This window comes from Streptomyces sp. HUAS MS02 (genome assembly GCF_055702265.1).
Window position 1 is genome coordinate 3,531,107 of the sequence record NZ_CM146747.1, and the last position, 54,980, is coordinate 3,586,086.

Genomic DNA, 54,980 nt, shown 5'->3' on the forward strand with positions numbered 1-54,980 from the left:
CGCGTTCGTCGCGGGTCGCTGGGCCTCGCCGTTCTGGCAGACCTGGGACCTGCTGATGCTGTGGCTCGCGATGCTGCACGGCGCGAACGGCCTGCGTACCGTCATCAACGACTACGCGGAGCGCGCGAACACCCGGCTGTGGCTCAAGGGCCTGCTCTACACCGCCACGGTGTTCACCATCCTGCTGGGCACGCTGGTGATCTTCACCTTCGACCCGAACATCCGCTAGGCACGGGGCTGAGGCAACCGATCATGAAGATCCACAAGTACGACACCGTCATCGTCGGCGCCGGCGGCGCCGGTATGCGCGCGGCCATCGAGTCCACGCAGCGCAGCCGCACCGCCGTGCTGACCAAGCTCTACCCCACCCGCTCCCACACGGGCGCCGCGCAGGGCGGCATGGCCGCCGCGCTCGCCAACGTGGAGGAGGACAACTGGGAGTGGCACACCTTCGACACGGTCAAGGGCGGTGACTACCTGGTCGACCAGGACGCCGCCGAGATCCTGGCGAAGGAGGCCATCGACTCCGTCCTCGACCTGGAGAAGATGGGCCTGCCGTTCAACCGGACGCCCAACGGGACGATCGACCAGCGCCGCTTCGGCGGTCACAGCCGCAACCACGGTGAGGCGCCGGTCCGCCGGTCCTGCTACGCGGCCGACCGCACCGGCCACATGATCCTCCAGACGCTGTACCAGAACTGCGTCAAGCACGGCGTGGAGTTCTTCAACGAGTTCTACGTCCTGGACCAGCTGATCACCGAGGTCGACGGCGTCAAGAAGTCGGCCGGTGTCGTGGCGTACGAGCTGGCGACCGGCGAGATCCACATCTTCCAGGCGAAGGCCGTGATCTACGCGTCCGGCGGCTGCGGCAAGTTCTTCAAGGTGACGTCCAACGCGCACACCCTGACCGGTGACGGCCAGGCCGCCGTCTACCGTCGCGGACTGCCGCTGGAGGACATGGAGTTCTTCCAGTTCCACCCGACCGGCATCTGGCGCATGGGCATCCTGCTGACGGAGGGCGCCCGCGGTGAGGGCGGCATCCTCCGCAACAAGGACGGCGAGCGCTTCATGGAGAAGTACGCGCCGGTCATGAAGGACCTCGCGTCCCGTGACGTCGTGTCCCGCTCCATCTACACGGAGATCCGTGAGGGCCGCGGCTGCGGACCCGAGGGCGACCACGTCTACCTCGACCTCACGCACCTCCCGCCGGAGCAGCTGGACGCCAAGCTCCCGGACATCACCGAGTTCGCGCGCACCTACCTCGGTATCGAGCCCTACACGGACCCGATCCCGATCCAGCCGACCGCGCACTACGCCATGGGCGGCATCCCGACGAACGTCGAGGGTGAGGTCCTCAGCGACAACACCACCGTCGTCCCCGGTCTGTACGCCGCCGGTGAGGTCGCCTGTGTCTCCGTGCACGGCGCCAACCGTCTCGGCACCAACTCGCTGCTCGACATCAACGTGTTCGGGCGCCGGGCGGGCATCGCGGCCGCCGAGTACGCCCAGAAGGCGGACTTCGTCGAGCTGCCGGAGAACCCGGAGTCCCTGGTCGTCGAGCAGATCGAGCGGCTGCGCTCCTCCACGGGCAACGAGCGCGTGGCGGAGCTGCGGCGCGAGCTGCAGGAGACCATGGACGCCAACGTCATGGTGTTCCGCACCGAGCAGACGATCAAGACGGCCGTCGAGAAGATCACCGAGCTGCGCGAGCGCTACAAGAACGTGGCGATCCAGGACAAGGGCCGCCGGTTCAACACCGACCTGCTGGAGGCCGTCGAGCTGGGCAACCTGCTCGACCTGGCCGAGGTCATGGCCGTCTCCGCGCTGGCCCGCAAGGAGTCCCGCGGTGGTCACTACCGCGAGGACTACCCCAACCGGGACGACGTCAACTTCATGCGTCACACCATGGCGTACCGCGAGGTCGGCGACGACGGCTCCGAGACCGTCCGCCTCGACTACAAGCCGGTCGTCCAGACCCGCTACCAGCCGATGGAGCGTAAGTACTGATGGCTACCCCCGTTCTGGACAAGGTCGAGGCCGACTCCGCCGCGTCCCCGTACATCACCGTCACCTTCCGGGTCCGCCGCTTCAACCCCGAGGTCGCGGCCGAGGCGGTCTGGGAAGACTTCCAGCTGGAGATCGACCCCAAGGAGCGCGTCCTCGACGGTCTGCACAAGATCAAGTGGGACCTGGACGGCACGCTGACGTTCCGCCGTTCCTGCGCCCACGGCATCTGCGGGTCGGACGCCATGCGGATCAACGGCAAGAACCGTCTGGCCTGCAAGACGCTGATCAAGGACATCAACCCCGAGAAGCCGATCACGGTCGAGCCCATCAAGGGCCTCACGGTCCTCAAGGACCTGGTCGTGGACATGGAGCCGTTCTTCCAGGCGTACCGGGACGTGATGCCCTTCCTGATCACGAAGGACACCAACGAGCCGACGCGTGAGCGGTTCCAGACCGCCGAGGACCGTGAGCGCTTCGACGACACCACGAAGTGCATCCTCTGCGCCGCGTGCACGTCCTCGTGCCCGGTGTTCTGGAACGACGGCCAGTACTTCGGTCCGGCCGCGATCGTCAACGCCCACCGCTTCATCTTCGACTCGCGCGACGAGGCCGGCGAGCAGCGGCTGGAGATCCTCAACGACCGTGACGGCGTGTGGCGTTGCCGTACGACGTTCAACTGCACGGACGCCTGCCCGCGCGGTATCGAGGTCACCAAGGCGATCCAGGAGGTGAAGCGGGCGCTCATCACGCGCCGCTTCTGATCCGCCGCCGGTCACGGACAGGCGTCCCGTACCGGTCGTGATGTCGGAAGGCCCGCGGACCCAGTGGTCCGCGGGCCTTCCGTCTTTCCGGTGTCCCCCGTGTCCCCCGTGCCCTCCACCTTCGCCCGTCGCGGGCCGCGCGGCCATCCTCGAAAACCGGGATGTACGGGGTCGCCGGCCGCGCCTACCGTTGGCAGTAGCCGAGTTCCCAGGCCCAGCGGGTGGCCGCGGACGTGTTGCGGACGCCTTCGCTGCCGGGGTGGGTGCGGCAGTACTTGTCCCGGATGTTCTCCATGTGCTGGGCCACGGTGTTGGCCTCGATGCCCAGCTCCGCCGCGGCCCGTTTGTACGTGAGGCCCCGGCAGCCGACGGCGATCATCACCTGTTTCTCGCGGGGAGTCAGGTGGAAGGCCGCCCGGTGGCGCACCTCGGCCTCGAAGAGCCGACCGAGCTGTGCCACCGCCTCCGGTAATCGCAGGCGCCGTTCGGCCGCGACGTCCTCCATGCGGTCGCCTCGGGCCAGCGCCTCCAGGAGCCGTTTGTCGTCGAGCCGCAGACGTTCGCCGAGGAGCGGGTTGAGGTCGAGGTCGTCCAGGAAGTACGCGGCGAGATGGGCGTCGGCGTACCAGCCGCCGTCCGCGACGGCGAGGGCGGCCGCCGCGAACCGGTCGGTGGCCCGGCCGCGTTTCTCGATGAAGCCGCGGGCCCCGGCGGCGACGGCCTCCAGCGCCTCCTCCCGCATCGCCGCTCCCGTGGTGGCGACGACGGGCAGGCCGCGCTCCACCAGATGCCCCACGGCGTCGGCCCCGGAGCGGCCCGGCAGATGCAGATCGCAGACGACCACGTCGGCGACCAGGTCCTCCGGCAGATCCTCGACCCGTTGTTCACAGGCGACCACGGGCAGGTGTGCGGCGGCGAGTTGGCCGACGATCTGCGAGGTCGTCATCGTCTCGTCCTCGACGACGGCGACCCGGGCCCGCGCCCCGGGTGACGGCCCGACCTCTTCCCGGGCCTGGACATCGGTCATGCGTTCCCTTCCTCCCGCGCCTGCTTCGTGTCCCGTGCCTGTGCCGTGTGCTGCGCCTGCCGCGCGTCCCGCGCCGGCTTCGTGTCCCGGTCCCGTCGTTCGCGCTGTTCCTCGGGCCACGGCCAGGAGAACGTCGCCCGCGCGCCCCCTCCGGCCGCCGGGGTCAGGGTCCACGCGCCACCGGCCCGGCCGACCGCCGCGTAGGTGCCGGACAGGCCCCCGCCGGGCCGGGGCCCGCCCGGGGAGAGGCCCGCGCCCCGGTCCCGTACGGAGATCTCCACGCCCGCCGCGTCGGCGACGGCGTACAGATGGACGGGCGCGCGGGTGCCGCTGTGCTTGAGCGCGTTGCGCAGGGCCTCACGGGTCGCCGCCAGGAGGGTCTGGGCGATGTCGGGCGGCGGTTCGCGGTGGATCCGGAGCACTTCGTCGACGACGAGCCCCTCCTCGGTGAACTCGGCGCAGATGTCGTCGAGTTGGCGGGCGAGATCGGTGGGGACCGAGCCGCCGGCCCGGGGGTCGATCAGTCGTCTGGCGCTGGTGACCGCGCGCTGGGCGGAGGCGGCGAGGGCGGGCCCGTTCTCGCCCCGGGCGACCCGCTGGACGACGGGGACGAGTCGGCCGTGGATCTCCCGGTGGTGCTGCTCGCGCTCCCGGGCGGTCGCGGCGCGTGCCTCCTCCTCGGCGGCCCGGCGCTGGGTGATCAGCGCGGCCTGCTGGAGGTCCTCGGTGCGGACGGCGAGCACCCGCAACTGCTGGGCGACGCGCAGGGCGAGGAAGTACCAGATGGTGAAGCCAAGCAGGTCGGAGCCGAGTTTCAGGGTGACGTGCGGGAGCACGGAGAGCGTCCAGCACGTCATCAGGGTGAGCAGCGCGCCGACGGCCCTCGGGGTGAGGCCCAGCGCGAACGCCACGGTCGCGGACGAGCCGAGGGCGAACGGCACCAGCTCGGTGGTCATCTCGTTGCGTTCGTACGGCTCGGCCGCGCGCGAGCCGACGACCATCAGGACAAGGGTGAACACCACATCGCCCCACACCAGCACCGGGTCGCGGGTGAGGTCGCGGCCCCGGAAGGCCCGCAGCAGGAACCAGACGGCCTCGGCGGTCGCGGCGATCGCCGCGACCAACGCCAGTACGGGATGGGCGAGTCGGTGCCAGCCGAAGACCGGCAGATAGACGAGGACGACGAAGCCGATCCGGATGTACGCGCTGAAGCGCGCGATCCGCTCCTCGGTCTGGCCGACCACGCCGACCGGTACGGGTCTGGCGGGTCCGAGCAACACCTCGGCGACACCGCGCCGGGCCGGGCGACCGCTGAGCGTCACGGACATGTCCCCCTCCGTGACCCATCATGGGGGCGCCGCCGGGCGCGCGTCAGCGTCCGGGGCGCTCCGGACCACGGAATACGGCGGGCGCGGGGGCGGCGGTGCGGAGATTGCCGTAGCCGTTCTCACGGCAGGGTGTCCGTGTGACCCGGCAGGGAAAACGCGTGGCCCGGCCGGGTACAGGGCTGACGCACGAGGGCCCCATCCCCGCGCGGAGCCTTGCGGGAAGCTCCGGGGTGGACGAGGCCCTTCGGTCGATCACCTGAGCGGCGATCCTCCGCACTCAGCCGCGCAGGACACGACCCTGGGAGTCGGTGCGGTCGTTGCTCGTGAGGAACAGGATGCCGTCGATCAGGGACCAGAAGCCCAGACCACCGCAGGTCAGGAGCTGGGCGACGCCCACGCCGACGGAACCGACGTAGAAACGACCGATGCCGAGCGTGCCGAGGAAGAGCTGCAGAACACCGGCGACGATCTTCGACTTGTCGGAGTACGGGCGACCCTGCGGGTCGTGGCCGAAGGGAGCGTCAGGGGTGGGGACGGTCATGGAAGTAACTCCTGGATTACTGACTGAGATACCGAAGCGGATTGCTCCGGGAGCGATCACAGGAGGAAAGGCGTGGCAGAGAACCTGCTGCGTCCGGGCACGGCGAACACCGGCCAGCGATCGAGCACGACGTAATCCCCCGTCATCCCCCCTGTAGCTGTTGCAGCGTAATGAGACGCAGGAGGCGGATGGGAGTGGATGAGGGCGATCGTTCCGATTCCGTGATCCGATTCCAGCCAACTTGCGACAACTGAGCAAGATAAAGCGGGCGTAAGGGATTTACGGGTGTCGCATGGGCTCGGTGCAGGCTCGGTGCGGGTTCGGCGCGAGCTCGGTGCGGGCTCGGTGCGGGCCGGCTCAGTGCAGATTGCGGACGATCGTCCACGTCACGGCGACGCCCAGGATCAGCGCCTGCGTGCGGGGCTTGAGCCCGGGGCGCCAGCGGCGGCCGCGCAGCCCCTCGACGAACCAGCGGCCGAGCAGGGCGAGCGCGAAGGGCGCGGCGAGCAGCAGCATCCGGTTGTCGTGCCAGGCCGCGGTGAACTGGCCGTGCATCAGGTCGTACACCATGCGGGTGCCGCCGCAGGCGGGGCAGAGCAGCCCGGTGACATAGCGGAACGGGCACTGGGGCAGCAGATGGCCGGGCTCGTGCGGGTTGGTGCCGTACAGGTACGCGGCGCCCGCCAGCCCGGCGGCGGCCACCGCGAGGGGGGCCGCCGCCGGATGCCGGAGGGTGCTGAGGCCGCGCTCAGCCACGCAGGACACGTCCGTTGGAGTCCGTGGTGTTGCTGCTGGTGAGCAGGATGATGCCGTCGACCAGCGACCAGATGCCGAGGCCGCCGCAGGTGAGGAGCTGTGCGACACCGAGGCCGACGTGGCCGATGTAGAAGCGGCCGACGCCGAAGGCGCCGAGGAACAGCGAGAGGACGCCCGCGACGATCTTCGACTTGTCGGAGTACGGGCGGCCGTACGGGTCGTACCCGTACGGGGCGTTGGGGTCACCCGTGTACGCGCCGCCCGGCGTCGGGGGCACCTGGTAGCCGCCCTGGGGGTAGCCGCCCTGCTGCGGGTAGCCGCCCTGCTGCGGGTAGCCGTAGCCGGGCTGGCCCGCGCCCGGCTGCTGGTAGCCGCCCTGCGGAGCCCCGTACGGGCCGGCGCTCGGCTGGCCGGGGGCGGCGTTCGGGTACCCGTATCCGGGCTGCGGCGGCTGCGGGGGCTGAGCGGGCTGCTGAGGCTGCTCGGTCACGGTACTGACTCCTGCGTGTTGTTTGCTTGAGCGGCTGAAAACTCTATGGGCTGTCCGTCATATTGCAGGAGGCAAGGGCCCGGAGAGAAGTTGTTACTTCGGCCGGTCCCGCCCCGACTCCCGCATGTGGGCGGAGTCACAATCCCTGATCGCAGCTGGCTGACGATCGTCGGGTCCGTGATCTCCGTGTCCTTGGCGAGCAGCATCGCCTTGCTGAGGATGACTGCGAGCATACGGTCGCCCTCGTAGGGGAGATAGCCGGTCTGCAGGGTTCCGTTCCCTCCGTGAGGGCCGCTCTGACAGGACCGACAGGACCGACAGTCAGTCCAGATCCTCCGACATGGGCCCGTACTCCTCCCACCCCTCCGGGTCCTTCTCCACGGCGTCGAGCAACCGGCCGAACGCCACCTCCTCGTAGAGGACCCCGGAGTACGCCTCACGGACCCTGTTTCCGTTGATGACGGCGGTGGGCGTGCCGGAGGCCATCCGATCGAAGGCCTTCTCGGACCTGGCCACGAAGTCGCGGTACTTCATGGTCCTGACGGCGGAGTCGAACGCCGGCCCGCGCAACCCCTCCACCTCGGAGGCGAGTTCGAGCAGGTACGCGTCGGTGAAGCCGTCGACGATCTCCTCGGGCTGGTTCTCGTAGAGCACCGCGTGGTACTCGGCGAACTTGCCCTCCTCCAACGCGGCCCGCAGCGCGTTCACCGCCTTCTTCGAACCACTGCCGCCCAGCTTGTCGTCCAGGAAGGAAGCGAGGGTGTACTCGGTCACCACCCTGCGCGCGAGCGTCCGCTCACGCGCGGCCGGACCGCCGGTCCGCTCGTACTCCTCGCAGGCGGGGCAGCGCAGATCCTCGTAGAGACGGAGGGTGACGGGCGCGTGCGGGTCCCCGACGCGGATCGTCGTACCGTCGGCGTCCAGCTCCTCCGGCAGCTCCCGCAGGTCGCCGTACGCGGGCTTCCGCTCCGCCCAGGCCGCCCGCTCACCGCATCCACCGAGCAGCAGCCCCAGTGCGACGGCCACCACGGCCGTCATCCGTCTCCTCCGCGCACCCACCATCGACGCCCACCCCTTCTCCACTCGCCGAAGGACCGGGTCACTGCCTGCGCGGCTCCCCTCCCTCGACACCCGTCGCCCTCGCCCCGGACACCCAGGGGCCTGACATGTCCGCGCACTGTACGACAGAGGGGGCTGACGTGGAACTTTCCCAGAAAACCCCCTCCACTCCGCGCAACGCCCACCGCCCCCAACAGGACTTCCGCGCATACCGGTTCGGCGCCTCAGCGAAATGGCCGACCGGGACGAACAAGCGCGCACCGAGCAAGGGGGCGCAACGAAGAGTGACGCGATCTCAACGACGACAGCGCCAGGGACTCCTCTCGGGGGCGTGAGCCGCGCGACGGTGGATAGCGCGGAGGGCACTCGATCGGGTGATCCCCGTCCGGCCGGCGGCACGATTGACCCTGGCATCTGGAAATGACCGGAGAGGTGCGCGACTGGTTGCACGGATTGCGTGCCGCTGGTCGCGGGCGATAAGGCGGGACGATGGACGGCGTGGTATCGCCGCGCCATCCCCCTGGCCGAGGAACGCTATACCGAGTGGCTGGACCACCTGGACCGGCGACGTCACGAGGAGACGGAGCGATGACCGGCTTTCACTCATGGGACGAAGTCAAGGCAGAGGTCTTCGACACCGAGGACCTGGACGAGATCATGGCGGGTGCCCGGCGCATGGTCGCCGAGGCACGTGCGCACCGGCTGGCCGAGATGCGCAGGCAACTCGGCCTCACCCAGCGCGAGGTGGCCGACCGCATGCACGTGCGCCAGGAGCGGGTATCCGCCATCGAACGCGGCAGGACCGAGTCCGCCGAGGTGGGGACGGTCGCGGCCTATGTGGAGGCACTGGGCGGGGAACTGGAGATCGTCGCGAACTTCAATGGGACCCGGGTGGTCGTGGCATAGGCGGGCACCAACGCCCCTGCCCTCGGGTCGCGGCGGTACATCGCCGCTTGGCTGGATCGCGTCCAACGTCCGTGACTGATGGGGAAGTCGATCACACACTGCCCCCATGACCCCCATGACCAACCTGAGGAAAGCCGCGGCCGTACTGTCGGCCGCGGCCGCGGTCCTGATCGCGATACCCCCCACTGCCTCGGCGACCCCCGCCCCGCACGCCCCCTCCAGCCACACGTACGGCGGCACACTCGCCCGGGAGAACTTCGACCGCCTCCCCCTCGGCCCGGTGACCCAGGGCCGGGGCTGGACCACGGACACCTCCAACGGCACCCTGACCGTCGCTCCCAGCTCCACCGGCCACGGCCGTGAACTCCGCGTCCACACCGAGGGCAACGGCCGCGCCTTCATGGTCCTGTCCGACCTCGCCCCGCGCGGCAACAGCTTCTGGGCCCGTATGCGGCTACGCGTGACCGAGTTCCCGATCGCTCCGGACTGGGCCCACTGGACCCTCGCGGAGGCCTCCGGCCCCGACTCCCCCACCCTGGTCCGCCCCCTCGGCGGCCAGTACGCCCCCACCGACAAGGGCAACTTCTGGGGCGTCGGCTCGGACCTGGGCCCGACGGGCGACTGGACGGCGTGGAAGACCACCTCGCCGGCCGTAGCGGGGAAGTGGCAGTGCGCGGAGTTCCACCTGGACGCCACCGACAACCGCGTCACGGTCTACTTGGACGGCGTACCCCAGCCCGACCTGACCGTCTCCACAAAGAACCACGGCGGCACGTCGGACGACTTCACCTTCCCCACCTTCGACAAACTGAAGCTGGGCTGGCAGCTGTACCAGGCGAACCCGGCCCCGGCGGCGTTCGAAATGAGGATGGACGACATCGCGGTGAGCAACCGGCGGGTGGGCGGCTGCACCTTCTGACCATCGCGTGGTGGCCCGCCGAAAGCGATCCGGTGGGCCACCATGACTGTGTACGAGCGTTCAGAGCACTTCAGCTTCTACCCGCCGCTCCGCCTTGGTTACCGAAACTCTCAGGCGGAAGCAAGTAATCAGTTACGGAACACCGAGAACACTGGAAACAGCTTCGTGAACCTGAGTCGCAATTCGAGTGAGCTGCCTCACCTCATCTTCATTCTTAGCCGCGCGCTCCATCTGCCACTCGATGAACATGGGCGCGAACCAGATGAGTTGCACCAGCCTTGAATCCACAGTGTCGCCTATCGGAGGAATCCGAGAAAGCAGCGATACATACGATTCGCCAGCATCTAGATCGAACTCCCCAGATCTGAGCTTCCCGAGGAACCCAGACTCGTCATCCCATGCTTCATCTAGAAGCTCTAGCAACTCAGCCATAATCACCCTCCGGGCCAGTGCCCAACGATCGCCCCTGCCGGGATATTCCGCCAGATCAAGACCTCCGAGTCCTTCCTGGCATAGGAGCTATGTCTCCTACTCGACGGGAACGGCCCTGAAGATATATCAACGTAACTATACGGAATGCGCCTCAAATCAACTGCAATCACCCCATGACCTTGATTGTACTTACCGAATGCAATGGCCGGATTCTTAGTCATTGATATCCATGGCGACATCTTCTTTCCAGCAACATGCGACAGAGGGCTAACCCCTACGTTACCGGGGTCCCTAGCCGTCAACCCAGCTGAAGGATCGTCGTTCGCAGCCAATGCACGGTAGACGATGTTTCCGTCGGGGTCCGGCCCATCCGGCTTTCTGCTGCAATGGGAGTTCGTCTACAACCGCAAGCCCACCGCTCCCACCTCGCTCGACCTCGGCCCGGACGCCAAGTGCACCACGACCCAGCCGTACGCCCGGATGGGATCGGGAAGTCTGACGTTCACCGCGAAGGCGTCCGACAAGGACAAGAACCTTGATTTCCTCGACTTCGACCTGTGGCCGCACGGCAAGTGGGCGACGACGGGTGACCTTCTCGGCGCAACCGGCAAAGTGTCCGTGGGATCGGACAAGGACACGGCGCTCAGGACAACGAAGGAGTTTCCCACCAGCAAGCTGACCAACGGCACCCTCTACTCCTGGCGGGTGCGCGCCTGGGACGACGCGGAGGCGTCCTCCCGGTTCTCCCCGGCCAAGACACCGTGCCGCTTCGTCCTCGACACGTCCGCGCCCAAATCGCCCAAGGTCGGTTCCACCGACTTCCCCAACGCCGACACCGACGAGAACGGCTTCGGTAGTGGCGCCGACGACTCGAAGTGGAGCACCAAGAAGTTCGGTACGGCGGGCGCGTTCACCGTGCGGGCCCTCAACACGGATGTCGAGCGGTACGAATACGGGTTCAACGCGCCCAGCTACCCCTTCCACCTGGACCGGAAGGCCGGTACCGCGACCACAGTCAGCGCGACACTGACGAATGCCAAGCCGCCCACCGCCGGTCCGAACGTTCTGTACGTGCGGACCGTGGACAGCGCGGGCAACGTGTCGCAGCCCACGAAGTACTTCTTCTACGTCAGCCCCCGCGACCAGGCCGACTCACCCGGCGACTTCACCGGGGACAAGCTCCCTGACCTGATGGTCGTCACCGAAGCGGGCAATCTGGCCCTCTACCCCTCCCAGGCCACCGACGACCTCACCAAGGGCTCCGGCGACCTGGACTACTCGATGGCCGGCGCCTACCGGTCCAACCCGGCAAAGGATCCGAACGGCGACGACCTTCCACCGTATGTCGCCGCGCCCTCCGGTCACTTCAAGGGCGCCCTGATCACCCACAACGGGGACATCTACGGCGGTGACGGTCTTCAGGACCTGGTGGTGCGCGTCGGCGGCAAACTGTGGGTGTATCCCGGCGACGGCTACGGTGCCGTCGACATCGACAAGCGCGTGGAGATCCTGCTGCCCGAGGGGGCTCCCAGCCCGGCCTCGCTGACGCAGATCGTGTCCACAGGTGACGCCACCGGCGACGGCCGTACCGACTTCTTCGCCACCGCGGGCGACGAACTCTGGGCCCTCACCGGCTACCACGGCGCCACCATCGACCAGGCCACGCGCCTGGCGGCGTCCACCTGGACCGAACGCGACATCGTCACCGTCCTGGACATCACCGGCGACGGAGTGACGGACATGGTGTACCGCACGGACGTCCATGCCCAGCTCAAGCTCCGCAAAGGCAAGGCGGCGAGCGGCGGCGGCACCGACCTGGACTCCCTGTCCTCCGGCGCCGACTCCTCCGGCGGCACCGACCTCGAGTACGGTTCCGCCGGCTGGTCCAGCGCCAACATCCCGCTGCTGATCGGGACCCCGGACGCGAACGGGGATGCCATTCCCGACGTCTGGACGGTGCGTTCGGACGGTTCGGTCCGCTTCTACGCCGGCGGCAAGGCCGTCCTGGCGGGCTCGGGTACGGAGATCGTGGCTCCCGCGAGCTACTGGAAGACCCGGATCGCCATCGGCTGACCGCGTCACCGGGTGAGGGGCTCGGCACGGGGCGACCCTGCCGAGCCCCTCACGACATCAGGGCACCGCCAGCCCCACGGCACGAGTGCTGTCGCTCCCACCGATACAGACCCCGGCGATCTAATCTGACGACATGTCAGACAATGAGTCGTACGACCTGCTCGGCTTCGACAACATCCTCTTCCCCGTCGGCGACCTCGGCGAAGCCGTCTCCTTCTACGAGCGGGCCGGCTTCGAGGTCGGCTTTCGGCTGGACGAGGCCGGGATCGCGGGGCTGAAGGTCGGCAAGGAGACTCCCGGACTGCTACTGCGGGTGGAGGAGGAGTTGCGGCAGCGGCCGCCCGTGTGGGCGTCCGCGCGGGTGTGGCTGGAGGTGCCCGACGCGCGGGCCGCCGCGCGGGCCCTCGCGGCCGCGGGCGTGTCGCCGCTCGACGCCCCCTTCTCGGTCGCCACCGGATGGACCGTCGAGTTCGCGGATCCCTGGGGGAACGTCATCGGCCTCACCGACTACAGCAAGCGGCCGGAGCTCGCCCGCACCGGATGATCGGTTCACGGATCGATCGGTTGAACGTGTTCAAAAACAGCGCTACAGTCTCCCCCAGAACGCTTTGAACGCGTTCAAGAATGCTGCTGAGGGGTGGGGACATGGATCTCACGGTCGTCGCGTACGTCGTCTATTCGCTGGTCAGCGTGGGGCTGACGGTTTGGGTGGCGCGGACGTTGAGCAGGAACGGGCGGATCTTCCTCTCGGACGTGCTGCGGGGGAACGAGACGCTCGCGGACGCGGTGAACCATCTCCTGGTGGTCGGGTTCTATCTCGTGAACCTGGGCTTCGTGGCGCTGTACCTGAACGCCGACGGCGCCATCACCAGCCCCCGTGAGGTGTTCGAGGCGGTGTCGGCGAAGCTCGGCGTGGTGCTGCTCGTGCTCGGCGCGCTGCACCTGGGGAACGTGTTCGTGCTGAACAAGTTTCGGCGGCGGGGCGTCATGGAGCGGGAGCAGCTGCCGCCGGTCCCGCCGCAGGGCTGGGCCCCTCCGGTCGCTCCGACCGGACGCGTATGAGCGCCACGGCCGGGCCGGCCACCGTGGACCGGGGCGCCGAGCGCGTCCCGGTCCACGGGCTCACCGTGCTCTACGACGCCGGGTGCGGGCTGTGCACCTTCCTGCGGGAGTGGCTGGGCAGGCAGCGGCAGTTGGTGCCGCTGACGTTCGTCGCGGCAGGCTCGGAGGAGGCGCATCAGCGGTTCCCGTCGCTCGATCACTCGGCGACGCTGGAGGAGATCACGATCGTGGGGGACGGCGGGCAGGTGTACCGGGGGTCCGCCGCCTGGATCGTGTGTCTGTGGGCGCTGCGCAAGCACCGGCCGCTCGCGCACCGGCTGAGCACCCCGGCGGGAGCCCGGCTCGCGCGCACCGCCGTGCTCACCGCCGCGAAGTGGCGGGGCGCCCACCGGCAGCCCGGCTCGGGCTGCGGAAGCGGTGGGGCCGAGCTGACGGGATGGGTGTACGACCGGCGGTACGGGTGGGTGTACCGGACTCCGGGTGACTGCGACACCGGTACCTGCCCGACTCGTTAGGCTCTGCCCGTGCCCGCAGCGAACGACAGCCCCAGCCCAGAGCCCTTCGACGACCAGCTCGACGCGGAGCCCGGCGGCCCCGGGTCGGCAGCGTCTGTGGCCGGTGGCGGCGGCCCCGGGGACGGCACGGAGCAGTCCGGCCCCCGGGGCACCGCCAAGTCCGAGCAGACCCGCGCGCTGATCCTGGAGACCGCGCTGCGGCTCTTCCAGGAGCGCGGGTACGACAAGACGACCATGCGGGCCATCGCGAAGGAGGCCGGGGTCTCCGTCGGCAACGCGTACTACTACTTCGCCGGCAAGGAGCACCTGATCCAGGGGTTCTACGACCGGATCGGCGCGGAGCACCTGGTGGCGGTGCGGCCCGTGCTGGAGCGGGAGAAGGATCTGGAGGCGCGGATCGCCGGGGTGCTCAAGGCGTGGCTGGACGTGGCGGAGCCGTACCACGAGTTCGCGGCGCAGTTCTTCAAGAACGCGGCCGATCCGCAGAGCCCGCTGAGCCCCTTCTCCCCCGAGTCGGCGGGGCCGCGCGAGGAGTCCATCGCCATCCACCGCGAGGTGCTCGCCGGGTCCAAGGCCAAGGTCCCGGACGAACTCCGTGGCATTCTGCCCGAGTTGATGTGGCTGTCTCTCATGGGGCTCGTCCTGTACTGGGTCTTCGACCGGAGCGAGGGGCGCGCCCGCAGCTACCGGCTGGCCGAGCGGGGGGCCCGGCTGACCACCCGGGGTGTCTCGCTGGCCCGCTTCCGGGCACTGCGGCCGCTGGTCCGCGAGGTGCACGAGCTGTTCACGGACTTCCTGCCGGGGATGACGAAGGCAGAGCCGGGGGTCGAGGGGCGGGCGGCGGAGTGATCACTTTCGGGTGAACGGGATCGAACGGGACATCTGGTTCCGCTCCTGCCTACGATGATGACCTCGACACCAGCCCACAGGAGGCACGTGATGTCCACAGCATCCGTCGAGCGGCCCCATGGAGACCGTCCGCTGATCGCGGAGGCGAACCAGGTCATGGACCGCCTTCCGGGGTATCGCGTCGAGATCATCGGAGGCACGATCGTCGTGACGCCGCCCGCCAACTTCGCCCACGCCCGCGCTCTGTCCAGGTTGCGGAGCCCCTTCATCGCAGCAGGACTGGGGGGCGGGGATTCGGAGGTGACCGAGGGGGTCGGGCTCTGGCTTCCGGGCGGTACCGAGGACTACGCGATCCCCGACCTCGTGGTGGTCGACGCCGACATCGAAGATCACCTCGTCGAGAACAACTGCTACGACCCGATCGCCTTCCGTCTCGTTCTCGAGGTCACCTCCAGCAACTACCAGAACGACCTCCGCGCCAAGGTCACCGCGTATGCCCAGGCGAAGATCCCGGTCTACGTCATCGTCAACCGCCAGCACCAGCGCCTCCACGTTCTCACCGAGCCCGCCGGGGACACGTACGCCAGCCACCGCGTACACGCCCCAGGCGAGACCGTCACCCTGCCCGAGTCCATCGGCGCCAAGGTGACCCTGGACGTCGAGGCGATCCTCAAGGCCGGTCAGCCAAAAGCTAATTGACCGCGTCCACCTCCCCATCCGCCAGCTCCACGTCGTACACCAGCGGCCCCTCCCCCACGACCACCTGACGCGCACGGGACGCCGACGTCGGTGAGGTCGTCGCCAGCAGATAGGTGCCCGGGCCGGGGACGGCCACGATGTACGAGCCGTCCGCCAGGGACGTCACCCGGTCCAGCTGACGGCCGCCTCGCGACAGCAGGGTCACCTCGGCGCCCTCGACCGGCTCGCCGTCCGCCGTGCTGACGAAACCGTGGATCACGGAAGCGGGACCGTCCGGGGGCGAGACCGCCGGCTCCTCCTCCCTCGGCTCCTCCTCCCTCGGCTCCACCGCCAGGTGCGGCAACCGCCTCTCCAGCCCGGACGGCAACCACCAGTTCGCCTTGCCGAGCAGATGCATCACGGCCGGCACCAGGGCCGTACGGAGGACGAAGGCGTCCAGGGCGACGGCGGCGGCCAGGCCGATGCCGGCCATCGCGGCCTCCAGCTCGCCGCTGAGGACGAACGCGCTGAAGACGCACATCATGATCAGGGCCGCGCAGTTGATGACCCGGCTGGTCTCGGCGAGGCCGACGCGGACGGCGCGGGCGTTGTCCTTGGTGTGGACCCACTCCTCGTGCATCCGGCTGACCAGGAAGACCTGGTAGTCCATGGAGAGGCCGAACAGGAGCGAGAGCATGATGACCGGCAGGAACGCGGCGATCGGGCCCTCCTTGCCGATGCCGAGGAGTTCCGTTCCCCAGCCCCACTGGAAGATCGCCACCAGTACCCCGAAGGACGCGGCCGCCGCGACGAGATTCATCAGCGCGGCCGTCAGGGGCACCATCAGGGAGCGGAAGGCGACCAGCAGGAGCAGGAAGCCCAGCGCGATGATCGTCGCGACGAAGTAGGGGAGGCGGTCGCTCGTCACCGAGGCGAAGTCCTTCGCGACCGCCGTCACCCCGCCCACATGGGCCTCGGCCCCGGACGCCGGGATGACGTCCTCGCGCAGCCGGTCGATGAGCCGGTCCGTCTCCTCCGCCTGCGGTGACGTCGTGGGGACGACCTGGATCACCGTGACGCCGTTCGTGGGCGGTACGGCGGCGACCTGGGCCACTCCCTCGGTGGACTCGATGCGCGCGAGCAGCCCCTCGGTGTCGGTTCCGTCCACGACGACCTGGAGGGGGCCGTTGAAGCCGGGGCCGAAGCCCTCCGCCAGCAGGTCGTAGGCCTGGCGGGTCGTCGTGGTGTCGCGGTGGTTGCCCTGGTCGGAGGTGCCGAGACGGATCGACAGGACGGGGATCGCGAGGACCAGCATGACGACGAGGGCGAGCACGGCGGTGGAGCGCGGACGCCGCTCGACGTACGCCGACCAGCGGGCCGCGAGGCCGCTCGTCAGCTCGGGTTCGGGGCCGGTGGCGGCGAGGCGCCGGCGCTCGCGGCGGCTGAGGACGCGCGGGCCGAGGACACCGAGGAGCGCCGGCAGCAGGGTGACGGCGGCCAGCACGCTCAGGACCACCGTCAGCGAGGTCGCGATGACGACGCCGTCCAGGAAGCGGAGGTTCATCACCAGCATTCCGGCGAGCGCGATGCAGACCGTGCCGCCCGCGAACAGCACCGCGCGTCCGGAGGTGTTGAGGGCGGTGACCGCGGCCTCCTCCGGTTTCATGCCGCGCAGGATGCCGCGCCGGTGCCGGGTGACGATGAACAGGGCGTAGTCGATGCCGACGCCGAGACCGATGAGCGAGCCGAGCAGCGGGGCCACGTCCGGGATGTTCGTGGTGTGGCTGAGCAGGGCCGTGGCCATCAGTCCGGTGCCGACCGCGGCGACGGCGACGACGATCGGCAGCAGCATCGCGAAGAGCGAGCCGAAGGCGAGGAAGAGGACGACCGCCGCCGCCAGGATGCCGACCGCCTCGGCCGTGCCCTGGGAGGCCTCCTGGTCCCGTGCGATGGCCTGGCCGCCCAACTCGACCTGGAGACCGTCCCGTTCGGCGCCCCGCGCGGTCTCGATGACGTCGTCGAGCAGGTCCTTGGGGACGGAGTTCGCCTGCTCGGTGAAGGTCACCTGCGCGTAGGCGATGGTTCCGTCGCGGCTGACGCCCGCGCCGCCGCCGGCCAGGTCCCGGTCGTCGTAGGGGCTGGTGACGTCCCCGACACCCGCCATCCGGCCGATCTCCGCGAGCGCGGGCTCGATCCGGGACCGTACGGCCTCGTCGTCCACCGCCCCCTCGTCGACCTTCCACACCACCGTGTCGGTGTCGCCCGCGCGCTCGGGGAAGGCCTTGTCCATCAGGTCGTACGCGTGCTTGGAGTCCGTGTCCGGGAGGGAGAAGACGTTCGCGTAGTCCGTGCCCGCGCTGGTGCCGGCGAAGCCGACGCCGAACACGGTCCCCACCCACAGCAACAGGACCACCAGCCGGTGCCGATAGCACCACCGTGCCAAGGTCGCCACGATGAACTCTCCTTGTCGTGCGGTCGATTGGTCGTCGGTCGGTCCCCCAGGTCCTCGCCTCACCCTCGGCCGCGGCGGGGTCGGGGCGACATGGCCGGGCCGGGACTCTCAAGGAACTCCAAGGCGGAGCGGCTGCTTCCGGGAACTCCGGTGCGGATACTGAGGACATGACCGGAACCGAGCGAGCGACCCCGGGACACGAGCGAGCGACCTCCGGCCTGGAGGACGCGGCGGCCTTCGGCCACGAAGGGGCGACCGTGCTCGTCGTCGAGGACGAGCCGAGCATCGCGGACGTCCTCTCCATCGCCCTGCGCTACCACCGCTTCGAGGTGATGACGGCCGGTACGGTCCGCGAGGCGCTCGCGCTCGCCGAACGCACCCGGCCCGACGCGGTCCTGCTGGACGTGATGCTCCCGGACGGCGACGGCCGCGCCCTGGGCCGCGAACTGCGCGCCCGGCGGCCGGAGTCGGCGCTCGTCTTCCTGACCGCCCGGGACGCGCCCGCCGAGATCGTGGGCGCCCTCGGCTTCGGCGACGACTACATCACCAAGCCGTTCGACATCGAGGTGGTCGTCGCCCGGCTCACCGCCGTCCTGCGGCGTACCCGGCGCACCGACGTGCTGCCCCAGCGCCCGCTGCTGCGCTACGGCGACCTGGAGCTGGACGAGACGACGTACTCGGTGCACCGGGCGGGCCGCACGGTGGAGCTGACGCCCACCGAGTACGCCCTGCTGCGGTTCCTGGTGCGCAACGGCGGACGGGTCGTCCCCAAGGAGCAACTCCTGCGCCACGTCTGGCAGTACCAGCACGCGCCGGCCGAGTCGACCGTCGTGGAGACCTACATCAGCTACCTGCGGCGCAAGCTGGACACACTCGGCGCACCGGTGATCACCACCCGGCGGGGCGTCGGATACGGCCTCGCGTGATCCGTCCCGGGAGGCCGCGCAGGTCGTGTCGGCGGCACGGCCTGTACTCCCTGCGCGCCAAGCTCACGCTCGCCAACGTCGTCCTGCTCGCCGTGGGCGTCGTCACCGCCACCGCGGTCAGCGCGATAGGCATGCGGATGTACCTGCTCGACAGCGTCGACCGGGAACTGATGTCGACCCGCGACTCCATCGGGGCCGCCCGGATCGGCATGGAGCAGATCGACGCGCTCAGCGCGCTGGTCGCCCTCAGCGACCGGACGTCCGGTGAACCCGCGGCCGACGGCGCCGACTCCCTGGTCCAGGGTGCCGTCTTCACCGCGCTGGACGCCGGGGGCGAGCCGCTGACCATCGCCGGTTTCCTGCCCACCGGGGAGCAGCGCGCCCTCGCCGCTGCGGTGGGCGACCCTGCCGCTCTCGTCGCGGACGACGAACCGTACGACGTCGACGTGGCGGGCGACCCGTACCGCGTCACGGCGGCCCGGATGGACGACGGCACGACCGTCCTGCTCGCCACCTCCACCGCCTCGCTGCACGGGGTCATCGCCAAGGCCCTCAAGCTGGACTTCGCCGTCGGCGGTCTGCTCCTCGCGACGCTCGCCTGTCTCACCCTGTTCGGCGTGCGCCGCCGGATGCGGCCGCTGGAGGACATGGTCGAGACCTCGTCCGCGATCGCCGACGGCGACCTCACCCGCCGTGTCCCCTCCAGCAACGAGACGACGCTGGAGGTCGAGCAGCTGCGGCTCGCCCTCAACGCCATGCTCCAGCAGGTCGAGACGGCCCATCACACCCGGGAGCGCAGCGCCGCCCAGCTGCGCCGTTTCGTGGGCGACGCCTCCCACGAGCTGCGGACGCCCCTGGCCGCGATCCGCGGCTACCTCCAGCTCCACGACAAGGGCATGCTCACCGATCCGGGCGAGCGCCGGCGTGCCTGGGACCGGATGAACGACGAGGTCGACCGTATGGGCCGCCTCGTCGACGAGTTGCTCACCCTCGCCCGCCTCGACCAGCGGCCCGAACTCCGGCTCAGGAACGTGGACCTCACCCGCCTGGTCCGCGACGCCGCCGCCGATCTCCGCGCCCAGCAGCCCGACCGCCCGGTCACCGTCCGCGCTGACGGCACCCTCCTCCTCCGGGCCGACGAGTCGGGTCTCCGTCAGCTGCTGGGCAACCTGGTGAGCAACGTCCGCACCCACACGCCGGCGGACGTGCCCGTGCGGCTCGGGGTGGAGCGCTCGGCCGGGACCGTGCGTCTCTACGTGGCGGACGAGGGGCCCGGTCTGGCGGAGAAGGACGCGGCCCGGATCTTCGACCGTTTCTTCCGGGCGGGGGGCGGGGCAGGCAGCGGCCTGGGCATGGCCATCGTGCAGGGGGTGGTGGAGGCGCACGAGGGCGAGGTCGCGGTGAGCACGGCCCCGGGCGATGGCCTGAAAGTGACGGTCACCCTCCCATCAGCGCCCAGATGGTCTTCCCGTGCCGGCCCCGGTCCCACACCCCCCAGGCCGCGGCGAGGTGCTCCACGAGCCGCAGTCCCCGCCCCGTCTCCTCCCAGTCCCCCACGTCCCTGATCCGGGGCACGGTCATATCCTCGTCGGACACCTCGACCAGGCAGGACCCGTCGGCCAGGGCGGTCACGGCGACCTCGAACTCCCGCTCCAGCAAAGGCCCGTGACGTACGACGTTGGTCGCGAGCTCGGAGACGACGAGGACGACGTCCTCCAGGTCCCCGGAGCCCTCGTTGTGCCCCCAGGCGACCAGATGTTCCCGTACGCGTCGGCGGGCGAGCCCCACGGACGCCGGATGCCGGGGCAGCCGGAAGGAGTCGCGTCTCGGCACGTTCGCTCCTCACCCCGGACACACCCCCGCCACAGAACGATGCGTGGGGCGGGCACGCCGTGTCACTCCCGCGCGCGTGCGGCCCGCGACTTCGCGTCAGCTGTCACACGGCGTCTGTCATATCCAGTCCAGCCGCCACAGCCGGAAGACGCCGGTGTCGTCGGTCAGGTACTGCGCCCCGCCGACGTTCTCGCTGCTGAGCACGTACTCCTTGCGCTGCCACAGCGGGATCATCGGCACGTCCTCGGCCACGGCCTCCTGGAGTTCCTTGAAGTCGGCGGCGGCCCGGCTGCGGTCCTCGTACCGCCGGCTGTCCTTGATCAGCCGGTCGGCCCGTCCGCTGCTGTAGCCGTTGTTCAGGGAGCCGCCGGTCCCGACGAGGGGTCCGCTGAAGGTGTCGGGGTCGGGGTAGTCGGCAACCCAGCCCACCCCGTACGCGTCCAGCTTGCCCTCGGCGTACCGCTTCTGGAACGCCGTCCACTCGTACGCCTTGGTGGTCACGTAGAACAGCCCGCTCGCCTCCAGCTGCTGCTTGAGCTCGGCGGCCTCGGCGGCGGCCGAGCCGCTGCCCTCGGCGTAGCCGAAGGTGAAGCGGACGGGCATGCCGACACCGGCCCCGTCGAGCAGCTTGCGGGCCCGCTGCGGGTCGGGCCGGGGGTTCGCGTCGAAGAACGAGGCCGTGTGGCCCGTGAGTCCGGCCGGGATGAGCGAGTACAGGGGCTCGGTGGTGCCCTGGTAGACCTCGGCGACCAGCTTCTCGCGGTTGATCAGCGCGGCCAGCGCCTGCCGCACCCGGCGGTCCTGGAACGGCGAGCCCACCCGCACGTTGAGCACCAGGTTGCGGGTCTCGGTGCTGTCGGCCTCGGTGACCCGCTGGTCGAGGTCGCTGGGCGAGACGGCGGCGAGCGTCGCGGGCGGCAGCGTACGGGTGGCGACGTCCACCCGGCGTGCCTCCCACGCCTTCTGCAGCGCCGCCGAGTTCTCGTAGTAGCGCATCAGGACCGGGCTGCGGCCCCCCTGGGCCTCGCCCTGGTAGCCGTCGTTGGGGGTGAGGCGGGCCTGCCCGTCGCCGTACGACGTCAGGGTGTACGGGCCGGTGCCGTCGGCGCCGCCGTCCGTGCGGAGCCGGTTGACGGGGTACCTGGTCCGGTCGACGATCGAGCCGGCGCCGGTGGCCACCTTGAACGGGAACGTGGCGTCCGGCGAGGACAGGCGGAAGGTGACGGTCGGCCCGTCCGCGCTGACCGACCGCAGGGTGTCGAGCAACCCGGCAGGTCCGACGTCGGAGTTGACGCGCTTGACCCGGTCGAAGGAGTACTTGACGTCCTTCCCGGTGACTTCGCGTCCGCTGGGGAATTTCAGGCCCGGCCGCAGGACGCAGCGGTAGACGGTGAGCGCGTCGCCGAGGAACTCACAGCTGCGGGCGGCGTCCGGCACGGGCGCCGCGCCGCCCGGTTCGAAGGTCAGCAGCGACTGGAACACGTTGTTGAACAGGGCCCAGGACCCGGCGTCGTAGGCTCCGGCCGGGTCCAGCGAGGTGACCTTGTCGGTCGTGCCGACGACGATCGTCCTGTTCTCGTCCCGCTGGGCCGGCATCAGCTGCCAGCCACCGATCGCCGCGATCGCCACCACCAGCAGCGACGCGAGAATCCGTATGCGAACCGACCGCATCGGTGCCCCTTCCAAGGACCCCACCCGGCCCACTACGCACAGTGGTTCCGCGATGGCGCGGATCACCTAACCACAGTCGGCTGTGTTGACGGAAGACAGGTTTTGTTGAGTTGAGAAAGAACTCGGTAAGCATGTCGCCATATGTGCCCGAAAGGCCTCCGTACCTGTACCGGAAGCCTTCCTGACGAACCGTCACGCCTGCTTCGACGCCAGCTCCACGACCGTGATGTCCGAGGGCGCCCCGACCCGCACGGGCGGCCCCCAGGCGCCCGCGCCGCGGGTCACGTAGAGCTGGGTGTCGCCGTAGCGCTCCAGTCCCGCGAGGGTCGGGTTGGCGGCCTGCGCGACATAGGTCATGGGCCACATCTGGCCACCGTGGGTGTGACCGGAGAGCTGGAGGTCGACGCCGTGATCGACGGCGTCGTGGATCTGGACGGGCTGGTGGGCCATGAGCACCACGGCCCGTGAGGTGTCCCGGTCGCCGAGCGCCTTGGCGAAGTCGGGGCCCTGGCCCTCGTCCTCGCCCGCGATGTCGTTCACCCCGGCGAGGTCGAGGTACGGCAGTTCACGGCGGGCGTTCTCCAGCGGCGTCAGACCCAGCCGCCGCACCTCGTCGACCCACTGCTCGGCGCCGGAGATGTACTCGTGGTTGCCGGTGACGAAGTAGCTGCCGTGCCGTGCCCTCAGTCCGGCGAGCGGTGCCGCCGCCGGGCCGAGGTCCGCCACATCGCCGTCGACCAGGTCGCCGACCACCGCGATCAGGTCGGGCTGCGTCGAGTTGATCGTGTCGACGACCTTCTGCGCGAAGCCCCGGCCCAGCATCGGCGAGAGGTGGATGTCGCTGACCACCGCGATCCGGAAGCCGTGTGCGGCGCGCGGCAGCTTCGCCAGCGGCACGGTGACCCGCTTGAGCTTGGGTCCGCGTACGACGCCGTAGGTGCCGTAGCCGACCGTGCCCACGGCGGCCGCGGCGACGGCGCCGCCCACCACCCGGGAGACGAAGAGACGGCGGGAGGGGTCGGCCGGGGCCGCGGGGGCGGCCCGGTCCGGGGGTTCCGGCGCGCGGGGCGGCGCCGACTGTCCGGGCTCGGCGGCCTCCGCGGGCTCGACGGGCTGTACGGACTCGGCGGACTGTGCGGGCTGCGCGCCCGCCGGGACCGGCTCCGGCTCCCGCACCGCGGGCTCCGGCCGCGGCTCCGGCTGCCGCGCGGGCTGCGGGGCGCGCCGCGCCACCAGGCGGCGTACGAGAGGGCGTAGCAGCTCCCCCACCAGAAGGGCGAGGAGCAGGTACAGCGCGAGGGCGAGCCACATGAAGCCCGGCCAGGTCAGTGTCTGCTGCAGCCAGAAGGGCGCGCCGGTGCGCTCGGCCGCGAAGCCGCCGATCATCAGCACCGGCCCCGCGACGAACACCGCCGTGCCCACGCGTCTGGCCGGGCCCGGCCCGCGTGTCGTGTCGCGCACCAGGCGGCGCCACGCGTACCAGTGCAGCGCGCCGAAGAGGGCCAGCACCAGCAGGAGCACCAGGACGAAGACGACGGTCATCACGAGGCACTCCCGGGCGCGGCTCGGCGAAGGGCCCGCACCCCGCGCAACCCGATGACCCCGATGACCGTCCCCAGAGCAAAGGAGACGACGGCGAGCGTCAGATGCACCCAGAAGTACGCCGTCGGATCACCCGCGTCGTCGAACGCGAGCCCGCTGCCGTCCTTCCAGAGGTTTTTGACGAAAGTGATCCAGATGACCCAGCTCCACACCCCGAAGGCGAGCAGGAACCAGGAGAGGGGGCGGCTGAGCTTCATGCGTTCAGTATCGCCGTCGACCGTCCAGGTATCGCGCCGGGGTGCGAGCGGGGGCGTGAGCGGGAGTCTGAGCGCCACGGGGCGCTCCAGTGGGATTTACCGGTCGGAGCCATGTACTTTCTCGATCGTGCCCGCCTCCAAGAAGACCGTCAGGCGCCCCCTGTTGGTCACCTCAGCCACCCTGCTGTCCTTCTCCCTGGCCTCGCTGCCGCTGCTGACGGCCGGCCCGGCCTTCGCTGCGAAGCCGTCACCGAGTTCGAGCGCCTCACCGTCCGCGACTCCCCCGGCGACCATGTCGACCGTCGGCGGCGAGGCGCTCGGCCGGCCCGGCACGCAGGCCAGTCTCGGCAGCGACGCGCCCGTGCTCCCCAAGGGCATCAGCGCCCGCTCCTGGATCGTCGCCGACGCCGAGTCGGGCGAGGTGCTGGCCGCGCACAACGCGCACTGGCGGCTGGCCCCCGCGAGCACGCTGAAGATGCTGTTCGCGGACACGCTGCTGCCGAAGTTCAACAAGGACGAGGAGCACAAGGTCGTGCCCGCCGATCTGGCGGGCGTCGGCTCGGGCTCCAGCATGGTCGGCATAAAGGAGGACGAGACGTACACCGTCCACGATCTGTGGCTCGGTGTCTTCCTTCGCTCCGGCAACGACGCGGTGCACGTCCTGTCGGCCATGAACGGCGGGGTGAAGCAGACCGTCGCGGACATGAACGCGCACGCCGAGGAACTCCAGGCCCTGGACACGCACGCGGTCAGCCCGGACGGGTACGACGCGAAGGGGCAGGTGTCGTCCGCCTACGACCTGACGCTGATCGCCAGGTCGGGGCTGCAGAAGAAGGACTTCCGGGAGTACTGCTCCACCGTGCGGGCGAAATTCCCGGGCGAGACGAAGAAGGGCAAGAACGGCAAGAAGAGCCGTTCGTCCTTCGAGATCCAGAACACCAACCGGCTGCTCACCGGGGACAGCGGCCTCGACTCCTACCAGGGCATCGCGGGTGTGAAGAACGGCAACACCACGAACGCGGGCGCCACGTTCACCGGGGTCGCCGAGCGTGGCGGCCGGGTCCTCCTCGTCACCGTCATGCATCCGGAGAAGGAGGAGCACAACCAGGTCTACAAGGAGACCGCGAGCCTCCTCGACTGGGGGTTCAAGGCGGCGGGCAAGGTGACGCCGGTGGGTGAGCTGGTGCCGCCCAAGAGCGCGGACACCTCCGGTGGGGGTGCCGACGAGCCGAGTGCGCAGCCGGGGGCCACGGCTTCCGCGTCTGCCTCCGGCGGGGCCGGCGGGAAGTCGGTCGCGTCGCGTGCGTCCGGTGGGGACGGCGGGGTCGGGGTGGCCCTCGGGATCATGGGGGGCGTGTTGGTGTTGGTGGCCGGTGGGGTGTTTCTGGTGAATCGGAAGTGGCCCCTGCGGGGGAGCAAGTAGGGCGGTCCGGGAGCGTCTGCCTGGTCGGGGCCGGATGCGGGGTGCGGGTGCGTTGGGGTTGTCGCGCAGTTCCCCGCGCCCCTTACGGGGTGCTGGTGTCGGATGCGGGGTGCCGGTCTCGTCGTGGCTCCTCGCGCAGTTCCCCGCGCCCCTTACGGGGCGGTGGTGCCGGCCGGGGGGATCAGGCCCTCTGTGGCTCCGGCGCCCCCTGTGTCTGCGGCCTCCCCGCTCTCCCTGCTGCCCTCCGCCGTCCATGCCGCGCAGTACAGCAGGAGCTTGGTGGTGAAGTTGATCCAGAGGAGGAGGGCGATGGGGACACCGAAGGCGCCGTACATGCTCTTCGAGGCGATGCCCTGGATGTAGCCGCTGAGGAGGAGCTTGAGGAGTTCGAAGCCCACGGCTCCTATGAGGGCGGCCACGACGAGGCGGCGGCGGGGCGGATGGACGCCCGGGAGGAGGGTGAGGACGTAGAGGAGGAGCAGGAAGGCGGCCAGGACGGCGACGGCGAACGCGGCGAGGCGCAGGAGGATGCCGCCCCAGCCGTCGCGGTCGATGCCGAGCTGGTCGGCGAACCGGCCCACGGCCCAGGAGGCGGCGGCGGAAGCGGCCAGCGAGACGAGCACCGCGCCGCCCAGACCGACCAGCACGCCGGCGTCCTTGCCCTTGGCGAGGACGGGGTTCTCGTCGGGGTCCTCCTTCTCCCACACCGCGCGCAGACAGCCGCGCATCTCGCCGACCCAGCCGATGCCGGTGAACAGCAGCAGCGCGCCGGCGATGATCCCGACCGTGCCCGCGTTGTCGACCAGGCCCGCGACGTCGAGCTGGTCGGAGATGCCGGGCACCTGCTCACTGAGCCGGTCCTCCAGCTCCTGCTGCTGGTCCTTGCCGAGGGTCGCCGCGACGATGGCCGCCGCCAGGGTCAGCAGCGGGAACAGCGCCAGGAAGCTGATGAACGTCATCGCCGCGGCCAGCCGGGTCCACTTCACCCGCTCCAGCCGCTCGTACGAACGCCACGCGTGCGTGGTCATCAGACGCTCCACCCAAGGACCCACCCCGGGGAGCTTTTTCAGCCAGTCCATGATCCGAACTCTGCCCCAGTCGTCGACACCCGATACCGGGTACCCCCGGACCGGCCCGCGGATCCTCTCCCGGTGTCAGCGCCTCCGGCACCACGGGGAGCGGATCACCAGTCCGCCACCGCCAGCCCGTACATCGTCAGCCACACGGCGCCGATGAGGGTGAGGGCGCGGTCGCGCAGGATGACGTCCTCGGGTTCACCGGCGGTGCCCCGGTCGGCGAAGACGGCGTAGCGGAGGACGGCGAGGACGAAGGCGATCATGGAGAGTTGCCGCCAGGGCAGCACGCCGGTGGTGGGTACGCCGCCTTCCTCCAGGGCCCAGAGGCAGTAGCCGAGCACGGCGACCCCGGCGGCCAACTGCCAGACGAAGCGGAGGTATCCGGCGGTGTACTCGGTGAGCAGGGCCCGGGTCGCGCCGGACCGGTCGGCCAGCTGCACGGCCTCCGAGTACCGCTTGGCGGCGACCATGAACAGCGCGCCGAACCCGGTGGTGATCAGGAACCAGCGGGAGAGCGGGATGCCCAGCGCCAGTCCGCCGATCATCGCCCGCATCAGGAACCCGGTGGTGACGACCGCCAGATCGACGACCAGGACGTGCTTGAGGCTGACGCAGTAGGCGAGTTGGAGTCCGAGGTACGCCGTCAGCAGCGCGGCGGTGTACGGCGAGCAGAGCCAGGCGGCGCCCAGGGGCGCGAGCACGGCGAGGGCGCCCCCGACTCCGTAGGCGACGGGGACGGGCACCTGCCCGGCGGCGACCGGCCGGTGGCGCTTGACGGGGTGCGCGCGGTCCGCGTCGGCGTCCCGGGCGTCGTTGACGAGGTACACGGCGGCGGCACAGGCCGTGAAGAGGACGAAGACGAGCGGGAGTTGGACGAGCGCGCGAGGAGTGAAGAGCTCCCCGGCGGCCGCGGGAGCGGCGACGACCAGGGTGTTCTTGATCCATTGCCGGGGCCGGGTCGTCCGGAGGAGTCCGCGGACGAGGCCGGCCTTCGAGGGCGCCTGTCCGGATAGCGTCCGGCGCTCCAGGACCACGGCGCTCCCCGGCGTGCGCCCTGCAACCGTGCGCTCAGCCATCACCGCTCACCACCCAGCGCGCACCCAACTGCGCCGTGAGCGCCCCGAGCGCCACGCCCGCCGCCACGTCCGACGGATAGTGCACGCCGACGACGAGCCGGGAGAGGCACATCGCGGCGGCGAGCGGCGCGGCGGCGGACAGCAGCAGCGGGGTGCCGCCCGGGGCGCCGTGGGCCACGACGGCGACCGCCGCGGCCGCCGAACTCGCGTGCGAGCTGGGGAAGGAGTGCCGTCCGATCGTGCCGACCAGCGGCTCGACGTGTGCGGGGCGCGGTCGCCGTACGACGCGTTTGACGCCCATGCTGGCCAGATGCGCCCCGGCGGTCAGCGCCGTGCCGCGCAGCCACACACGACGCCGCTCCCGGTCGACGGCGGCCCCCGCCAGCCCGGCCGCGAGCCACAGCAGGCCGTGTTCCCCGACCCGGGACAGCCCGCGGGCGGCGCTCGCGACACGCGGGTCGGCACCACGGGCGTGCAGCGCGGTGAGGAGCCGCCGGTCCAGCCCCCGCACGCCCTCGACGACGTCAACTTCATCCATGCGACGCCACTCTCGCGGGCGACCGGGCCGGAGCTACGGCAATCTTGAACGACATCCCACTAATCACCCATTTCGGTGAGGCGACCGAGCGGCCGCGCCGACGTGCCCGACTCCTCCGTATACGCGGCGATACGGTCGCGAGCATGCCAGCCGACGCCGCCCCGACCTCCCCGGCTCCCCCGCCCGCCGGCCCCCGCCGTGCCGCACCCGCCCCCGGCTCCGTCTCCACCCCCACACCCCGCTCCGCCTCCGCTCCCGCTCCCGCTCCCGTCACGGTCACCGGCTGGGGCCGCACCGCGCCGAGCGCCGCGCGGCTGGTCCGTCCGCGGACCTACGAGGAGGCCGCGGCCGCCGTACTGGAGTGCGGGGCGCAGGGGGCGCGGGGCGGGATCGCCCGGGGGCTCGGGCGGGCGTACGGCGACGCGGCGCAGAACGCGGGCGGCGCCGTCCTCGACATGACCGGCCTCGACCGGGTCCACGCCATCGACGCGGACGGCGGCACCGTGCTGTGCGACGCGGGCGTCTCGCTGCACCGGCTGATGGAGGTCCTGCTCCCCCTGGGCTGGTTCGTGCCGGTGACCCCGGGGACCCGTCAGGTGACCGTCGGCGGCGCCATCGCGGCCGACATCCACGGCAAGAACCACCATGTCTCCGGGTCCTTCGCCCGCCATGTGCTCTCCCTGGACCTGCTCACGGCCGACGGCGAGATCCGCACGGTCGTCCCCGGCACCCCGCTCTTCGACGCCACGGCCGGCGGCATGGGTCTCACCGGCGTCATCCTCACCGCGACCGTCCGCCTCCTGCCCGTCGAGACGTCCTGGATGTGCGTCGACACCGAACGCGCGCGCGACCTCGACGACCTCCTCGCCCGTCTCACGGCCACGGACCGCTACTACCGTTACTCGGTCGCCTGGATCGATCTGCTCGCCAAGGGCTCCGCGACGGGCCGAGCGGTGCTCACCCGCGGCGACCACGCGCCCCTGGAAGCCCTGGAGACGCGGTGGCGGCGGAACGCGGGGTGGGGGTCGGCGTGGACACCGCCGGCTGGAACGCCAGGGACACCGGCCTCGGGGTCACCGTGGGCACCGCCGTCTGGAACGCCGGGGACACCGCCGTGGGGAGGGCCCTGGGCGCCGCCGTCGGCAGGGCCCTGGGTCTCGTCCACGCGCGCGCGTGCAGGGCGCCGTTCGGTCAGTGACGCGTTGCGGTTCCGCAGGGGCGCGCCCGCCACCCCACTGGAGTTCCGCACCCCCCGCCTCCCCGCCGCCCCCTCCTTCGTCCCCGACGGACTTCTCGGCCGTACGGCCATGGGGCTCTTCAACGAACTCTGGTACCGCCGGGCGCCCCGGTCCCGCACCGACGAACTCCAGCGCATCTCCACCTTCTTCCACCCCCTCGACGGGGTCCCGCACTGGAACCGGATCTACGGCCGGTCCGGCTTCGTGCAGTACCAGTTCGTCGTCGGGCACGGCCAGGAGGAGACCCTGCGCCGGATCGTCCACCGGATCTCGGCGCGCCGCTGCCCCTCCTTCCTCGCCGTGCTGAAGCGGTTCGGCGAGGGCGACCCCGGCTGGCTGTCCTTCCCGATGCCCGGCTGGACCCTCGCCCTGGACATCCCGGCGAGCCTGCCCGGTCTCGGCGCCTTCCTGGACTCGCTCGACGAGGAGGTCGCGGCCGCCGCCGGCCGCGTCTACCTGGCGAAGGACGCCCGGCTACGGCCCGAGCTGCTGGCCGCGATGTATCCGAGGCTCCCCGAATTCCGCGCACTGCGCGAGGAGTTGGACCCGGGCGGGGTCTTCGTCTCGGACCTGGCCCGCCGCCTCGGCCTGTGAACGCCGTGTCGTGAGTGCCGTGCCGTGAGCGCTGTGTCGTCAGCGCCGTGCCGTGAGCGCCCTGCTGCGAACGCGGCGCTGTGAACGCGGCGCGCACCCCTGCCCCCGCTGTCCTCCCCCACTGCCCCCACTGCCCCACGCTGTCCCCCACACCCAGGAGCTGTCATGAAGGACGCCTTCGGCACCCCCCAGTCCCTGCTGATCCTCGGCGGTACGTCGGACATCGCGCTCGCCACGGCCCGTCGGCTGATCGCGCGCCGCACCCGTACGGTGTGGCTCGCGGGGCGCCCGTCGCAGGCTCTGGAGAACGCGGCCGTCCATCTGCGCGGCCTCGGCGCGGAGACCCACACCGTCACCTTCGACGCGCTCGACCCCGGCTCCCACGAGGCGGTCCTCGGCAAGGTCTTCGCCGAGGGCGACATCGACATGGTGCTCCTCGCCTTCGGTGTCCTCGGCGACCAGGCGAACGACGAACGCGACCCGGTGTCCGCCGCGCGTGTCGCGCAGACCAACTACACCGGTGCCGTCTCGTCCGCCCTGGTCTGCGCGCGGGCCCTCCAGGCGCAGGGCCACGGCTCCCTGGTCGTCCTGTCCTCCGTCGCCGCCGAGCGGGCCCGCCGCTCCAACTTCATCTACGGCTCCAGCAAGGCCGGCCTCGACACCTTCACCCAGGGCCTGGGCGACGCCCTCCACGGCACCGGCGCCCACGTCATGCTCGTCCGCCCCGGCTTCGTCCGCACGAGCATGACGGCGGGCCGCCAGGAGAGCCCCTTCGCCACGACCCCGGAGGCGGTGGCCACCGCCATCGAGCTGGGGCTGCGCCGCCGCTCGGAGACGGTCTGGGTCCCGGGTGCGCTACGCCTGGTGATGACGGCCCTGAGGCACCTGCCGAGGCCGATCTTCCGCCGCCTGCCGCTGTAGCGCCCCTTCAGGGGGCGCGGGGAACCGCGCGAGCAGCCCCCACGTACCCGCAGCCGCGCGCGAAGCCCGCTGAACCACCCCTCCCGGAACGGTCCGACTCACCCGGCGCCCGACGTCACCGTGCGGGCAGCGTCGTGTCTCCGACCGGCGCACCCGCCTGCGGCGGCACCACGGACCCGCCGAACGCGAACTCCCGCAGCTTGCGCCAGACCCCGTCGGAACCCTGCTCGTAGAGCGCGAAACCGGTGCAGGGCCACTGCGCCTCGTACCCGGCGAGCTCCTCGAACGCCCGGTCCATCGCCTCCTCGGCGATGCCGTGCGCCACGGTGACGTGCGGGTGGTACGGGAAGTTCAACTCGCGCGCCACGGGTCCCGACGCGTCCCGGACCTGCTTCTGCAACCAGGTGCAGGCCTCGCCCCCCTCGACGACCCTCACGTACACGACGGGCGACAGCGGGCGGAAGGTGCCCGTGCCGGACAGCCGCATCGGGAAGGGCCGCCCGGCCGCCGCGACCTCGCGGAGGTGCGCCTCGATCGCCGGGAGGTCGGTGGCCTCGACCTCGGTCGGCGGCAGCAGCGTGACGTGCGTGGGGATGCCGTGAGCCGCGGCGTCGCCGAAGCCCGTGCGCCGCTCCTGGAGCTGGCTGCCGTGGGGCTCCGGGACCGCGATCGACACACCGATCGTTACGGTCCCCACGTCGTCTCCTGTCGTCGTGTCATGCGAGTTGTCGTAGTCCTTGTCAGCCGCGGTCCGTCGTACGGCGGTCGGCCGAACCGACCACCGGTCGTACCGACTCCCGGTCGTACCACTGCCCGTCGTACCGACTGTCCGTAGTACCGCTGTCGGTCGTACCGGCTATCGACTGTACGGCCACGACGGTCCTCCGGGCAGGCGCAGCGGGAGTGATGTGCGGCGCTGTCGGTGGTGCGATCGGTGGTGCGACAGGCGCTCGGGGGCAGAGGTGGTGCGGCTCAGTGCTTGGCGGGCAGGAAACCCACCGCGTCGTACGCCTGGGCGAGCGTCTCCGCCGCGACCGCGCGCGCCTTCTCGGCCCCCTTGGCCAGGATCGAGTCGAGCGTCTCCGGGTCGTCCAGATACTGCTGGGTACGCTCCCGGAACGGCGTCACGAACTCGACCATGACCTCGGCGAGGTCCGTCTTGAGCGCACCGTAGCCCTTGCCTACGTACTTCTGCTCCAGTTCCGCGATACCCGTCCCCGTCAGGGTCGAGTAGATGCTCAGCAGGTTGCTGACGCCCGGCTTCTCCGCGGTGTCGAAGCGGATCACCGTGTCGGTGTCGGTGACGGCGCTCTTGACCTTCTTCGCGGTGACCTTCGGATCGTCGAGCAGGTTGATCAACCCCTTCGGGGTCGACGCCGACTTGCTCATCTTGATCGCGGGGTCCTGGAGGTCGTAGATCTTCGCCGTCTCCTTCAGGATGTACGGCTTCGGGATCGTGAAGGTCTCGCCGAAGCGGCCGTTGAAGCGCTCGGCGAGGTCCCGGGTGAGCTCGATGTGCTGGCGCTGGTCCTCGCCGACCGGCACCTCGTTCGCCTGGTAGAGCAGGATGTCCGCGACCTGGAGGATCGGGTACGTGAAGAGGCCGACGCTCGCGCGGTCGGCGCCCTGCTTGGCGGACTTGTCCTTGAACTGGGTCATGCGGGAGGCCTCGCCGAAGCCGGTGAGGCAGTTCATGACCCAGCCGAGCTGCGCGTGCTCGGGGACGTGGCTCTGGACGAAGAGCGTGCAGCGCTCCGGGTCGAGACCGGCGGCGAGCAGCTGCGCGGCGGCGAGCCGGGTGTTGGCGCGCAGGTCCGCGGGGTCCTGCGGCACGGTGATCGCGTGCAGGTCGACGACCATGTAGAACGCGTCGTGGGACTCCTGCAGGGCCACCCACTGGCGGACGGCGCCGAGGTAGTTGCCGAGGTGGAACGAGCCGGCGGTGGGCTGGATGCCGGAGAGCACGCGAGGTCGGTCAGAGGCCATGCTCACCATTCTCTCAGGTGTCCGGGGCCGTTCCGGAACCGACCGGAAACAGATGTGACATGGGTGGGAACCGATCCGGTCCGGGCGGTGTACCCATGTTGTGAGAACGCGGGAGGGGGGCCGCATCGTCGATGAGGCCGCGGTGATCGCACGCGTACGCGCCGGGGAGCCGGAGGCCTATGCGGAGCTGGTGCGTGCCCACACGGGCATCGCGCTGCGAGCGGCGCGGGCGCTCGGTGCCGGTTCGGACGCGGAGGACGTGGTGCAGCAGGCCTTCTTCAAGGCGTACTGCACCCTGGGCCGCTTCCGGGACGGTGCCGCGTTCCGGCCGTGGCTTCTGTCGATCGTGGCCAATGAGACGAGGAACACAGTGCGGACGGCGGGGCGCCAGCGTTCGCTGGCCGACCGGGAGGCCGCCTTCGTGGAGGCCGAGCCGCTGATACCGCCCTCGGCCGACCCGGCGGTCGCCGCGCTGGAGATAGAGCGGCGTGTCGCGCTCCTGGGCGCCCTGGAGAAGCTGAGCGAGGAACACCGGCTGGTCGTCACGTACCGCTATCTGCTGGAGATGGACGAGCCCGAGACGGCGGCCGCCCTGGGCTGGCCCCGGGGCACGGTGAAGTCCCGTCTGAGCCGGGCCCTGCGCAAGCTGGGCCGCCTCCTGCCGGAGTTCGAGCCGGGGGAACCGCTGGGCCGGAAGGGGGAAGGGGGTGAGGGGCGTGCGTGAGCCGGGCGAGGGCGGGGAGCGCGGTCCTGGCGAGGACCGGGAGCGGTCGCGGAAGGGCGGGAACACGGGGGGTGACATGCGTGACGTCCGGTTGCCCCAGGAGCTGCGGGCGCTCGGGCGGGCCCTGGACCGGCCCGGGAGCGACGGCGACGAGACCATGGTCGAGCGGGTTCTCCAGCAGATACTGGCCGAGCGGGTGCCGACGCCGGTGGCCGAGCCGCCGGGGGCCGGGGAGCGGCTGCGGGCGGTGCGCCGGTGGGCGCGGACGCGGTGGCGCGCGCTGATCGCCGCGCTGTGCGGGCTGCTCACGGCCCTCGTCCTCACCCCTCCGGTGCGGGCGGCGGTGGCCGACTGGTTCTCCTTCGGCGGGGTCGAGGTGCGGTACGACCCGTCGGCGACGCCTTCGCCGGGCGCGCGGGTGCCCGGCTGCCCGGAGCCGGTCCCGCTGGCCGAGGCCGGGCGGCGGGCGGGGTTCGCTCCGCTCGTGCCGGAGGCGCTGGGTCCTCCGGACGCGGTGTCCGTGACGCGTGCGCCGAAGGACCGCTTCGTGATCACCCTCTGCTGGGACGAGCGGGGAGGGACCGTCCGGCTCGACGAGTACGCGGCCCGGCTGGCCCCCGAGTACGGCAAGACCGTGGCGGGCGAGCAGGCCGTGGAGTGGGTCGGGCTGAAGGACGGCGCGCACGACGCGCTGTGGTTCCCCGAACCGCACCTGCTGCGCTTCTGGATGACCTCCGAGGACGGCTCCCGCCTCACCCGCTCCGAGCGCACGGCCGGGCCCACCCTTCTGTGGGTCCACGACGACGCGTTCACGCTGCGGCTGGAGGGCGTGGCGTCGAAGACTCGGGCGCGGGAGATCGCGGACTCGTTGGACTGATCGGTCCGGTCCGGGTGGGAACCCCGGCGGTCCGAGCGGTGTACCAGGAATGACACCGCGAGTGCGGGAGGACCGCACCGGGATCGATCGGGGGGTGTCGGATGCGTGGACTGCGACAACTGACGGCGACGGTGGGCGGGTTGCTGACCGCGTTCGCTCTGGTGCTGCTGGGGGCTCAGCCCTCGGCGGCGGGCGGACCGACCAGTGTGCTGCTGGTCGCCCCGACCGGCCAGCGGACGGCTTCGCTGTACGGCACACAGGACGAGTACGGCGACCTGGAGAAGCTCCTCGCCCGCGCGGGCGGCGAGCTCGACCAGGATCGCGAGGAGGCCCCGCGGTGGGGGCGGGAGGACATATGGGGAGAAGGGATCAGTGACATGGTCAGCGTGACGTGGATGATCCACGACGTGACGCCGTGGCGGCTGGACCGGGTCTACACGGCCGCGCCGGACACCAAGGACATCTGGATCCACACGACGCTCGTCGCCGGCGAGGAGGATCCGGGCGCCGCGGGCGCCGGCGTCTGGCACCGGGCGAAGCAGCCGGACCAGCTGCGGAAGCTGCTCAACGGCCTGGGAATCCTGGGCGTGGCCCCGGGTGATCCGGCCCCCGGGGACCCGGTGCGGGACGAGCCGCGTTCCGGCGAGGCGGCGGGAGGGACCGTGGCCGACTCCGCCGGGACGACCGCCGACGCCAGGGCCGCGGCCACCGCACCCGGTCTGGCCGACCACGCCCACTGGGCGATACCCGCTCTGGCGCTGGGCCTGCTCGTCGGCTCCGGCGGTGCCACCCTCCTGCTGCGCCGCGCGGCGGCCCGGAACGGGTCCGGGCCACCGCGGGAGCCCCGTCAGGAGCTGCTGGACGCCTGAGGGCGGCGGTCGGCAGACGGTCGGTGGGCGGCCGGAGGGTCGGCCGGTTCAGCCGAGGTCGATCTCCGGGTACAGCGGGAAGCCGGCGACGAGGTCGGTGGCACGACGGGAGATCTCGTCGGCGACCTTCGCGTCGAGGACGTGCTGGGCCTTGGAGGGGGCGCCGGACTTGGTGGTGCCGGGCTCGGTGGTGGTGAGGACGCGGTCGATGAGGCCGGCGACCTCGTCCATCTCGGCCGTGCCCAGCCCTCGCGTGGTCAGCGCGGGCGTGCCGATGCGGATGCCGGAGGTGTACCAGGCGCCGTTCGGGTCGGCCGGGATGGCGTTGCGGTTGGTGACGATGCCGGAGTCGAGCAGCGCGGCCTCGGCCTGACGGCCGGTGAGACCGTAGGAGGTGGCGACGTCGATCAGGTTGAGGTGGTTGTCGGTGCCGCCGGTGACCAGGGTGGCGCCCCGGCGCATCAGCCCTTCCGCCAGCGCACGGGAGTTGTCGACGATGCGCTGCGCGTAGTCCTGGAAGGCGGGCTGACGGGCCTCGGCGAGGGCGACTGCCTTGGCGGCCATGACGTGCGGGAGCGGGCCGCCGAGGACCATCGGGCAGCCCCGGTCGACCTGGTCCTTGAGGGAGTCGTCGCACAGGACCATGCCGCCGCGCGGGCCGCGCAGCGACTTGTGGGTGGTCGTGGTGACGATCTGGGCGTGCGGTACGGGGTCGAAGTCGCCGGTGAGGACCTTGCCGGCGACGAGGCCCGCGAAGTGCGCCATGTCGACCATGAGCGTGGCGCCGACCTCGTCGGCGATCTCGCGCATGATCCGGAAGTTCACGAGACGGGGGTAGGCGGAGTAACCGGCGACGATGATCAGCGGCTTGAACTCACGGGCGGAGGTGCGCAGGGCGTCGTAGTCGATGAGGCCGGTGGCGGGGTCGGTGCCGTAGGAGCGCTGGTCGAACATCTTGCCGGAGATGTTCGGGCGGAAGCCGTGGGTGAGGTGGCCGCCGGCGTCCAGGGACATGCCGAGCATGCGCTGGTTGCCGAAGGCCTGACGGAGTTCGGCCCAGTCGGCGTCGGAGAGGTCGTTGACCTGGCGGGCGCCGGCCTTCTCCAGGAAGGGGACCTCGACCCGGTCGGCGAGGACGGACCAGAAGGCGACCAGGTTGGCGTCGATGCCGGAGTGCGGCTGGACGTAGGCGTGGCGGGCGCCGAAGAGTTCCTTGGCGTGCTCGGCGGCGAGGGACTCGACAGTGTCGACGTTGCGACAGCCGGCGTAGAAGCGGCGGCCGACGGTGCCCTCGGCGTACTTGTCGCTGAACCAGTTGCCCATGGCCAGGAGGGTGGCCGGGGAGGCGTAGTTCTCGGAGGCGATCAGCTTGAGCATCTCGCGCTGGTCGGTGACCTCCTGGCCGATGGCGTCGGCCACCCGCGGCTCGACGGCGCGGATCACATCGAGGGCGGCACGGAAGGCGGTGGACTCGTGGGAGAGGGGCTCGGCTGACATGGGGACCTCCGGACGTTGCGTTCAGCGTTCACGGTACGGCCCAGGCGCACGGCACTCATCTTCCCCGGGCCGCTCCCCGATGGTCCGTCCCATCCCAGCGCGCCAGTCACGACCCACCGGTCACCCTATCGGGCGGACCGGAGCGGCGGGCCGGGACGTCCACCATTCGAACGACGGGAGAAGTCGGGAGAAGTCGGGAGGAGGGACCGTCGGTCAGAGGATGACGTGCGGGAGGAAGCGGGCGTACTCGTCCGTGACCAGGCCCGAGGACTCGCGGATGCCGAGGCCCGCGGACTCGTTCTCGACGACCCAGGCGCCGAGGACGACGTGGTTGTCGTCGAAGGCGGGCAGGGGTGCCAACTCCTGGTAGCAGCAGGGTTCTTCGCGGAGCGCGGGGGCGGTGCCCGGGGCGTGCAGGGTGACCCCGGCGCCCTCGCGGCCGAGGAGGGGTTTGGCGACGTAGCCGGTGGTGGCGGCCAGTTCGCGGGGGCCGTCGAGATAGGCGGGGAGGAGGTTGGGGTGGCCGGGGTACAGCTCCCAGAGGACGGCCAGGAGGGCCTTGTTGCTGAGGAGCATCTTCCAGGCGGGCTCGATCCACATCGTGGTGCCGGTGCCGCCGCCGTTGTCGAGGGTGGCGAGGACATGGGAGGCGAAACGGTCGGTGGTGAGCCACTCCCACGGGTAGAGCTTGAAGATGCCGCGGATGAAGCGGAGCTTCTTGTCGACGAAGCGCTCGGAGAGGCGGTCCCAGCCGATGTCCTCCATGGAGATCCAGTCGGTGGCGAGCCCGGCCTGTTCGGCGGTCTCCTTCAGATAGGCGACCGTCATCAGGTCCTCGCCGAGTTCGTCGCCGGCGGAATGCGCGAAGTAGAGGGGGCTGCCCGGCGGCAGGAGGGGGGACTGCTTCTTCCAGGCGTCGACGAGACGTTCGTGGAGGGAGTTCCACTGGTCGGCGCCCGGGAAGCGTTCCTCCATCCAGAACCACTGGGGGCTGGCCGCCTCGACGAGCGAGGTCGGGGTGTCGGCGTTGTACTCCAGCATCTTGGCCGGGCCGGTGCCGTCGTAGCGGAGGTCGAAGCGGCCGTAGACGGACGGCAGTTCGGCGCGTCGGCGCCACGCCTCGGCGATGAGACCGGCGAGGCGCGGGTCGGTGATGCCGAGGTCGGCGAAGCGGTCCTCGGCCACGATGTGTTCAGCGGCCGCGAGGCACATGCCGTGCAGTTCCTCGACGACCTCCTCCAGTGCCTCGACCTCGGGCAGCGAGAAGACGTAGTACGCGCTCTCGTCCCAGTACGGGCGCAGGGAACCGTCGGGGTGGCGGGTCAGCGGGTAGATCAGCCCCTGTTCCTCGACGGTCTCCTGCCAGCCCGGCCGGGGTTCGATGGTGCGGCGTTCCATGGTGGTGCCTCGCCCGCCGGGTCAGCCGCCGCCGGAGCCGGAGCCCGAGCAGCCGAAGCCGTCCCGGTCGACGGCCTCGCTGCGGCTGAAGGTGCCGTAGTCGGCGCGGCCGCCGCTGACGTCGGCGTCGTAGTACCAGGCGGCGTCGACCGAGCCGGTCTGGCTGCGGTTGCCGCTGCTGTTGCTCTTGCGGTTCTTGCCGTACGACGACGAGGAGCTGGAGCTCGAGTCGCAGCGCTTGTCGGCGATGATCTTGTAGCCGTTGGCGTAGTCGTAGCTGTCGCGGTCCACGCAGCGGCGGTCCGGATCCGAACCGCAGGAGGTCAGGGCCGCCGCGACGAGGCCCATCCCACCGAGTACGACCGTGCTGGACCGCAGCCGCCTGCGCTGTTCTCCCATGTGTGCTCCCCCGTAGGGCTCGTGAGCCCTGCCGTACCGGGACCGGTCCGCGATGCATGCACGAAAACCGGCCGCCGTCTTATTGTGCGCTTTATCGGCGCTCAGACTAGTGATCGACTCCTGGAGGAGGCCAACTGGGTGCGAAGGGCTCCCTACGGGCGGCGGATCGCCCGCAGCGAGCGGGTGGCCTGGGCGCGCAGGGCCTCGGCGAGTTCGGGTGGGGCGGACGCGTCCAGGGTGAAGTCGGCGTCCACCGAGGTGATCATCCAGGCGAGGTCGCGCGGGGTCTCGGCGCCCAGGTGCAGCAGACAGCGATCGTCGTCGACCGGTTCGAGCGCCCCCATACCGGGCCAGAGCCGGTCCCCGACCGATGCGGCCGACTCGTGCAGGGTGACGGTGGCCCGGAAGGGCCAGGCCCGGGACGAGAGGCGGTGAGCCAGATAGGTCGCCGCGTCGCCGTCGGGGAGTGCGCGCGGGACGAAGCGTGGTCCGGTCGGGGTGCGTGGCACGAGGCGGTCGACTCGGAAGGTCCGCCAGTCCGCGCGGTCCATGTCCCAGGCGACGAGATACCAGTGCCGGTCGAAGCTGACGAGCCTGTGCGGCTCGACGGTGCGGACGCGCGGCGCCGTTCGGGGCGCGGATCGGGACGTGGCCCGTGGCTCCGGCGTACGGGTATCCGGGGCCGAGGTGTGCGGGCTGGTGTAGTCGAAGCGGAGGCGTTCGTGGCGGCGGCAGGCTTCGGCGATGGCCATGAGGGTGTCCGGCGCGACCTTGGGGACCGGGGCCGCTCCCGCCCGGACGGTGGCGTGGTGCAGGGTCGTCACCCGGTGCCGCAGCCGGGACGGCAGCACCTGCTCCAGCTTGGTGAGGGCGCGCAGCGAGGCCTCCTCGATGCCGGTGACCGTGCCCTCGGCGGCGGTGCGCAGTCCGACCACGACCGCGACGGCCTCCTCGTCGTCGAGCAGCAGGGGCGGCAGGCTCGCGCCGGCGCCGAGCCGGTAGCCGGCGGCGCCCCGGGCGGCGTGCACGGGGTAGCCGAGGTCGCGCAGTCGCTCGATGTCCCGGCGCAGGGTGCGTCGACTGACGCCGAGCTGCTCGGCGAGTTCGGCGCCGGAACGGTCGCGGTCGCGGTGGCTCTGCAGCAGGGCGAGCAGTTTCAGCAGTCGTCCGGAGGTCTCCAGCATGGTCTTGAGGGTGCCGCAGAGTTAGGACCGAGGGTGACCCAACCGGTTCGTAGCGTCGGAGCCATGACGAACCCGACAGCCGCGTCCACGCGTACGCCCACGCCCGCGCCCACTCCGTTCGCACCCACTCCGTTCCGGCTCGCGATCCCGCAGGACCGCCTCGACGACCTGTGCCGACGCCTGGCCGACACCCGCTGGCCCGACGAACTCCCCGGTGTGGGGTGGACTCGGGGCGTGCCGACGGGCTATCTGAAGGAGCTCGCCGAGTACTGGCGCACCGGCTTCGACTGGCGGGCGCAGGAGGCGGTGGTCAACGCGTACGACCAGTACACGGCGGAGGTCGACGGACAGAACGTGCACTTCCTGCATGTGCGGTCGCCGGAGGCGGGGGCCACGCCGTTGCTGCTGCTGCACGGCTGGCCGGGCTCGGTGGTGGATTTCCTGGACGTCATCGGCCCGCTGTCCGATCCCCGGGCGCACGGCGGGGATCCGGGCGACGCGTTTCACCTGGTCATCCCGTCGCTGCCGGGGTTCGGACTCTCCACGCCGCTGGCCGGGCCCGGGATGAACGCGGCCCGGACGGCCTCGGTGTTCACGGAGCTGATGTCCCGTCTGGGCTACGAGCGGTACGGCGTCCAGGGATACGACACCGGATCGTGGATCGCGCCCGAGATGGGGAAGCAGGCGCCGGAGCGGGTCGTCGGGGTCCACGTCAACGGCATGATCTCCTTCCCCGTCGGGGCGGAGGGCGAGACGGACGGCCTCAGCGAGGTCGAGCAGCGGCGCTGGCAGACCATGCAGGACTTCAACGACGGCTACCTCCAGTGCAACTCCAAACGGCCGCAGACGGTGGCGTACGGGCTGACGGACTCCCCCGTGGGGCAACTGGCCTGGATCGTGGAGAAGTTCAAGGAACTCACGGACCCCGAGGACGGGCTGCCGGAGGACAGCGTCGACCGGGACCGCATGCTGACGAACGTCTCGCTCTACTGGTTCACCGGCACGGCCGCGTCGGCCGCGCAGATCTACTACGAGGAGATCTCCGCGAGTTCGTGGGGAGACGTGGAGGGTTCCTGGGGCGGCGCGGAGGATTCCTGGGGCGAGACCGAGGCTCGGGGCGGGGCGGAGGACCGGGGTGAGACCGGTGGCGGAGGCGCGAAGGTGCCCACGGCCGTGCTGGTCTCCGCGCGCGACGTGACGGTCCGGCGCTGGGCCGAGCGGGACCACGACATCGTGCGGTGGACCGAACTCGAACGCGGGGGCCACTTCCTCGCCCTGGAGGCTCCGGGGGCGCTCGTCGAGGACCTGAGGGAGTTCTTCCGCGAGCTGCGGTGAAGGGACCGGAGCACCCCCGAGCACGCGGCTTGGCAGCTCAGAGCTACAGGGCGGGGCGACAGGGCGACGGGGCGCGCCTCTTCCTGAAGAGGCCGCCGTAGGCCGCCCCCGCGCTCACCCCCGTACGCAGGTCGCTCCCGTCGGGCACAGGGAGGTGACCGCCATCGTGACCGGCTCGCGCAGGGTGTCGAGCGGGGTCGACTCGGGCCCGCTGAGGCGAATGCCGTAGATCTGGTCGTCGGCCGTGCGGAAGCGGTGGTCGATGACCCGGCGGGGGCCCAGGTCGCCGTCGCCGTCGAAGCGGTAGACGACCTCGGAGAAGCTGTCGTTGTCGGCGGCGGCGCGGTCGATGACGCGGTAGCCGGGGAGGCGGGCGAAGCCGTAGTTCTCGTTCTCGGCCATCTCCATGGATTCGGCGGGGGTGCCCTCGCTGACCTGGAAGATCTGGAGGATTTGGCTGCCGTCCGGGGACTCGTACGTCACGACCGGTGGTTTGCCCGACGGTGTCTTCGCGGTCCGGTCCCAGCCGGAGGGGGCGTGGACGGTGAAGCCCGCCGGGTCGTCGGAGCGTACGTAGCCGGGGGCGACGTCCGCGCCGTCGCTCGCGCCCGCGCTCCCGCTCCCGTCCCCGTCCTCACCGTTGTCCGCGTCCGTGCCGTCGGCCCCTTCGTCATCCGGGGCCGACTGTTTCGGGGTGGCCGAGGAGGTGGCCTCGTCGTCCTCCGGGCCCGCCACCGAGAGAGAAGGCGGGGGCGTGGTGGAGGAGGTGTCCGTGGCCGTCGTACGGGTCGAGTCGTCGTCCCTGGACAGGGTCCACACCCCTAATCCGGCGCCGCCGCCCAACAATGCGGCGAGTACGACGATGGCTGCGGTGCGCGGCCAGGGGCTGCCCCCTCCTGAGGGCTCGTCCACCCAGCGTCCTTGGTGCGGGTCCCAGCGCGTCATCCTGTCCCCCTTGCCGACGTCGGCGTTCTCATGACGTGCGTAGGCAGACGATAGCGGCGAACACGCCGCACAGGCCCCGTCCTGGTCGAAACCGGGACAGGGCCTGTGTGGACGAGCTAGGGGGCGCCGCCCCCAAGAGGGCTGCTCAGAGGAGGCCGAGCGCGCGGACGGCCTCGCGCTCCTCCGCCAACTCCTGGACCGAGGCGTCGATACGGGCGCGGGAGAACTCGTTGATCTCCAGGCCCTGGACGATCTCGTACTTGCCGTCCTTCACCGTGACCGGGAAGGAGGAGATGAGGCCCTCGGCCACACCGTAGGAGCCGTCGGACGGGATGCCCATGGAGGCCCAGTCGCCCTCGGCGGTGCCGTTGACCCAGGTGTAGATGTGGTCGATGGCGGCGTTGGCGGCGGAGGCGGCCGACGAGGCGCCACGGGCCTCGATGATCGCGGCGCCACGCTTGGCGACGGTCGGGATGAAGTCCTCGGCGAGCCACTTCTCGTCGTTGACGACCTCGGCGGCGTTCTTGCCGGCGACCGTGGCGTGGAAGATGTCCGGGTACTGGGTCGCGGAGTGGTTGCCCCAGATCGTGAGCTTCTTGATCTCGGAGACCGGGACGCCCGTCTTCTTCGACAGCTGGGTCAGCGCGCGGTTGTGGTCCAGACGGGTCATCGCGGTGAAGCGCTCGGCCGGTACGTCCGGCGCGGCGGCCTGGGCGATGAGGGCGTTGGTGTTGGCCGGGTTGCCGACGACGAGGACCTTGATGTCGTCCGCCGCGTGGTCGTTGATGGCCTTGCCCTGCGGCTTGAAGATGCCGCCGTTGGCCTCGAGCAGGTCGCCGCGCTCCATGCCCTTGGTACGGGGGCGGGCGCCGACGAGCAGACCGACGTTGGCGCCGTCGAAGGCGACGTTCGGGTCGTCGGTGATGTCGATGCCCGCCAGGAGCGGGAAGGCGCAGTCGTCGAGCTCCATGGCGGTGCCCTCGGCGGCCTTGAGCGCCGGCGTGATCTCCAGGAGGCGGAGCTTGACCGGCACGTCCGCGCCGAGCAGCTGGCCGGAGGCGATGCGGAAGAGCAGGGCGTAACCGATCTGGCCGGCCGCGCCGGTGACGGTGACGTTCACGGGAGTGCGGGTCATGGCGTTCTCCGTATGACAGCTGGCGGTGGGGCGTCCCTGCCCCTGCGGGACGTACAAATGATCGATCTCTCGGCGTCAAGAGATCGGTGGTCAGGCTATCGCGCATCCGGGATCCCGGACGGCCGGGGTTCGTGTGGCCCAGCCCACAAGTCGCGCTGCGGGGAGGGCCACACGAAAGAGGCGGCCGCCGGTCCGGGGGGGGTGGGACCGAGGCGGCCGCCTGTGGGGGTGCCGGGCCGGGAGGGTGGTGCGTCTCCCGGGCGGACCGGACTCCCGTGGGGGTACTCTCCGCCTGCCCCGGAGTTCGGCGGGCATTCCACTTACACCGTGATTACTTTTTCGGCAGGCTTGATTACGGAAGGTGACCGGAGCTGCCGACGGTGAGTCGGCAGATCGCGAGTCCGTCGGCGGGAGCGAGTCCGCCGACGGCGAGTCGGCGGAGGGCGAGTCCGCCGACAGTGAGTCCACCGGGGCGAGGAAAAGAAGAGCGAGGGCGAGTGGGCCGATCGCTACCCCGTGCAGCCCTTCTGCCCGGACGCCAGGGTCGCGCAGGCCGTGGCCTCGCCCGCGTCCTTCACGGCGACCATCTGGGTGTAGGCGATGTTGTCGCCGGCGGCTTCGATGGCGGCCGTCTGCTTGGTCTTCCCGACCGAGACCTGGACCTCGTCACCCTGGGCGGCGCCGGTGATGCGCGCCCAGGCGGCCTGACAGGCCTTGCTGTAGCGGACCTCGACGCGGGTGGTGCCGATCGTGGCCTCGTCGGTGGTCCGGACGAGGTTGCCGATGCATCCCATGGTCTCGGGGTCCTTGCCGTCGCAGTCCTTGCCGCTGCACTTCACGCCGGCCGGGAGGTCGGGGTTCGTGCCGATCGAGGTCGACGGGGAGGTCGGCGGCCCGTCCCCCGCCCGGTCCTTGCCGTCTCCGTCGGTGAGCAGGAACGCCGCCGCGATGACGACGAGCGCCCCCACGGCCCCGGCGAGGAACATCGTCACGCGCCGCTTCGGCTGGGAGTCGCCGTCGCCGGACCGGCCGCCACCGCCCGGCGGGGGCCCGAAGACACCGGAGGGGGCCGCGGCGTCACCGCCGCCCTGGACACCTCCGGAGTCCGAGGCCCCGGCCGGGACCCGGGACGAGGAGGCCGACGACACCGAGGCGGAACCCGGGGCAGCCCCGGAGGAGGCCGACGACGACCGCCCTCCCACCAGGCCCGACGGCGAGGCAGAGGCCGCCGAGGGCGAGGAGCCCGACGAGGAGGCCGGCGGGGTCGCTCCCCAGCTGACGCGCGACGCCCCTCCGGCGACCGACCCGGCCCCGCCGACCCCGCCGTAGGGCGGCGCGGGGGAGGACGAGGAGGACGAGGAGGACACGGAGGGAGCGGACGGCGACGAGGGCGACGGCTCGCTCGAACCCCCGTACGGCGAGCGCGAGATGCGATCGCTCGGGGAGCGCGGCTGCGGCGGGACGGTCGGCGAGACTCCCGCCGGGCCCGCCACGCCCGGCGTCGCGGTGGCGCTGCGGCCCGCTCTTCCGTTCCTGCCGCCGCCCTTGACGGTGGACTGGCCGCCCGTCTCGCCGAGGGCGGCGCGCGCCTGGGAGATACGGATCGCTTCCATGGTCATGTCGTGGCGCATCTCCGAACGGCTCCAGGCCCGCTCGGCCAGCTCCCACATCGTGGTCAGATGGACGGGATCGGTACCCGTCACCTCGGCCAACGCGACGATCGCGCCTTTCGGCGCGAGCAGTCTGCCGTTGAGATACCGCTCCCAGGACGTCTTGCTGTAGCCCGTGCGGTCGGCCACCGCGGCGATGCTCAGCCCACCGCGGTCGACGAGCCGGCGGAGCTGGCCCGCGAACTCCCTGACCTGTGGATCGAGTTCATCCGGCAAGGCCCTCCAACGAGGCATTACTTCCCCCTCTTCCCCCCGTACGTCTCTCCGTACGACCCGTACGACCCGGGGCCCTCTCCGAAGCCCCGTTCTGGCCTACCCACTGGGATGCGCCCTGCGGGGATGCCAGTTCCGTGGAAAGGGGCGTGCGGGAGCATTTCGGACGTGCTCACGCGCTGTCGCGCGCCCCACAACGGTCTGTGTTCCAGTGTCCCACCGACATCCCGATTTTCCGGGCGGAATCGCAGGTCCAGGCACGGGACGTCCCGGACCATCCCAAATGCCCACGTTAGCCCTGGTGTTGAGTGGGTCGGCCGCACATCCTCGAACTTGTCAACACATCGACACAGCGACCACACAGGCACGGTCACACAAGTCGAACAGGGGCTCGTGCACCTCGTACACACCAGCGAGGAACGTGTGCGTCACTGAAGACCGACAGTCAACGGGGACCAGGGGGATCACATGCAACTCAAGTCCAGGCTGCTGCTCGCGGCCGTCGCCGTGACGGCCTCGGCCGGGCTCGCGCTCGGCACCGCCGCTCCGCTCGCCACGGCCGCGGAGCCGCACGTCGTCGACGGCTCCGGTGCCGCGTACAACGACTGGGGCGACGAGGGCACGCTGTCCGTCAACTCGCACGCCAAGAGCAACGCGACGCGGCTGTGGCAGAGCGTCCTGTACGCCGACGGCGCCAAGTGGAAGGACTCCAGCGGGAAGCTGCACACCTTCACCCAGTGGGACATCGACGGGATCTTCGGCTGGAAGACCCGCTCGGCGACCAAGTACTGGCAGGCGCAGGAAGACCTGGAGGACGTCGACGGGATCGTCGGCAAGGAGACCTTCGGCCAGGCCGACGGCTTCCTCGACGGGCCGTACGGCGACGGCAAGGTGACGTACGCGGGCCTGTCGCACGAGGTGAACTTCAAGCGCCTCGACGGGGACTACTACGTCAGGATCGGCTCGAAGTGGAAGGTCGCCGCGTACGACTGGCGCGGCTGAGGGGGTCCGGCCGGCACCGATCACTGACGGTGAGCGCCGATCGGTGACGGTGGGCGCCGATGGGTGACGGTGGGCGCCCACCGGAAGGTCGACGGACGCAGCAAGGAGTTGACGGGGGTCGTCACGACAGGGTGACGGCCCCTATCAGCGCGGCGGCGACGAGGGCCAGGGCGAGCAGGACGGCGAGGGCGGCGTAGAGGGCGACGCGGCCGGGTGGGCGGGGGGACGGTTCATCGGCGGGGGTGTCCCACCAGGGGAGCGTGGGGTCGTCCTCGTACGCCTCGGTGTACGCCTCGGTCGCGTTCTCCGTCCGCTCCCCCGCCGCTCCGGGCTGGGGCGGCTGGGACGGCGGCACCGTCTGGGGGGCCGGGCGCGGCCAGGCCCGCAGGGCCAGTTCGCGCAGCGCCCCGAAGCGTGCGGCGTCCTCCCCGGCGACCCGGCACAGGGCCACGACCGCCTGGCGGGGCGGGGGCTGGGTGCCGTTGAGGTACCGCTGCCAGGAGGACTTGCTGTAGGCGGTGCGCGCGCCGAGCGCGACGAGACTCAGTCCCGTGCGGTCCTTCAGCAGGCGCAGCTGCTCGACGAAATGCTGTACCTCCGGGGGGAGTTCGTCCGGCAGCGGCTGCCAGGCGCTCATCGGGCTGCCTCCTCGGCTCAAGGGTGGGGCTCAAGGGTGGGTCTGAGCAGGTGACGAAGGTCGTGGGTGGACCGGTTCCCACCGGTACGGCCGTCGGAGCCGTGGCGTTCGGACAGTGCGCCGGACCGGGTGGGAGTGGTGCGGAGTGATGTGGGTGACCTGGTGAGGCGAAGCGAAGGGCACGAACGGGGGCGCGTGAAATCGTTCCCGCGCCGGTGATGATCCACGGCTGTCGGCCTGCCGCCGGTGGCCTGGCGCTGCCGGCCTGCCAGCGATGGCCTGACCGCCGCCGGCCTGCGCTGCTGCCATGCCGGGATGACGTCTGGGTGCCGTCGCCGTGGCCCGATCCGGACACCTTGGCGGAATGGTCACTTCCGTGCCACAGCGGCCTGACAGCTGTTGAACAGGTCGTTCGCCGTGCAGGAACGTGGAACGCGACGGCGGCCCGTCCTTACTCGGGGGAGGGGACGGACCGCCGTCGCACTGCGTCAGGGACCGGGCCGGGGCGAAGCGGCCGGTCTCAGCCGGTCTCCTCGTCGCCCACCGTGAAGTGCAGCGTGTCCTTGAGGAACGGGATCTCCAGCCACGGCTTGGGCTGGGCCATCAGCGCGAGCAGCACGATCGCGGTGCCCAGGAAGATGTACGTGGCCATGTCGGTGAAGCGGGAGCGGACGGCGAGCATGCCGACGTCCCGGACGGCCCAGCGCATCGCCGCGCCGGCGAGCAGCGCGACGCCGATCAGGATCGTGCCGACCCGGAACGCGTCCAGCGCGGTGAGCAGCAGGCCGACGCCCACGGTGCTCAGCACGGCGAGGATCGGCCACTGCCGGACGGGCGCCGGCGCCTCACGCGGTGCCGCCCGGCCGCCGCCCTCGGGTCGCGCGGTGTCCTTGGTGAACATCGGGAACCGCCGGGTACCGCGCACGGGCTTCCCGTCGGCATCGGGCACGCTGATGTGATCCCGCACCTCGATCTCATCACCGCCCTCGGCGGACCTGGCCGCGTCGGCCGCCCCGGCCGCTTCAGCGGTAGCGCCGACGACCTCGGCCGCTTCGCCCGACCCTGCGGCCGCGCCGGTAGACCGCGCGCGCCCCGCACCCTCGTCCGCGCCAGCCGTCTCCGCAGTCTCCGCCGCTTCCGCAGTCTCCGGCGTCTCAACCGCCCCGGCCCCCTCAGCGGCCCCCGCGGTTCCTGTCGTCCTGGCCGTTTCCGTGGTCCTCGACATCTGTGCCCTCTCCGACGCCGCCGCGCCCGGCCGTCCCGATGTCCCCTCCGTCCTGCCGTCAGCCGACACTGCGCTCCGCCGCCTCGACCACGTTGACGAGCAGCTGGGCGCGGGTCATGGGCCCGACACCCCCGGGGTTGGGGGAGATCCAGCCGGCGACTTCGGCGACTCCGGGGTGCACGTCCCCGACGATCTTGCCCTCGGCGGAGCGGGAGACACCGACGTCGAGCACGGCGGCGCCCGGCTTGACGTCCTCGGGCCGGACGAGGTGGGCCGAACCGGCCGCCGCGACGATGATGTCGGCGCGCTTGAGGTGCGCGGCCAGGTCACGCGTACCCGTGTGGCACTGGGTCACCGTGGCGTTCTCGCTGCGCCGGGTCAGCAGCAGCGGCATCGGGCGGCCGATGGTCACACCCCGACCGACGACCACGACCTCGGCACCCTTGATCTCCACGCCGTACTGGCGGAGCAGGGTGAGGACACCGTTCGGCGTGCAGGGCAGCGGCGCGGGCTCGTTCAGGACGAGGCGCCCGAGGTTCATCGGGTGCAGGCCGTCCGCGTCCTTGTCGGGGTCCATCAGTTCGAGGATGCGGTTCTCGTCGATGCCCTTGGGAAGCGGCAGCTGCACGATGTATCCGGTGCACGCGGGGTCCTCGTTGAGCTCCCGCACCACCGCCTCGATCTCCTCCTGCGTGGCGGTCGCGGGCAGCTCGCGCTGGATGGAGGCGATGCCCACCTGCGCGCAGTCGCGGTGCTTGCCCGCCACGTACTTCTGGCTGCCGGGGTCCTCCCCGACCAGGATCGTGCCGAGTCCGGGCGTGACGCCCTTCTCCTTCAGCACCGCCACGCGGGCGGTCAGATCGGACTTGATCGCGGCTGCGGTGGCCTTGCCATCGAGAATCTGGGCGCTCATGGCCCCAATCTTCGCGGATGACCGGTGCCGGGTTCCAATCCGGTCACCAGGCGGACGCCTTCCGGCCCGCATCGGACCGTACGCGCGGGCCGCGCCGAACAAGATCGGGTGTGTTGCACTTGCACAACACACGGCGTATCTCCCTGGACATCCGGGCGGGCATATAAAACGATTGGGACACAGTGCCGCGGGCACTGCCGGGGGGCGTGACCAGTTCAAAAGGCAGGGCATTCCTCCGAACCGTGCCGCGCGTCCCCGCACCAGGCAACGGAGGAAACCCCGCATGAGCTTCGGCGACCCGAACAACCCGTACGGCCAGCCCCAGCAGCAGCCGCCCGCCCCGGGCTACGGCTACCCGCAGCAGAACCAGCCCCAGCAGCCGGGCTACGGCTACCCGACCGCCCCGCCGGTCTCCCAGGGCTACGGCGGCTACCCGGGTGCGCCCGAGACCATGCCCAGCACGGTGAACGCGGCCCGCATCATGCTCTGGGTCATCGTCGGCCTCCAGGTCGTCGGCGTGCTCCTGTACGGCATCGGCGCGATCGGTGTGGCCGCTGCCAGCGACAGCACCGAGGACCCGGCCCTCGCGGAGGCGCTGGGCAACATCCCCACCGGCCAGATGGTGGCGATCGCCGTCTTCGCGGTGGCCTGGCTCGTCTACGCGATCATGCTGGCCGTGAAGTTCAAGACCGGGGGCAACGGCGTACGCGTCGCCGCGCTGGTCTTCGGCATCATCACGGCCGTCCTGGGCGTCTTCCCGTTCTTCCTGATCGGCCTGGTCCACCTGGTGCTGGGCATCCTGATCGCCGTCTTCGTCGGCAACGCCAACGGCAAGGCGTGGTTCAACCGCCCGCGCTACTGAGCGCCGCCGAGCACAGCGAAGGGCCGTACCCCGCGGCAGGGGTACGGCCCTTCGGCGTGTTCACACCGGGCAGGTCCCGCTGGTCGGACGGGGCGTCACGGAGCGGACGACACTGTCCCGGGTCTGGGTCTCGCCAGGGCGGAGGAGGTAGCTGAAGGTGCCGATCACGCAGTAGTCGATGCTCGTGCTGTTGGTGGCCTCACCGACCCGCGCCGAACCCAGCTGCGCCGCCGCCCCTTGCGCTATGCGGTACACGCGGCCCGCGCCGTTCGGGTTCTCCGCGAGACACACGAACCCCTGCGGACACGGCACCGCCGCCGCCTCCTTCTGGGCGGCGACGGCGGTGCCGCCCATTCCCGTACCGAGCGCGGCCGTGACCACCGCGCCGACGGCCACGGTCCGGCGTAACCGATTCAGCCTGCTGCGCATGACGGAACCTCCTGAGTCCAGAGCGCTGTCCCGTCGACCCTCGCAGCGGAACGCCCGCCTCTGCACCGGGGTATCGGCCATTCCGCCCGCAACCGCAACAGCCGCCACAGCCGCCACAGCCGCCACGGAGAGGGCGTTACGTCATGAAATGAGCCGCTCTCTCTGGCGATCACGTGCCGTCTATCACCTGCTATGGCCCTCTATGACAGTTCCTTCTTAGGAAACGCCCGATGTGCCGGACCTGCGGTGTCCGCCTCCTCGCGCCGTACCCTGACGCGTCCATGTCTGCCTCGGGGGAGGAACCAGTCATGCACAGCATCATCGTCGTGCCCGTCGACGGAGCGGGTCCGGGCGAACAGATCCGACTCGCGCCCGGCGAGTCCCTGCCCTTCGGCCGTACGGCGCAGGACGGCCGTCTCGATCGCCGCGACCGCCGTGGCGCTCCTTCGGCCTGGCGGCCGGGGGTTCGGCCGCGGCCGCGCCGACGTCCGCGTCCACGGCGGGTGACGTGGCCGCGGCGGCCAAGCCGAAGTTCCAGATGCCGTTCAAGTGCAACACCCACTGGCGGATCGACACCTGGGGCCACAACCCGGCCATCGACATAGTGGTGAAGGACAACCCGGGCTCCTCCGGGAGGCCCGTCTACCCCGGCTACAAGGGCAAGGTCGTCAAGGCCTACAAGGACTCCGGCGCCGGCAACATGATCATCATCAACCACGGCGGCGGCTGGTACACGGCGTACTACCACCTGAAGGACAGCGCCACCAAGTACGTCAAGGTGGGCCAGAACGTCTCCGCGAAGAAGCAGATCGGCCGGATCGGCGCCACCGGCAACAACAGCGGCAACCACGCCCACCTGCACTACGAGCAGCGGTACCGGACCAACGGGATCCCGACCGAGCACCGCAAGCCGGTGCACTTCAGCGGCAAGTCGTACACGGGCTCGGGCAAGACGTGGAAGGACGTCGTGAGCAAGAACTGCTGATACGGCCCGCCCGCGACGGCCCGCCGGACCAGCTCCGGCGGGCCGTTCCCGGCAGCGCCCGCACGGTGCTCTCTCGTCAACTCGTGTTGCCCATGGGACCGACCCCACTGCGGGCCTCGGGCCCCGCGCGCCTCGGGCCGTACGTACCGCTCGGGCTGCTCGGCAGCGGCGGAATGGACCACAGCGCACACGTACGACGTGGGGCCCGTCGGACGAACCGACGGGCCCCTCGCCTCACGCCTGACACCTCACGCCCTCAGCGCATCCGCTCAGTGGGATCAGTGGGATCAGTGGAAGAAGTGCCGCGTCCCCGTGAAGTACATCGTGATCCCGGCCTTCTGCGCGGCCTCGACGACCAGCTCGTCACGGACCGAACCGCCCGGCTGGACGATGGCCTTGACGCCGGCCGCACCCAGCACGTCGATGTTGTCCGGGAACGGGAAGAACGCGTCCGAGGCGACGTACGAGCCCCGCGCGCGCTCGGCGCCGGCCCGCTCGACCGCCAGCTTGCAGGAGTCGACGCGGTTGACCTGCCCCATCCCCACACCGACCGACGCGCCGTCCTTGGCGAGCAGGATGGCGTTGGACTTCACCGCGCGGCAGGCCTTCCAGGCGAACGCCAGCTCGGCCAGCTCTTCGGCGGAGAGGGCGTCGCCGGTCGCGAGGGTCCAGTTCGCCGGGTCGTCGCCGTCGGCCTGGAGGCGGTCGGTCACCTGGAGCAGCGCACCGCCGTCGACGGGCTTCAGCTCCACCTGCGCGGCGGGCGCGCCCGGCGCCTTCAGCACCCGGATGTTCTTCTTCTTGGCGAGGGCCTCCAGAGCCCCCTCCTCGTAGTCGGGCGCGACGATGACCTCGGTGAAGATCTCCGCGACCTGCTCGGCCATCTCCTTGCTGACCGGCCGGTTGACGGCGATCACACCGCCGAACGCGGACAGCGGGTCACAGGCGTGCGCCTTGCGGTGCGCCTCGGCGACATCCGCGCCGACCGCGATACCGCAGGGGTTCGCGTGCTTGATGATCGCGACGGCCGGCTCGTCGTGGTCGTACGCGGCACGGCGCGCGGCGTCCGTGTCCGTGTAGTTGTTGTACGACATCTCCTTGCCGTGCAGCTGCTCGGCCTCGGCGAGACCGCCGGTCCCGGAGACGTACAACGCGGCCGGCTGGTGCGGGTTCTCGCCGTAGCGCAGGGTGTGCGCGCGCTCCCAGGTGGCCCCGAGGAAGTCGGGGAACTGCGAGTCGTCGGCGGGCGCGTAGGACGAGGCGAACCAGGAGGCCACGGCCACGTCGTACGCGGCCGTGTGCTGGAAGGCCTCGGCGGCGAGCCGCTTACGGGTGGTGAGGTCGAACCCGCCGTCCTGCACGGCGGCGAGGACGTCCGCGTACCGGGCGGGGCTGGTGACGACCGCCACGGAGGGGTGGTTCTTGGCAGCGGCGCGGACCATCGAGGGCCCGCCGATGTCGATCTGCTCGACACACTCGTCGGGGGTGGCACCGGAGGCGACGGTCTCCCGGAACGGGTAGAGGTTCACGACGACGAGGTCGAACGGCTCGACACCCAGCTCGGCGAGCTGGCGCTGGTGGTCCTCCAGCCGGAGGTCGGCGAGGATGCCCGCGTGGACCTTGGGGTGCAGGGTCTTCACCCGGCCGTCCAGGCACTCGGGGAAGCCGGTGAGCTCCTCGACCTTGGTGACGGGGACGCCCGCGGCGGCGATCTTCGCGGCCGTGGAGCCGGTGGAGACGAGCTCGACACCGGCCTCGTGCAGCCCGCGCGCCAGCTCCTCCAGCCCGGTCTTGTCGTAGACGCTGACGAGCGCCCGGCGAAGGGGCCGCTTGTTGATGTCGGCGGTCACTGGATAACTACCTTTCGTCCCTCAATGCGATAGCCGTTGCGGGCGAGCCGCCCCACGACATCGACGAGCAGCCTTCGCTCGACTTCCTTGATGCGCTCGTGCAGAGCGCTCTCGTCGTCCTCGTCCCGGATCTCCACCACGCCCTGGGCGATGATCGGCCCGGTGTCGACGCCGTCGTCGACGAAGTGGACGGTGCAGCCGGTGACCCGGGCGCCGTACGCGAGCGCGTCCCGCACCCCGTGGGTCCCCGGGAAACTGGGGAGGAGAGCCGGGTGGGTGTTGACGAACCGGCCGCCGAACCGCGCGAGGAACTCCTTCCCCACGATCTTCATGAATCCGGCGGAGACGACGAGGTCCGGCTCATGGGCGGCGACGGCCTCGGCGAGCGCCGCGTCCCACTCCTCACGCGTGGCGTGGTCCTTGACCCGGCAGACGAAGGTCGGCAGCCCGGCGCGCTCGGCGCGGGCGAGTCCCTCGATCCCGCCGCGGTCGGCTCCGACGGCCACGATCTCGGCGCCGTATGCCTCGACGCCGGTCGTCGCGATGGCGTCCAGCAGCGCCTGGAGGTTGGTGCCGGATCCGGAGACCAGCACGACGAGGCGCTTGGCCACGGGCTTGGCGGCCACGGTGGGGCCCTTTCTACGGGTTCTACGGGTTCTACGGGTTCTACGGGACGTTCGGGTCCGCCGATCGCGCCGGTGCATGCGGTGCACCTGCACGCTTGTACATTCCTACGAATGCTTCGCGTCCCCCGATACGGGGAAGTCTACGAAGCGGCCGACCGTCAGCAACGATACCGGCACTTCGGACGGCCCCCGTGGGACGGGGGCGTGGCCGGGAGGTAGCGTCTGCCAGGAGTGGGCTCGGGAACGCGGTCGGTGTGCGGGGCGTTCACGGAGTACCGGCTCATGCCCTACCAGTGGATCTCAGCGCCGAGATCGTGACTGGGTCCACCACCGACTCACCGCCGAGCACACCACCAGACCGTATTCACCAAGGGGAAGACGCACTCCTGATGCCGGATCGCAGCCTCCGCCTTCCTTCGCTCCTGTTGCGCGAGCGGAGTTCCTCGCCCACGCCTCCGCGCGAGAGCGAGGACACCCCCGAGCAGCCCGGGCAGCCCGGGCGGGGCCAGGGCTCAGGCTCTTCGGACGACAATCCGTTCGCGCCGCCGCCCGAGGGCGCGCCCGACCGGCCGTGGCAGCCGCGCCGGCCCGACGGCCGGGGTTCCGACGACGGATCGGGGCGCGGTGGTGGTCACTCGCCGTGGGGCAGTCAGTGGAGCGACCGGCAGCCCGGCCGCTCGTCCGGCGGACACTTCGGTGACCGTCCCGGTGGCCAGAGCGGGCCGGGTGGACCCGGCGGTTCCGGGCAGGGCCCCGAGGGCGGGCCGGGCAGTGGGCTGCGCTGGGACCCGACGGACCCGGCCCAGCGGCGCGCGCGGTACTCGTTGCTCAGCGGTATGTGGGCCTTCTTCTTCGCGCTCTTCGCCTGGCCTTACGTGGCGCTGCTGCTCGGTTCGCTGGCCGTGTACTGGGCCGTCAGCGCGCTGCGGGCGAAGCCGGCCACGCCGGACCCGTCCCGGCCGGCGGCGCCCGAGCCGAGCGGTCGCCCCCAGCGGACGGCGGCCATCAGCGGCCTGGTGACCTCCACGATCGCGCTCGCGATCGTCGCCATCACCTTCACGGCGCAGTTCGTCTACCGCGACTACTACACCTGCGTCGACGACTCCCTCACCACGGTCTCCGCCAAGTCCTGCAAGGACCTCCTCCCGGAGGGCCCGCTGCGGGAGATGCTGGGCGCGCAGTAGCCACCCGGCACGGCGGCCAACGCCACGGAGGCGCCGCCGAGGACGACCACGGGCGGCGCCTTCGCACTGGTCAGGGCGCCTCTCC

Annotated in this window: 53 protein-coding genes, 3 pseudogenes and 1 riboswitch (2 of these 57 running past the window's edge); of the genes and pseudogenes, 24 read left to right on the plus strand and 32 right to left on the minus strand. The window is 71.0% G+C overall.

Translation table 11 applies throughout. From position 1 onward, the window contains the following. The 3 genes in view from ACZ9QC_RS14990 to ACZ9QC_RS15000 are tightly spaced (at most 23 nt apart) and all read left to right on the plus strand, a layout consistent with a single transcriptional unit that may run on beyond the window. Positions 1–229: the 3' portion of a succinate dehydrogenase hydrophobic membrane anchor subunit gene (locus ACZ9QC_RS14990; RefSeq protein WP_472920596.1), read on the plus strand. It extends 263 nt beyond the left edge of the window; 229 of the gene's 492 nt are visible here — the last part of the coding sequence; its start codon lies beyond the left edge, outside the window; it ends in the stop codon at positions 227–229. A gap of 23 nt (positions 230–252) precedes the next feature. Further along, the gene (gene sdhA, locus ACZ9QC_RS14995) at positions 253–2,007 is read left to right on the plus strand and encodes a succinate dehydrogenase flavoprotein subunit (protein WP_472920597.1); all 1,755 of its coding nucleotides are present in this window, start codon (positions 253–255) and stop codon (positions 2,005–2,007) included. After that, positions 2,007–2,768: a succinate dehydrogenase iron-sulfur subunit gene (locus ACZ9QC_RS15000; protein WP_472920598.1), complete on the plus strand. Its 762-nt coding sequence runs from the start codon at positions 2,007–2,009 to the stop codon at positions 2,766–2,768. The genes sdhA and ACZ9QC_RS15000 overlap by 1 nt, the downstream gene beginning before the upstream one ends. A 184-nt stretch (positions 2,769–2,952) precedes the next feature. Here the strand turns inward: ACZ9QC_RS15000 and ACZ9QC_RS15005 are convergent, their stop codons facing one another. From ACZ9QC_RS15005 to ACZ9QC_RS15035, 7 genes and pseudogenes are all read right to left on the minus strand, one after another. Then, positions 2,953–3,795: a response regulator gene (locus ACZ9QC_RS15005; RefSeq protein WP_472920599.1), complete on the minus strand. Its 843-nt coding sequence runs from the start codon at positions 3,793–3,795 to the stop codon at positions 2,953–2,955. After that, the gene (locus ACZ9QC_RS15010; RefSeq protein ID WP_472920600.1) at positions 3,792–5,123 is read right to left on the minus strand and encodes a sensor histidine kinase; all 1,332 of its coding nucleotides are present in this window, start codon (positions 5,121–5,123) and stop codon (positions 3,792–3,794) included. The genes ACZ9QC_RS15005 and ACZ9QC_RS15010 overlap by 4 nt, the downstream gene beginning before the upstream one ends. Positions 5,124–5,400: 277 nt before the next feature. Then, a complete protein-coding gene (locus tag ACZ9QC_RS15015; RefSeq protein ID WP_326578332.1) occupies positions 5,401–5,664 on the minus strand; it encodes a TM2 domain-containing protein in 264 nt (87 codons plus the stop codon). 357 nt (positions 5,665–6,021) lie between these two features. Continuing rightward, entirely contained in the window at positions 6,022–6,420 is a 399-nt protein-coding gene (locus ACZ9QC_RS15020; protein WP_472920601.1) for a DUF2752 domain-containing protein, read from the minus strand. Further along, on the minus strand, positions 6,413–6,910 hold the full coding sequence (locus ACZ9QC_RS15025; protein WP_472920602.1) for a TM2 domain-containing protein: 498 nt from the start codon (positions 6,908–6,910) through the stop codon (positions 6,413–6,415). Before ACZ9QC_RS15025 ends, ACZ9QC_RS15020 begins: the two co-directional genes overlap by 8 nt. A 152-nt stretch (positions 6,911–7,062) precedes the next feature. After that, positions 7,063–7,176: pseudogene (locus tag ACZ9QC_RS15030) on the minus strand (DUF7737 domain-containing protein); the annotation flags it as partial. Positions 7,177–7,231: 55 nt separating this feature from the next. Then, on the minus strand, positions 7,232–7,948 hold the full coding sequence (locus tag ACZ9QC_RS15035; RefSeq protein ID WP_472920603.1) for a DsbA family protein: 717 nt from the start codon (positions 7,946–7,948) through the stop codon (positions 7,232–7,234). A 609-nt stretch (positions 7,949–8,557) separates the two neighbouring features. On the opposite strand from ACZ9QC_RS15035, the gene ACZ9QC_RS15040 reads away from it, so the two are divergent. The 8 genes and pseudogenes from ACZ9QC_RS15040 (at position 8,558) to ACZ9QC_RS15075 (ending at position 15,424) form a co-directional block, all read left to right on the plus strand. After that, positions 8,558–8,875 carry a helix-turn-helix domain-containing protein gene (locus ACZ9QC_RS15040; RefSeq protein WP_467340582.1) on the plus strand — a complete coding sequence of 106 codons (318 nt, stop codon included), beginning with the start codon at positions 8,558–8,560 and terminating at the stop codon, positions 8,873–8,875. A gap of 115 nt (positions 8,876–8,990) precedes the next feature. Further along, entirely contained in the window at positions 8,991–9,794 is an 804-nt protein-coding gene (locus ACZ9QC_RS15045) for a hypothetical protein (protein ID WP_472921694.1), read from the plus strand. A gap of 822 nt (positions 9,795–10,616) precedes the next feature. Next, a pseudogene (locus ACZ9QC_RS15050) lies at positions 10,617–12,299 on the plus strand (DNRLRE domain-containing protein); the annotation flags it as partial. 133 nt (positions 12,300–12,432) lie between these two features. Further along, positions 12,433–12,843 carry a VOC family protein gene (locus ACZ9QC_RS15055; protein WP_472920604.1) on the plus strand — a complete coding sequence of 137 codons (411 nt, stop codon included), beginning with the start codon at positions 12,433–12,435 and terminating at the stop codon, positions 12,841–12,843. A 101-nt stretch (positions 12,844–12,944) separates the two neighbouring features. Then, positions 12,945–13,361 carry a hypothetical protein gene (locus ACZ9QC_RS15060; protein WP_467340588.1) on the plus strand — a complete coding sequence of 139 codons (417 nt, stop codon included), beginning with the start codon at positions 12,945–12,947 and terminating at the stop codon, positions 13,359–13,361. Continuing rightward, complete coding sequence (locus tag ACZ9QC_RS15065) at positions 13,358–13,876, plus strand: thiol-disulfide oxidoreductase DCC family protein (protein ID WP_472920605.1); 519 nt, start codon at positions 13,358–13,360, stop codon at positions 13,874–13,876. The genes ACZ9QC_RS15060 and ACZ9QC_RS15065 overlap by 4 nt, the downstream gene beginning before the upstream one ends. Before the next feature lie 9 nt (positions 13,877–13,885). Then, a complete protein-coding gene (locus ACZ9QC_RS15070; protein WP_472920606.1) occupies positions 13,886–14,725 on the plus strand; it encodes a TetR family transcriptional regulator in 840 nt (279 codons plus the stop codon). A gap of 90 nt (positions 14,726–14,815) precedes the next feature. Continuing rightward, the gene (locus ACZ9QC_RS15075; protein ID WP_472920607.1) at positions 14,816–15,424 is read left to right on the plus strand and encodes a Uma2 family endonuclease; all 609 of its coding nucleotides are present in this window, start codon (positions 14,816–14,818) and stop codon (positions 15,422–15,424) included. Here the strand turns inward: ACZ9QC_RS15075 and ACZ9QC_RS15080 are convergent. Further along, complete coding sequence (locus ACZ9QC_RS15080; RefSeq protein ID WP_472921695.1) at positions 15,417–17,846, minus strand: MMPL family transporter; 2,430 nt, start codon at positions 17,844–17,846, stop codon at positions 15,417–15,419. The genes ACZ9QC_RS15075 and ACZ9QC_RS15080 overlap by 8 nt on opposite strands. 266 nt (positions 17,847–18,112) lie before the next feature. Between ACZ9QC_RS15080 and ACZ9QC_RS15085 the strand changes: the two genes are divergently transcribed. Together ACZ9QC_RS15085 and ACZ9QC_RS15090 are read left to right on the plus strand one after the other, a co-directional pair. Then, positions 18,113–18,781 carry a response regulator transcription factor gene (locus tag ACZ9QC_RS15085; protein WP_472921696.1) on the plus strand — a complete coding sequence of 223 codons (669 nt, stop codon included), beginning with the start codon at positions 18,113–18,115 and terminating at the stop codon, positions 18,779–18,781. Beyond that, a pseudogene (locus ACZ9QC_RS15090) lies at positions 18,778–20,232 on the plus strand (sensor histidine kinase); the annotation flags it as partial. The gene ACZ9QC_RS15085 and the pseudogene ACZ9QC_RS15090, both read left to right, overlap by 4 nt. On the opposite strand, the gene ACZ9QC_RS15095 reads toward ACZ9QC_RS15090, so the two are convergent. The 4 genes from ACZ9QC_RS15095 to ACZ9QC_RS15110 form a co-directional block, all read right to left on the minus strand. Beyond that, positions 20,219–20,614 carry an ATP-binding protein gene (locus ACZ9QC_RS15095; RefSeq protein ID WP_472920608.1) on the minus strand — a complete coding sequence of 132 codons (396 nt, stop codon included), beginning with the start codon at positions 20,612–20,614 and terminating at the stop codon, positions 20,219–20,221. The pseudogene ACZ9QC_RS15090 and the gene ACZ9QC_RS15095 sit on opposite strands and share 14 nt — an antisense overlap. Before the next feature lie 117 nt (positions 20,615–20,731). Beyond that, a complete protein-coding gene (locus tag ACZ9QC_RS15100; RefSeq protein ID WP_472920609.1) occupies positions 20,732–22,285 on the minus strand; it encodes an ABC transporter substrate-binding protein in 1,554 nt (517 codons plus the stop codon). Between the two features lie 192 nt (positions 22,286–22,477). Then, positions 22,478–23,827, minus strand: a complete 1,350-nt coding sequence (locus tag ACZ9QC_RS15105) for a metallophosphoesterase (RefSeq protein ID WP_472920610.1) — start codon at positions 23,825–23,827, stop codon at positions 22,478–22,480. After that, the gene (locus ACZ9QC_RS15110) at positions 23,827–24,084 is read right to left on the minus strand and encodes an SCO4848 family membrane protein (protein WP_472920611.1); all 258 of its coding nucleotides are present in this window, start codon (positions 24,082–24,084) and stop codon (positions 23,827–23,829) included. The genes ACZ9QC_RS15105 and ACZ9QC_RS15110 overlap by 1 nt, the downstream gene beginning before the upstream one ends. A 127-nt stretch (positions 24,085–24,211) precedes the next feature. Between ACZ9QC_RS15110 and ACZ9QC_RS15115 the strand changes: the two genes are divergently transcribed. After that, positions 24,212–25,507: a D-alanyl-D-alanine carboxypeptidase family protein gene (locus tag ACZ9QC_RS15115; RefSeq protein ID WP_472920612.1), complete on the plus strand. Its 1,296-nt coding sequence runs from the start codon at positions 24,212–24,214 to the stop codon at positions 25,505–25,507. A gap of 152 nt (positions 25,508–25,659) precedes the next feature. On the opposite strand, the gene ACZ9QC_RS15120 is transcribed toward ACZ9QC_RS15115, so the two are convergent. From ACZ9QC_RS15120 to ACZ9QC_RS15130, 3 genes are all read right to left on the minus strand, one after another. After that, the gene (locus tag ACZ9QC_RS15120) at positions 25,660–26,586 is read right to left on the minus strand and encodes a YihY/virulence factor BrkB family protein (RefSeq protein ID WP_472920613.1); all 927 of its coding nucleotides are present in this window, start codon (positions 26,584–26,586) and stop codon (positions 25,660–25,662) included. Between the two features lie 104 nt (positions 26,587–26,690). Beyond that, positions 26,691–27,659 carry a decaprenyl-phosphate phosphoribosyltransferase gene (locus ACZ9QC_RS15125; protein ID WP_472920614.1) on the minus strand — a complete coding sequence of 323 codons (969 nt, stop codon included), beginning with the start codon at positions 27,657–27,659 and terminating at the stop codon, positions 26,691–26,693. Beyond that, positions 27,652–28,197, minus strand: a complete 546-nt coding sequence (locus tag ACZ9QC_RS15130; RefSeq protein ID WP_472920615.1) for a phosphatase PAP2 family protein — start codon at positions 28,195–28,197, stop codon at positions 27,652–27,654. The genes ACZ9QC_RS15125 and ACZ9QC_RS15130 overlap by 8 nt, the downstream gene beginning before the upstream one ends. Positions 28,198–28,340: 143 nt before the next feature. On the opposite strand from ACZ9QC_RS15130, the gene ACZ9QC_RS15135 reads away from it, so the two are divergent. Then, the gene (locus ACZ9QC_RS15135; RefSeq protein WP_472920616.1) at positions 28,341–30,029 is read left to right on the plus strand and encodes an FAD-binding protein; all 1,689 of its coding nucleotides are present in this window, start codon (positions 28,341–28,343) and stop codon (positions 30,027–30,029) included. A 165-nt stretch (positions 30,030–30,194) separates the two neighbouring features. Next, positions 30,195–30,950, plus strand: a complete 756-nt coding sequence (locus ACZ9QC_RS15140) for a decaprenylphospho-beta-D-erythro-pentofuranosid-2-ulose 2-reductase (protein WP_472920617.1) — start codon at positions 30,195–30,197, stop codon at positions 30,948–30,950. 115 nt (positions 30,951–31,065) lie between these two features. Here the strand turns inward: ACZ9QC_RS15140 and ACZ9QC_RS15145 are convergent, their stop codons facing one another. From ACZ9QC_RS15145 to trpS, 3 genes are all read right to left on the minus strand, one after another. Further along, positions 31,066–31,647 (minus strand): 2'-5' RNA ligase family protein, encoded by a 582-nt coding sequence (locus ACZ9QC_RS15145; RefSeq protein ID WP_184904432.1) that lies wholly within the window; start codon positions 31,645–31,647, stop codon positions 31,066–31,068. 43 nt (positions 31,648–31,690) lie between these two features. Beyond that, the gene (locus tag ACZ9QC_RS15150; RefSeq protein ID WP_472920618.1) at positions 31,691–31,825 is read right to left on the minus strand and encodes a hypothetical protein; all 135 of its coding nucleotides are present in this window, start codon (positions 31,823–31,825) and stop codon (positions 31,691–31,693) included. A 97-nt stretch (positions 31,826–31,922) separates the two neighbouring features. Beyond that, a complete protein-coding gene (trpS, locus tag ACZ9QC_RS15155) occupies positions 31,923–32,936 on the minus strand; it encodes a tryptophan--tRNA ligase (RefSeq protein WP_472920619.1) in 1,014 nt (337 codons plus the stop codon). Between the two features lie 100 nt (positions 32,937–33,036). Between trpS and ACZ9QC_RS15160 the strand changes: the two genes are divergently transcribed. From ACZ9QC_RS15160 to ACZ9QC_RS15170, 3 genes are all read left to right on the plus strand, one after another. Further along, on the plus strand, positions 33,037–33,660 hold the full coding sequence (locus tag ACZ9QC_RS15160; RefSeq protein WP_472920620.1) for an RNA polymerase sigma factor: 624 nt from the start codon (positions 33,037–33,039) through the stop codon (positions 33,658–33,660). 76 nt (positions 33,661–33,736) lie between these two features. Next, positions 33,737–34,537: a hypothetical protein gene (locus tag ACZ9QC_RS15165; protein WP_472921697.1), complete on the plus strand. Its 801-nt coding sequence runs from the start codon at positions 33,737–33,739 to the stop codon at positions 34,535–34,537. Positions 34,538–34,638: 101 nt separating this feature from the next. After that, complete coding sequence (locus ACZ9QC_RS15170) at positions 34,639–35,406, plus strand: hypothetical protein (protein ID WP_472920621.1); 768 nt, start codon at positions 34,639–34,641, stop codon at positions 35,404–35,406. A 48-nt stretch (positions 35,407–35,454) separates the two neighbouring features. On the opposite strand, the gene ACZ9QC_RS15175 is transcribed toward ACZ9QC_RS15170, so the two are convergent. The 4 genes from ACZ9QC_RS15175 to ACZ9QC_RS15190 all read right to left on the minus strand — a co-directional run bounded on the left by ACZ9QC_RS15175 (position 35,455) and on the right by ACZ9QC_RS15190 (position 39,884). Next, positions 35,455–36,903: a glycine hydroxymethyltransferase gene (locus ACZ9QC_RS15175; protein ID WP_472920622.1), complete on the minus strand. Its 1,449-nt coding sequence runs from the start codon at positions 36,901–36,903 to the stop codon at positions 35,455–35,457. 31 nt (positions 36,904–36,934) lie between these two features. After that, positions 36,935–37,023: riboswitch (ZMP/ZTP riboswitch) on the minus strand. Between the two features lie 93 nt (positions 37,024–37,116). Beyond that, positions 37,117–38,301 carry a glutathionylspermidine synthase family protein gene (locus ACZ9QC_RS15180; RefSeq protein WP_472920623.1) on the minus strand — a complete coding sequence of 395 codons (1,185 nt, stop codon included), beginning with the start codon at positions 38,299–38,301 and terminating at the stop codon, positions 37,117–37,119. Between the two features lie 21 nt (positions 38,302–38,322). After that, positions 38,323–38,700: a hypothetical protein gene (locus ACZ9QC_RS15185; RefSeq protein WP_472920624.1), complete on the minus strand. Its 378-nt coding sequence runs from the start codon at positions 38,698–38,700 to the stop codon at positions 38,323–38,325. A 152-nt stretch (positions 38,701–38,852) separates the two neighbouring features. Then, on the minus strand, positions 38,853–39,884 hold the full coding sequence (locus ACZ9QC_RS15190) for a helix-turn-helix transcriptional regulator (RefSeq protein ID WP_472920625.1): 1,032 nt from the start codon (positions 39,882–39,884) through the stop codon (positions 38,853–38,855). A 63-nt stretch (positions 39,885–39,947) separates the two neighbouring features. Between ACZ9QC_RS15190 and ACZ9QC_RS15195 the strand changes: the two genes are divergently transcribed. After that, positions 39,948–41,219, plus strand: coding sequence for an epoxide hydrolase family protein (locus ACZ9QC_RS15195; RefSeq protein WP_472920626.1), 1,272 nt, complete (start codon positions 39,948–39,950; stop codon positions 41,217–41,219). Positions 41,220–41,333: 114 nt separating this feature from the next. Here the strand turns inward: ACZ9QC_RS15195 and ACZ9QC_RS15200 are convergent, their stop codons facing one another. The 3 genes from ACZ9QC_RS15200 to ACZ9QC_RS15210 form a co-directional block, all read right to left on the minus strand. Then, positions 41,334–42,164, minus strand: coding sequence for a hypothetical protein (locus ACZ9QC_RS15200; RefSeq protein ID WP_472920627.1), 831 nt, complete (start codon positions 42,162–42,164; stop codon positions 41,334–41,336). A 145-nt stretch (positions 42,165–42,309) separates the two neighbouring features. Further along, entirely contained in the window at positions 42,310–43,299 is a 990-nt protein-coding gene (locus tag ACZ9QC_RS15205; RefSeq protein ID WP_472920628.1) for a malate dehydrogenase, read from the minus strand. Positions 43,300–43,808: 509 nt separating this feature from the next. Beyond that, on the minus strand, positions 43,809–45,203 hold the full coding sequence (locus tag ACZ9QC_RS15210; RefSeq protein WP_472920629.1) for a helix-turn-helix domain-containing protein: 1,395 nt from the start codon (positions 45,201–45,203) through the stop codon (positions 43,809–43,811). A 447-nt stretch (positions 45,204–45,650) separates the two neighbouring features. On the opposite strand from ACZ9QC_RS15210, the gene ACZ9QC_RS15215 reads away from it, so the two are divergent. Further along, complete coding sequence (locus tag ACZ9QC_RS15215) at positions 45,651–46,184, plus strand: peptidoglycan-binding domain-containing protein (RefSeq protein ID WP_472920630.1); 534 nt, start codon at positions 45,651–45,653, stop codon at positions 46,182–46,184. A gap of 121 nt (positions 46,185–46,305) precedes the next feature. On the opposite strand, the gene ACZ9QC_RS15220 is transcribed toward ACZ9QC_RS15215, so the two are convergent. The 3 genes from ACZ9QC_RS15220 to ACZ9QC_RS15230 form a co-directional block, all read right to left on the minus strand. Continuing rightward, positions 46,306–46,821, minus strand: coding sequence for a helix-turn-helix domain-containing protein (locus ACZ9QC_RS15220; protein WP_472920631.1), 516 nt, complete (start codon positions 46,819–46,821; stop codon positions 46,306–46,308). A 520-nt stretch (positions 46,822–47,341) separates the two neighbouring features. Continuing rightward, on the minus strand, positions 47,342–47,794 hold the full coding sequence (locus tag ACZ9QC_RS15225; protein ID WP_472921698.1) for a DUF3017 domain-containing protein: 453 nt from the start codon (positions 47,792–47,794) through the stop codon (positions 47,342–47,344). A gap of 310 nt (positions 47,795–48,104) precedes the next feature. Continuing rightward, a complete protein-coding gene (locus ACZ9QC_RS15230) occupies positions 48,105–48,959 on the minus strand; it encodes a bifunctional methylenetetrahydrofolate dehydrogenase/methenyltetrahydrofolate cyclohydrolase (protein ID WP_184904459.1) in 855 nt (284 codons plus the stop codon). A 283-nt stretch (positions 48,960–49,242) separates the two neighbouring features. Between ACZ9QC_RS15230 and ACZ9QC_RS15235 the strand changes: the two genes are divergently transcribed. Next, positions 49,243–49,821, plus strand: a complete 579-nt coding sequence (locus ACZ9QC_RS15235; RefSeq protein ID WP_472920632.1) for a hypothetical protein — start codon at positions 49,243–49,245, stop codon at positions 49,819–49,821. 60 nt (positions 49,822–49,881) lie between these two features. On the opposite strand, the gene ACZ9QC_RS15240 is transcribed toward ACZ9QC_RS15235, so the two are convergent. Continuing rightward, the gene (locus ACZ9QC_RS15240) at positions 49,882–50,250 is read right to left on the minus strand and encodes a peptidase inhibitor family I36 protein (RefSeq protein WP_472920633.1); all 369 of its coding nucleotides are present in this window, start codon (positions 50,248–50,250) and stop codon (positions 49,882–49,884) included. 508 nt (positions 50,251–50,758) lie between these two features. On the opposite strand from ACZ9QC_RS15240, the gene ACZ9QC_RS15245 reads away from it, so the two are divergent. Beyond that, positions 50,759–51,235: a M23 family metallopeptidase gene (locus ACZ9QC_RS15245; RefSeq protein WP_472920634.1), complete on the plus strand. Its 477-nt coding sequence runs from the start codon at positions 50,759–50,761 to the stop codon at positions 51,233–51,235. 287 nt (positions 51,236–51,522) lie between these two features. Here ACZ9QC_RS15245 and purH read toward each other — a convergent pair whose 3' ends face one another. Beyond that, a complete protein-coding gene (gene purH / locus ACZ9QC_RS15250) occupies positions 51,523–53,085 on the minus strand; it encodes a bifunctional phosphoribosylaminoimidazolecarboxamide formyltransferase/IMP cyclohydrolase (protein ID WP_472920635.1) in 1,563 nt (520 codons plus the stop codon). Beyond that, complete coding sequence (gene purN / locus ACZ9QC_RS15255; RefSeq protein WP_467292251.1) at positions 53,082–53,711, minus strand: phosphoribosylglycinamide formyltransferase; 630 nt, start codon at positions 53,709–53,711, stop codon at positions 53,082–53,084. Before purN ends, purH begins: the two co-directional genes overlap by 4 nt. A gap of 389 nt (positions 53,712–54,100) precedes the next feature. Here purN and ACZ9QC_RS15260 point away from each other — a divergent pair, with 389 nt between their 5' ends. Then, on the plus strand, positions 54,101–54,895 hold the full coding sequence (locus ACZ9QC_RS15260; RefSeq protein ID WP_472920636.1) for a hypothetical protein: 795 nt from the start codon (positions 54,101–54,103) through the stop codon (positions 54,893–54,895). A gap of 70 nt (positions 54,896–54,965) precedes the next feature. Here ACZ9QC_RS15260 and ACZ9QC_RS15265 read toward each other — a convergent pair whose 3' ends face one another. Further along, positions 54,966–54,980: the end of a cell division protein PerM gene (locus ACZ9QC_RS15265; RefSeq protein ID WP_472920637.1), read on the minus strand. The gene runs 2,142 nt beyond the window's last position; only the last 15 of its 2,157 coding nucleotides appear in the window; its start codon lies beyond the right edge, outside the window; the stop codon is at positions 54,966–54,968.

What these genes read in the sequence shown, in the direction of transcription:
- sdhA (WP_472920597.1), top strand. Translation starts at nt 253, where the DNA reads ATGAAGATCCACAAGTACGACACCGTCATCGTCGGCGCCGGCGGCGCC.
- ACZ9QC_RS15000 (WP_472920598.1), top strand. Translation starts at nt 2,007, where the DNA reads ATGGCTACCCCCGTTCTGGACAAGGTCGAGGCCGACTCCGCCGCGTCC.
- ACZ9QC_RS15005 (WP_472920599.1), bottom strand. Translation starts at nt 3,795, where the DNA reads ATGACCGATGTCCAGGCCCGGGAAGAGGTCGGGCCGTCACCCGGGGCG.
- ACZ9QC_RS15010 (WP_472920600.1), bottom strand. Translation starts at nt 5,123, where the DNA reads ATGTCCGTGACGCTCAGCGGTCGCCCGGCCCGGCGCGGTGTCGCCGAG.
- ACZ9QC_RS15015 (WP_326578332.1), bottom strand. Translation starts at nt 5,664, where the DNA reads ATGACCGTCCCCACCCCTGACGCTCCCTTCGGCCACGACCCGCAGGGT.
- ACZ9QC_RS15035 (WP_472920603.1), bottom strand. Translation starts at nt 7,948, where the DNA reads ATGACGGCCGTGGTGGCCGTCGCACTGGGGCTGCTGCTCGGTGGATGC.
- ACZ9QC_RS15040 (WP_467340582.1), top strand. Translation starts at nt 8,558, where the DNA reads ATGACCGGCTTTCACTCATGGGACGAAGTCAAGGCAGAGGTCTTCGAC.
- ACZ9QC_RS15045 (WP_472921694.1), top strand. Translation starts at nt 8,991, where the DNA reads ATGACCAACCTGAGGAAAGCCGCGGCCGTACTGTCGGCCGCGGCCGCG.
- ACZ9QC_RS15055 (WP_472920604.1), top strand. Translation starts at nt 12,433, where the DNA reads ATGTCAGACAATGAGTCGTACGACCTGCTCGGCTTCGACAACATCCTC.
- ACZ9QC_RS15060 (WP_467340588.1), top strand. Translation starts at nt 12,945, where the DNA reads ATGGATCTCACGGTCGTCGCGTACGTCGTCTATTCGCTGGTCAGCGTG.
- ACZ9QC_RS15065 (WP_472920605.1), top strand. Translation starts at nt 13,358, where the DNA reads ATGAGCGCCACGGCCGGGCCGGCCACCGTGGACCGGGGCGCCGAGCGC.
- ACZ9QC_RS15075 (WP_472920607.1), top strand. Translation starts at nt 14,816, where the DNA reads ATGTCCACAGCATCCGTCGAGCGGCCCCATGGAGACCGTCCGCTGATC.
- ACZ9QC_RS15100 (WP_472920609.1), bottom strand. Translation starts at nt 22,285, where the DNA reads ATGCGGTCGGTTCGCATACGGATTCTCGCGTCGCTGCTGGTGGTGGCG.
- ACZ9QC_RS15105 (WP_472920610.1), bottom strand. Translation starts at nt 23,827, where the DNA reads ATGACCGTCGTCTTCGTCCTGGTGCTCCTGCTGGTGCTGGCCCTCTTC.
- ACZ9QC_RS15110 (WP_472920611.1), bottom strand. Translation starts at nt 24,084, where the DNA reads ATGAAGCTCAGCCGCCCCCTCTCCTGGTTCCTGCTCGCCTTCGGGGTG.
- ACZ9QC_RS15120 (WP_472920613.1), bottom strand. Translation starts at nt 26,586, where the DNA reads ATGGACTGGCTGAAAAAGCTCCCCGGGGTGGGTCCTTGGGTGGAGCGT.
- ACZ9QC_RS15125 (WP_472920614.1), bottom strand. Translation starts at nt 27,659, where the DNA reads ATGGCTGAGCGCACGGTTGCAGGGCGCACGCCGGGGAGCGCCGTGGTC.
- ACZ9QC_RS15130 (WP_472920615.1), bottom strand. Translation starts at nt 28,197, where the DNA reads ATGGATGAAGTTGACGTCGTCGAGGGCGTGCGGGGGCTGGACCGGCGG.
- ACZ9QC_RS15135 (WP_472920616.1), top strand. Translation starts at nt 28,341, where the DNA reads ATGCCAGCCGACGCCGCCCCGACCTCCCCGGCTCCCCCGCCCGCCGGC.
- ACZ9QC_RS15140 (WP_472920617.1), top strand. Translation starts at nt 30,195, where the DNA reads ATGAAGGACGCCTTCGGCACCCCCCAGTCCCTGCTGATCCTCGGCGGT.
- trpS (WP_472920619.1), bottom strand. Translation starts at nt 32,936, where the DNA reads ATGGCCTCTGACCGACCTCGCGTGCTCTCCGGCATCCAGCCCACCGCC.
- ACZ9QC_RS15165 (WP_472921697.1), top strand. Translation starts at nt 33,737, where the DNA reads ATGCGTGACGTCCGGTTGCCCCAGGAGCTGCGGGCGCTCGGGCGGGCC.
- ACZ9QC_RS15170 (WP_472920621.1), top strand. Translation starts at nt 34,639, where the DNA reads ATGCGTGGACTGCGACAACTGACGGCGACGGTGGGCGGGTTGCTGACC.
- ACZ9QC_RS15175 (WP_472920622.1), bottom strand. Translation starts at nt 36,903, where the DNA reads ATGTCAGCCGAGCCCCTCTCCCACGAGTCCACCGCCTTCCGTGCCGCC.
- ACZ9QC_RS15180 (WP_472920623.1), bottom strand. Translation starts at nt 38,301, where the DNA reads ATGGAACGCCGCACCATCGAACCCCGGCCGGGCTGGCAGGAGACCGTC.
- ACZ9QC_RS15185 (WP_472920624.1), bottom strand. Translation starts at nt 38,700, where the DNA reads ATGGGAGAACAGCGCAGGCGGCTGCGGTCCAGCACGGTCGTACTCGGT.
- ACZ9QC_RS15190 (WP_472920625.1), bottom strand. Translation starts at nt 39,884, where the DNA reads ATGCTGGAGACCTCCGGACGACTGCTGAAACTGCTCGCCCTGCTGCAG.
- ACZ9QC_RS15195 (WP_472920626.1), top strand. Translation starts at nt 39,948, where the DNA reads ATGACGAACCCGACAGCCGCGTCCACGCGTACGCCCACGCCCGCGCCC.
- ACZ9QC_RS15200 (WP_472920627.1), bottom strand. Translation starts at nt 42,164, where the DNA reads ATGACGCGCTGGGACCCGCACCAAGGACGCTGGGTGGACGAGCCCTCA.
- ACZ9QC_RS15205 (WP_472920628.1), bottom strand. Translation starts at nt 43,299, where the DNA reads ATGACCCGCACTCCCGTGAACGTCACCGTCACCGGCGCGGCCGGCCAG.
- ACZ9QC_RS15210 (WP_472920629.1), bottom strand. Translation starts at nt 45,203, where the DNA reads ATGCCTCGTTGGAGGGCCTTGCCGGATGAACTCGATCCACAGGTCAGG.
- ACZ9QC_RS15215 (WP_472920630.1), top strand. Translation starts at nt 45,651, where the DNA reads ATGCAACTCAAGTCCAGGCTGCTGCTCGCGGCCGTCGCCGTGACGGCC.
- ACZ9QC_RS15220 (WP_472920631.1), bottom strand. Translation starts at nt 46,821, where the DNA reads ATGAGCGCCTGGCAGCCGCTGCCGGACGAACTCCCCCCGGAGGTACAG.
- ACZ9QC_RS15230 (WP_184904459.1), bottom strand. Translation starts at nt 48,959, where the DNA reads ATGAGCGCCCAGATTCTCGATGGCAAGGCCACCGCAGCCGCGATCAAG.
- ACZ9QC_RS15235 (WP_472920632.1), top strand. Translation starts at nt 49,243, where the DNA reads ATGAGCTTCGGCGACCCGAACAACCCGTACGGCCAGCCCCAGCAGCAG.
- ACZ9QC_RS15240 (WP_472920633.1), bottom strand. Translation starts at nt 50,250, where the DNA reads ATGCGCAGCAGGCTGAATCGGTTACGCCGGACCGTGGCCGTCGGCGCG.
- ACZ9QC_RS15260 (WP_472920636.1), top strand. Translation starts at nt 54,101, where the DNA reads ATGCCGGATCGCAGCCTCCGCCTTCCTTCGCTCCTGTTGCGCGAGCGG.